The sequence below is a fragment of the Luteibacter sahnii genome (assembly GCF_034063545.1).
Lineage (GTDB): Bacteria > Pseudomonadota > Gammaproteobacteria > Xanthomonadales > Rhodanobacteraceae > Luteibacter > Luteibacter sahnii.
The window spans coordinates 1-57,671 of sequence record NZ_JAQLOK010000011.1 but is presented as its reverse complement, the minus strand read 5'-3'; the positions used below and the strand labels follow the sequence as shown (position 1 = coordinate 57,671).

Annotated in this window: 48 protein-coding genes (1 of these 48 running past the window's edge); 11 read left to right on the top strand and 37 right to left on the bottom strand. The window is 66.3% G+C overall.

The features are described 5' to 3' along the window. Nucleotides 1-182, bottom strand: partial view of a PDDEXK family nuclease gene (locus PI246_RS17720; protein ID WP_320552648.1) — the start only. Its footprint begins 400 nt before the window's first position; the window shows 182 of its 582 coding nt (coding positions 1-182); its start codon is at nucleotides 180-182; its stop codon lies off the left edge, out of view. Nucleotides 183-1,233: 1,051 nt separating this feature from the next. Between PI246_RS17720 and PI246_RS17715 the strand changes: the two genes are divergently transcribed. Continuing rightward, nucleotides 1,234-1,983, top strand: a complete 750-nt coding sequence (locus PI246_RS17715) for a hypothetical protein (protein ID WP_320552647.1) — start codon at nucleotides 1,234-1,236, stop codon at nucleotides 1,981-1,983. A gap of 479 nt (nucleotides 1,984-2,462) precedes the next feature. Here the strand turns inward: PI246_RS17715 and PI246_RS17710 are convergent, their stop codons facing one another. The 5 genes from PI246_RS17710 to PI246_RS17690 all read right to left on the bottom strand — a co-directional run bounded on the left by PI246_RS17710 (nucleotide 2,463) and on the right by PI246_RS17690 (nucleotide 10,460). Continuing rightward, nucleotides 2,463-4,859 (bottom strand): S8 family peptidase, encoded by a 2,397-nt coding sequence (locus PI246_RS17710; protein ID WP_320552646.1) that lies wholly within the window; start codon nucleotides 4,857-4,859, stop codon nucleotides 2,463-2,465. Between the two features lie 67 nt (nucleotides 4,860-4,926). Further along, nucleotides 4,927-5,718, bottom strand: coding sequence for an AAA family ATPase (locus PI246_RS17705; RefSeq protein WP_320552645.1), 792 nt, complete (start codon nucleotides 5,716-5,718; stop codon nucleotides 4,927-4,929). A 571-nt stretch (nucleotides 5,719-6,289) separates the two neighbouring features. After that, nucleotides 6,290-7,069, bottom strand: a complete 780-nt coding sequence (locus tag PI246_RS17700; RefSeq protein ID WP_320552644.1) for a TSCPD domain-containing protein — start codon at nucleotides 7,067-7,069, stop codon at nucleotides 6,290-6,292. 83 nt (nucleotides 7,070-7,152) lie between these two features. Beyond that, nucleotides 7,153-8,289: a histone H1-like repetitive region-containing protein gene (locus PI246_RS17695; RefSeq protein ID WP_320552643.1), complete on the bottom strand. Its 1,137-nt coding sequence runs from the start codon at nucleotides 8,287-8,289 to the stop codon at nucleotides 7,153-7,155. A gap of 23 nt (nucleotides 8,290-8,312) precedes the next feature. Continuing rightward, nucleotides 8,313-10,460: an adenosylcobalamin-dependent ribonucleoside-diphosphate reductase gene (locus PI246_RS17690; protein WP_320552642.1), complete on the bottom strand. Its 2,148-nt coding sequence runs from the start codon at nucleotides 10,458-10,460 to the stop codon at nucleotides 8,313-8,315. Nucleotides 10,461-10,828: 368 nt separating this feature from the next. Between PI246_RS17690 and PI246_RS17685 the strand changes: the two genes are divergently transcribed. From PI246_RS17685 to PI246_RS17670, 4 genes are all read left to right on the top strand, one after another. Further along, complete coding sequence (locus PI246_RS17685) at nucleotides 10,829-12,205, top strand: Do family serine endopeptidase (protein ID WP_407069838.1); 1,377 nt, start codon at nucleotides 10,829-10,831, stop codon at nucleotides 12,203-12,205. Nucleotides 12,206-12,520: 315 nt separating this feature from the next. Continuing rightward, nucleotides 12,521-13,990 carry a LysM peptidoglycan-binding domain-containing protein gene (locus PI246_RS17680; protein ID WP_320552641.1) on the top strand — a complete coding sequence of 490 codons (1,470 nt, stop codon included), beginning with the start codon at nucleotides 12,521-12,523 and terminating at the stop codon, nucleotides 13,988-13,990. 1 nt (nucleotide 13,991) lies between these two features. Next, a complete protein-coding gene (locus PI246_RS17675) occupies nucleotides 13,992-14,690 on the top strand; it encodes an HAD family hydrolase (protein WP_320552640.1) in 699 nt (232 codons plus the stop codon). Nucleotides 14,691-14,756: 66 nt separating this feature from the next. Then, nucleotides 14,757-16,133, top strand: a complete 1,377-nt coding sequence (locus PI246_RS17670) for a leucyl aminopeptidase family protein (protein WP_320552639.1) — start codon at nucleotides 14,757-14,759, stop codon at nucleotides 16,131-16,133. A 99-nt stretch (nucleotides 16,134-16,232) separates the two neighbouring features. Here the strand turns inward: PI246_RS17670 and PI246_RS17665 are convergent, their stop codons facing one another. Continuing rightward, nucleotides 16,233-16,514 (bottom strand): hypothetical protein, encoded by a 282-nt coding sequence (locus tag PI246_RS17665; RefSeq protein WP_320552638.1) that lies wholly within the window; start codon nucleotides 16,512-16,514, stop codon nucleotides 16,233-16,235. Between the two features lie 105 nt (nucleotides 16,515-16,619). Between PI246_RS17665 and PI246_RS17660 the strand changes: the two genes are divergently transcribed. Then, on the top strand, nucleotides 16,620-17,630 hold the full coding sequence (locus PI246_RS17660; RefSeq protein WP_320552637.1) for an alpha/beta fold hydrolase: 1,011 nt from the start codon (nucleotides 16,620-16,622) through the stop codon (nucleotides 17,628-17,630). A 27-nt stretch (nucleotides 17,631-17,657) separates the two neighbouring features. Here PI246_RS17660 and PI246_RS17655 read toward each other — a convergent pair whose 3' ends face one another. The 9 genes from PI246_RS17655 to PI246_RS17615 all read right to left on the bottom strand — a co-directional run bounded on the left by PI246_RS17655 (nucleotide 17,658) and on the right by PI246_RS17615 (nucleotide 26,422). Continuing rightward, nucleotides 17,658-18,128 (bottom strand): DUF4019 domain-containing protein, encoded by a 471-nt coding sequence (locus PI246_RS17655; protein WP_320552636.1) that lies wholly within the window; start codon nucleotides 18,126-18,128, stop codon nucleotides 17,658-17,660. Nucleotides 18,129-18,223: 95 nt separating this feature from the next. After that, the gene (locus tag PI246_RS17650; RefSeq protein WP_320552635.1) at nucleotides 18,224-18,895 is read right to left on the bottom strand and encodes a hypothetical protein; all 672 of its coding nucleotides are present in this window, start codon (nucleotides 18,893-18,895) and stop codon (nucleotides 18,224-18,226) included. 3 nt (nucleotides 18,896-18,898) lie between these two features. Then, complete coding sequence (gene trpE, locus PI246_RS17645; RefSeq protein WP_320552634.1) at nucleotides 18,899-20,374, bottom strand: anthranilate synthase component I; 1,476 nt, start codon at nucleotides 20,372-20,374, stop codon at nucleotides 18,899-18,901. A gap of 219 nt (nucleotides 20,375-20,593) precedes the next feature. Next, nucleotides 20,594-22,591: an ATP-binding protein gene (locus PI246_RS17640; protein WP_320552633.1), complete on the bottom strand. Its 1,998-nt coding sequence runs from the start codon at nucleotides 22,589-22,591 to the stop codon at nucleotides 20,594-20,596. 35 nt (nucleotides 22,592-22,626) lie between these two features. Then, a complete protein-coding gene (gene pdsR, locus PI246_RS17635; RefSeq protein ID WP_320552632.1) occupies nucleotides 22,627-23,316 on the bottom strand; it encodes a proteobacterial dedicated sortase system response regulator in 690 nt (229 codons plus the stop codon). Nucleotides 23,317-23,715: 399 nt separating this feature from the next. Beyond that, nucleotides 23,716-24,438 (bottom strand): hypothetical protein, encoded by a 723-nt coding sequence (locus tag PI246_RS17630; protein WP_320552631.1) that lies wholly within the window; start codon nucleotides 24,436-24,438, stop codon nucleotides 23,716-23,718. 115 nt (nucleotides 24,439-24,553) lie between these two features. Continuing rightward, the gene (gene rpe / locus PI246_RS17625) at nucleotides 24,554-25,228 is read right to left on the bottom strand and encodes a ribulose-phosphate 3-epimerase (RefSeq protein WP_320552630.1); all 675 of its coding nucleotides are present in this window, start codon (nucleotides 25,226-25,228) and stop codon (nucleotides 24,554-24,556) included. Nucleotides 25,229-25,310: 82 nt separating this feature from the next. Next, nucleotides 25,311-26,114, bottom strand: coding sequence for a co-chaperone DjlA (djlA, locus tag PI246_RS17620; protein ID WP_407069837.1), 804 nt, complete (start codon nucleotides 26,112-26,114; stop codon nucleotides 25,311-25,313). After that, nucleotides 26,111-26,422 (bottom strand): c-type cytochrome, encoded by a 312-nt coding sequence (locus PI246_RS17615; protein ID WP_320552629.1) that lies wholly within the window; start codon nucleotides 26,420-26,422, stop codon nucleotides 26,111-26,113. The genes djlA and PI246_RS17615 overlap by 4 nt, the downstream gene beginning before the upstream one ends. Nucleotides 26,423-26,529: 107 nt before the next feature. On the opposite strand from PI246_RS17615, the gene PI246_RS17610 reads away from it, so the two are divergent. From PI246_RS17610 to PI246_RS17595, 4 genes are all read left to right on the top strand, one after another. Beyond that, entirely contained in the window at nucleotides 26,530-27,426 is an 897-nt protein-coding gene (locus PI246_RS17610; RefSeq protein WP_320552628.1) for a phosphoribosylaminoimidazolesuccinocarboxamide synthase, read from the top strand. A 38-nt stretch (nucleotides 27,427-27,464) separates the two neighbouring features. Then, nucleotides 27,465-27,935 carry an Mpo1 family 2-hydroxy fatty acid dioxygenase gene (locus tag PI246_RS17605; RefSeq protein ID WP_320552627.1) on the top strand — a complete coding sequence of 157 codons (471 nt, stop codon included), beginning with the start codon at nucleotides 27,465-27,467 and terminating at the stop codon, nucleotides 27,933-27,935. Beyond that, the gene (locus PI246_RS17600) at nucleotides 27,932-28,342 is read left to right on the top strand and encodes a hypothetical protein (protein ID WP_320552626.1); all 411 of its coding nucleotides are present in this window, start codon (nucleotides 27,932-27,934) and stop codon (nucleotides 28,340-28,342) included. Before PI246_RS17605 ends, PI246_RS17600 begins: the two co-directional genes overlap by 4 nt. Nucleotides 28,343-28,431: 89 nt before the next feature. Continuing rightward, on the top strand, nucleotides 28,432-28,614 hold the full coding sequence (locus PI246_RS17595; protein WP_320552625.1) for a DUF2061 domain-containing protein: 183 nt from the start codon (nucleotides 28,432-28,434) through the stop codon (nucleotides 28,612-28,614). Here the strand turns inward: PI246_RS17595 and PI246_RS17590 are convergent. From PI246_RS17590 to PI246_RS17505, 17 genes are all read right to left on the bottom strand, one after another. Next, nucleotides 28,591-30,711, bottom strand: a complete 2,121-nt coding sequence (locus tag PI246_RS17590) for a beta-agarase (RefSeq protein ID WP_320552624.1) — start codon at nucleotides 30,709-30,711, stop codon at nucleotides 28,591-28,593. The two genes, PI246_RS17595 and PI246_RS17590, sit on opposite strands and share 24 nt — an antisense overlap. A gap of 80 nt (nucleotides 30,712-30,791) precedes the next feature. Then, nucleotides 30,792-32,114, bottom strand: coding sequence for an APC family permease (locus PI246_RS17585; protein ID WP_320552623.1), 1,323 nt, complete (start codon nucleotides 32,112-32,114; stop codon nucleotides 30,792-30,794). 136 nt (nucleotides 32,115-32,250) lie between these two features. After that, nucleotides 32,251-34,044, bottom strand: a complete 1,794-nt coding sequence (gene lpdA / locus PI246_RS17580; protein ID WP_320552622.1) for a dihydrolipoyl dehydrogenase — start codon at nucleotides 34,042-34,044, stop codon at nucleotides 32,251-32,253. A 17-nt stretch (nucleotides 34,045-34,061) separates the two neighbouring features. After that, nucleotides 34,062-35,768, bottom strand: a complete 1,707-nt coding sequence (gene aceF / locus PI246_RS17575; RefSeq protein WP_320552621.1) for a dihydrolipoyllysine-residue acetyltransferase — start codon at nucleotides 35,766-35,768, stop codon at nucleotides 34,062-34,064. Nucleotides 35,769-35,970: 202 nt separating this feature from the next. Then, on the bottom strand, nucleotides 35,971-36,840 hold the full coding sequence (locus PI246_RS17570; protein ID WP_320552620.1) for a mechanosensitive ion channel family protein: 870 nt from the start codon (nucleotides 36,838-36,840) through the stop codon (nucleotides 35,971-35,973). Nucleotides 36,841-37,068: 228 nt separating this feature from the next. Then, nucleotides 37,069-39,360 (bottom strand): carboxy terminal-processing peptidase, encoded by a 2,292-nt coding sequence (locus tag PI246_RS17565; protein WP_320552619.1) that lies wholly within the window; start codon nucleotides 39,358-39,360, stop codon nucleotides 37,069-37,071. 31 nt (nucleotides 39,361-39,391) lie between these two features. Beyond that, nucleotides 39,392-40,390 (bottom strand): lipoyl synthase, encoded by a 999-nt coding sequence (gene lipA / locus PI246_RS17560; RefSeq protein WP_320552618.1) that lies wholly within the window; start codon nucleotides 40,388-40,390, stop codon nucleotides 39,392-39,394. 13 nt (nucleotides 40,391-40,403) lie between these two features. Then, complete coding sequence (gene lipB, locus PI246_RS17555) at nucleotides 40,404-41,072, bottom strand: lipoyl(octanoyl) transferase LipB (RefSeq protein ID WP_320552617.1); 669 nt, start codon at nucleotides 41,070-41,072, stop codon at nucleotides 40,404-40,406. 129 nt (nucleotides 41,073-41,201) lie between these two features. Further along, nucleotides 41,202-41,492 carry a DUF493 family protein gene (locus PI246_RS17550; RefSeq protein WP_320552616.1) on the bottom strand — a complete coding sequence of 97 codons (291 nt, stop codon included), beginning with the start codon at nucleotides 41,490-41,492 and terminating at the stop codon, nucleotides 41,202-41,204. 10 nt (nucleotides 41,493-41,502) lie between these two features. Next, a complete protein-coding gene (locus PI246_RS17545) occupies nucleotides 41,503-42,732 on the bottom strand; it encodes a D-alanyl-D-alanine carboxypeptidase family protein (protein ID WP_320552615.1) in 1,230 nt (409 codons plus the stop codon). Nucleotides 42,733-42,770: 38 nt separating this feature from the next. Then, nucleotides 42,771-44,033: a septal ring lytic transglycosylase RlpA family protein gene (locus PI246_RS18565; protein ID WP_407069836.1), complete on the bottom strand. Its 1,263-nt coding sequence runs from the start codon at nucleotides 44,031-44,033 to the stop codon at nucleotides 42,771-42,773. Continuing rightward, on the bottom strand, nucleotides 44,030-45,064 hold the full coding sequence (gene mltB / locus PI246_RS17530; RefSeq protein ID WP_407069835.1) for a lytic murein transglycosylase B: 1,035 nt from the start codon (nucleotides 45,062-45,064) through the stop codon (nucleotides 44,030-44,032). Before mltB ends, PI246_RS18565 begins: the two co-directional genes overlap by 4 nt. Nucleotides 45,065-45,119: 55 nt before the next feature. Next, nucleotides 45,120-46,241, bottom strand: coding sequence for a rod shape-determining protein RodA (rodA, locus tag PI246_RS17525; protein WP_320552614.1), 1,122 nt, complete (start codon nucleotides 46,239-46,241; stop codon nucleotides 45,120-45,122). Then, nucleotides 46,238-48,256, bottom strand: a complete 2,019-nt coding sequence (gene mrdA, locus PI246_RS17520; protein ID WP_320552613.1) for a penicillin-binding protein 2 — start codon at nucleotides 48,254-48,256, stop codon at nucleotides 46,238-46,240. Before mrdA ends, rodA begins: the two co-directional genes overlap by 4 nt. Beyond that, nucleotides 48,253-48,744, bottom strand: coding sequence for a rod shape-determining protein MreD (gene mreD, locus PI246_RS17515; RefSeq protein WP_320552612.1), 492 nt, complete (start codon nucleotides 48,742-48,744; stop codon nucleotides 48,253-48,255). The genes mrdA and mreD overlap by 4 nt, the downstream gene beginning before the upstream one ends. After that, complete coding sequence (gene mreC, locus PI246_RS17510; protein WP_320552611.1) at nucleotides 48,741-49,739, bottom strand: rod shape-determining protein MreC; 999 nt, start codon at nucleotides 49,737-49,739, stop codon at nucleotides 48,741-48,743. Before mreC ends, mreD begins: the two co-directional genes overlap by 4 nt. A 41-nt stretch (nucleotides 49,740-49,780) precedes the next feature. After that, entirely contained in the window at nucleotides 49,781-50,827 is a 1,047-nt protein-coding gene (locus PI246_RS17505) for a rod shape-determining protein (protein ID WP_144915232.1), read from the bottom strand. 270 nt (nucleotides 50,828-51,097) lie between these two features. Here PI246_RS17505 and PI246_RS17500 point away from each other — a divergent pair, with 270 nt between their 5' ends. Beyond that, entirely contained in the window at nucleotides 51,098-52,033 is a 936-nt protein-coding gene (locus PI246_RS17500) for a carbohydrate kinase family protein (RefSeq protein WP_320552610.1), read from the top strand. A gap of 272 nt (nucleotides 52,034-52,305) precedes the next feature. On the opposite strand, the gene glpK is transcribed toward PI246_RS17500, so the two are convergent. The 4 genes from glpK to PI246_RS17480 all read right to left on the bottom strand — a co-directional run bounded on the left by glpK (nucleotide 52,306) and on the right by PI246_RS17480 (nucleotide 57,349). Further along, nucleotides 52,306-53,808 (bottom strand): glycerol kinase GlpK, encoded by a 1,503-nt coding sequence (gene glpK / locus PI246_RS17495; protein WP_320552609.1) that lies wholly within the window; start codon nucleotides 53,806-53,808, stop codon nucleotides 52,306-52,308. 9 nt (nucleotides 53,809-53,817) lie between these two features. Then, on the bottom strand, nucleotides 53,818-54,654 hold the full coding sequence (locus tag PI246_RS17490) for an MIP/aquaporin family protein (protein ID WP_320552666.1): 837 nt from the start codon (nucleotides 54,652-54,654) through the stop codon (nucleotides 53,818-53,820). A gap of 17 nt (nucleotides 54,655-54,671) precedes the next feature. Next, nucleotides 54,672-56,192, bottom strand: coding sequence for a glycerol-3-phosphate dehydrogenase (gene glpD / locus PI246_RS17485; RefSeq protein WP_320552608.1), 1,521 nt, complete (start codon nucleotides 56,190-56,192; stop codon nucleotides 54,672-54,674). Between the two features lie 389 nt (nucleotides 56,193-56,581). Continuing rightward, complete coding sequence (locus PI246_RS17480; protein ID WP_320552665.1) at nucleotides 56,582-57,349, bottom strand: DeoR family transcriptional regulator; 768 nt, start codon at nucleotides 57,347-57,349, stop codon at nucleotides 56,582-56,584. Between the last annotated feature and the right edge of the window lie 322 nt (nucleotides 57,350-57,671).

Below are 57,671 nucleotides of genomic sequence, written 5' to 3'. Positions count from 1 at the left end.
AATTTCACCTCGACGAACATCAACCCTTCGTCTGTCCAGACAGCAAAGTCTGGCACATGCCAACGCAGGTCATTGTCGTGCCGGTAGCCCAAGGCGGCAGCTTGCTCGCCAAACGCCGTGACGCCAGGACAGGCATCGAGGATCCACGCGAGGTCCGCCTCCAGCACCGATTCGCATTGCACGATGCGGTCCAGAGTGAGTGAAGGAACCTTGGTTACGGGGCGCGGGGCCCCTCGATGAACCAGCTTGCGGATCCGAACGGCTCCCCTGTCGGGTAGCCGGATGCATATGTTGGAACGACGGAACGAGGACTCGCTCGGTATTCGTGAGATCGCCTGCACGAGGGATTTCCACCCGCCGCGCTCGCGGAGGGTTCTGTAATGAGTACTCATACGTTGGTCCGTTCGATTCGACGCGCGCGAGGCGTGCGTCGTTCAGAGGGACCGGGCGACACCCGCCCGTCGAGCCGTAGGGCTCGTTGACAGGCAGGGCGAAGGAAGGCACTATCACGAGAAAGCGGCTCTAGCTTTATCGCTTTTCAGGCCCAACGCTCTGCCAGGAGCGCTGGGCCTTGTGCTTTCTGGGCCCGGGATTGAGGGTTGTACTGGGCCGTATTTAGGTCACCGGCGCCCTCCCTTCCGGCTTTGCGCCGGCCGACTATTCGTCTGTTCCCTGCGTCGTTCGGAAACGGTGGGTTGGGACGCCGCTGTCTCAGATGAGAGACTTTCCAGATATCGTGCGACATCTCGAGGCGTCGCCCACCAGCCTCGCCGTTGCGGAATCCGAATCATTGGCAGGACGAGCGCACCGCGTGATCGGGCCTTGGTGAGCGCCCCCGCAGACGGAAATCCGAGAATTTTGGCCGTAGTGGCGGAGTCGAGAAGCCCCCCGTATTGCTGGAAGAGGCTCTGTTCGAAGTGGGACGCGCTCTCAGGCATTTGGGCCATCCCAGTCATTGACTATCGCGGACAGTAACGGACGGCGAAAGAATGGTCAAGTACATGTTTTTTATGGACTTTTATCAGATCTTAAGTCCTGTTCTTACTCCAACGAAAGTCGAAGTTGACGTGTCGGCTGTTGCCCTTGTCATTCCGCGTGGCCGCGGGTTCTACTCTCGCCATCTCCACCAATACAGGCCTGTATATAATTGATTTGCTTATAGGATTTTTTCGTTGTTAGGACTGGAATGGGCTGGTTTGGGCTACGGTTGGTCCGTTTTTTTCGGAGCACGGAATGACTCATGTGATCGACGCGTGTGATCCATCGACGTGGCCGTTATCGCTAAGCGAAGCGCTGGCCGACATCAATGATGTCGCTCTTGCATACGAACTCGATGCTCCTGGGAGCAGCTTGGCGGATTACGAATGGGCAGTCGATCGGATTAGCGAGGCGCTCACCCACCTGAGTATCCGGGGTTGGCACTGCACCAACCTCTCGACAGACGAGATCAAGGCAATAAGAGAACAAGGGATGGCGCCCTTGTCTTCCGACATGGCCGTTATGCGGGTCAATCAGCAGCGCACGCGCGGGGCGCTATCGTCTGCAGTTGCTGAAGAGGTAGCGGCAAAGCATCAAGCGGGACAGCCGAATAGAAACGGGAGGACCTGGTTCTGTTTTTTCCCACCCCGCAAAGCGGGCCAAGGCGGTATCGAACGCTTGCTTAGGTATTGGGGCGGCGAAGCGGTCTATTGGGCACACTTAGAGCACTGCGCGGTGAGCGAAGAACTTCGGCATATAGGCACGCCTGCAATCATTGAAGTCGAGTTGCCGATCGCTTCTATTGAGCGAACATTCACCGATTTGCCCATCGCGATCATCCGCAGACACTTATTTAATAAGGGCGCCCCTATCCGAGAATCGCTGCGATCAGAGGGCTACACGCGAGAGCTGATCCCCGCGAGCCGTGTGCGGGCTATACACGTGTTTCCAAGCGAGGCATTCAGACGACTCTCGGGCTGTGATTCGTGGACTGACCCTCTGTAGCAGCGGAAAATACATGATTTTGAGTCAGGTACAGCATGGCTCAACAGCGCCGTTTTCGGACCGAAATATTTAGGGAATGGGTCTCCGTAAGTACCTGAAGACGATCAGAGCAGGGGCGGAATTTTAGGCCATCATGGGCTAGGAAGCTCTCCTTTTAACACCTTCCCCATGCACGGTTTTGGGCCACTTCGCGGAGACCCGCGCATGCGCCAGCGACGCGTCCTGACTTCTGCTCAGCGACGTGCCAAGGCGGCCGCAGCCAACTTCGAAAAGACACAGTACTGCGCGAAGCACAACCTGTAGGACGCCAAGATCCGCCGCCTCAGGACGCGCGTCGTCAAGCAAGGCTGCCTGAGCTGCTATCGGGAATCACACGAATCGCAATCGCCCTAGCGACGGCGGCGATTCCGCGGCCGAGCCTTATACCTAGCCATGCCGATAAGGCCGGCGGTACCACATAGATTAAGCATCTACGGCATCTATCCATTCGCCCTGACATTCGCCCTTACTTCAATCCTATTTTCAAGATCAATACGGATTGGCTCATAGATATCAATATTGACGTCAACAGGAATTTCGAATGACGCTATCAAGGCGAACGGGACCGCTTCGCGCAGCTGTCCGTGTTGAGCCTTGCATGTGACCCGGACACCAAGGCCATCATCTCGTGTCCGGTGAAGAACGTTCCTTCCTTTGAGAGTCAGCTGAACGACGGTACCGTTAGCCGCCTGATCAAGTGCAGGCGCATCTGTTTCCGAAGTCCCAATCCACCATTTTTCTTCGTCCTCAGCTGCAACCTCAAGCCGTGCCGCGCGATGATGTGCCCGCTTATTATTGATAGGCGAGAACCAGGCAACGGTGAGCTTGATTCGGTGAGCGACAGCGAGTCCCTCGAGCGCTTCCGGAATTGGCAGCCGAAATACAAGACTGCGATCTGCCTCCAACTCGCCGGAGTAAATCATTACCGCGCGATTTGCCGCACATTCGCGAATGAGCTCGAAGTCAGGCCGTCCAAAACCTAAGCTTGCAGCTACATTGGCCCGTCGCCGTGCATGAAGCCTCGGATCAGCTGGGCCAATCAGCCTTTTGATCAAGGCGGCGCTCTCGGTCCATTGCGCCGCATGAACTGCCATGGCCTTAAGCACAACTGCGAGAAGCGGCTCAGGCACTTGAAGCTCAGGGCGTCCCTTAGGGTCAATTACCGCTAAAGCCTTCGCTAGGTTATGGGTTACAAGTGCGGCCGCGTCACTTGTGCCGTGAAAGCGTCGAAGCGCGCCTAGCTGCCCCTCAGCACCAGGGACAGCGCACAGATGACCGAAAAGCCTTCCAGGCTTGGACGGGCCAACGTATACACCATCTGGTGAGGGAGACGCTGTCACGTACTCACGACCACCGTCAAACACAACGTCGGGCTTGATTGCGCGCCTTACGCCCGGCCCAAATGCACTACTACTGATCGGAAGATCAGCATTTAGGTATGAAGCATGAGACATGTTCGATCGACGCTCTACAACGGGAGCGCCGTCAGAGTGGCACGCACCCACAGTGAGCGCGTTGGCGGCTTCTGCGGGTGAGAGCAGCGATCGCATGGCTCGTGCGCCATAGACCGTCGCAATTAGCTTCTCAGCCCTCTGCTCGTCGTTCAGCGCTTCGAACTCCGCAAGAGTGACGATTCCGGTAGCAATCCCAGTTGTGTGGTTACCAGCACTCACGACAAAAAGTACTCGGTATTTAAAGGACAGGTAATCTACAAGCCTCGCCCACGGACCCGCACGTCGAATGAAGGGCGAACCCTTATCGCCTACCGAAAGGTTGATGATCGTGACATCGGGTGCAGTGGGCGGATCTCCACCCTCCCCCTCTTTCATCCTCCGGACGGCTCGCCAGACGAGGTCAAGCGGAAATTCGTTATTTGGAGTCCGCTCTTCCTCATTCGCTTGCTCGGCGATAAGGATTGGACGAGCGTATATTGAGATCGGTAGGGGATCCGCAGAATGTAGATCACCATTCAGGATGAGCGAACACATCGCCGTGCCGTGAGATCGCGAAGCGGGAGCGCTTGTCCTCTCGAAGTTATCTACATCGTCAATGACCACTCGTCCACGCAGGCGGTCATGCCGATGCAACGGCAGGCCATCTAGAACTGCAATGCGCAAGACAGGTGAGATTTCCGGCGAGATTGCGTCAGGTGGAGCGTCCTCTGGATCACCAGCCTGATCATCGACACTAACGATAGACTGCGGTTTCAAGTACATTACGCCAACAGCACGCGCAACGGTCTCATCCAAGCCTTGGACAATCTGGAGTGCGTGAGCCGGCTCGATGTCGAGAAGAACTGCGTGGTAGTCGATCTCGTCAATGATGCACTCGGAAATTAGCGCAACACCTTGACGGCCGATCCCGATCGTTTCTAGATTTCGCTGCCGATCCTCGGGTCGGGGCCGATACCACAATTGAGCTTCGATGCGTACCGGCTCGTTCGGTGCGAACTCCAGGGAATCTCGTAGGTATTCTTCCGTTTCCGAAAGAACACGATCTTTTGCGTTCCACGAGCGAACATCTCGAAGGTGCTCAAAGAACTCGGTCCAAGCCCCGAACGGTCGCGGCAGCTTCTGTCCAGCCTTGAACAGGTTCCATAGTGAGATGATCTGTTGCAGGGCCCTAAGATCTGGAATTACGGCGTACAACCTGCCTTGAACCTGCGCAGCGCCTTCAGGCTCTCTAAAGTCGTCATCCGCCTCAAAATCTACTTCGTCTTCAAGCGCAACGATCAAGCCAGACACGCGCTGAAAAGCCGCAATGAAATCACTTCGGCGACCGGCGGTCTCGAAGACAACTGTCCGCTCAGGCTCAATGCCTAACGCGTCTTCTTGCAAAAGGATAGGCTGACCTGCCGCGGCGCGCTCAGTAACAACCCTGAGCCGCTCGAACACTGGGTCCAGTCTAACGACCTGACGTGCGAGCCCCGGAACGCTTGGCCCCGGGACTGCTCTTGACGGCGCGCTTCGCTTTTTCTCTTCTCGTTCCGGCGCTACCGACAGCAATGGACGTTCCGACATCCCTCCCCCCCTTTCCCTTAATGACAGCATCTACCGCTCGCAGCGTAGACGTAATTGTGCCACTCGAATCCTCACTTCCCTGGCGCAACACCACCTGGCGTAGAACGCCCATGCAGCGTTCTTCCAACTCGGCAAAACTGCGGGGACTACCCATCAGCTTCGAGATCAGCTGGATGTCGCGCTGACTGAAAAGATCACCGCCTCGTGAAGCAAAGAATGCTTTCAAGAACCCTCGAATCTGGGCCGATGTAGGCGCAGGAAGGACCATACGCGCTTGGAATCGTCTCCAAACCGCTCGATCTAATAGCTCCTCATGATTGGTCGCGGCGACGACGACCACGTAGGACGGCAAACTGTCCACCTGCATTAGGAGTGAACTCACGACACGCTTAATCTCACCCGTCTCGTGCGTGTCGCCTCGCTCTTTACCTATCGCATCGAACTCATCAAAAAAAAGGACGCAGGGTGTAGTCCGCGCATATTCGACAAGCCGCCTAAGCCTCGCCGCCGTCTCTCCAAGGAAGCTGCCAATCAAGAGGTCGTATCGGACGATCATCAGCGGCAAGCCCATCGCTTCAGCAAGTGCCTCAGCGAGCGCAGTCTTACCGTTGCCAGGAGGACCAACCAAAAGAACGCGGTTACGTGGCTCCAAGGCGTATGAATGGAGCAGTTCCACCCTTGCATGCTCTTCGACGAGCTCAAGACAGGCAGTTAGAACTCCCTTCGGAAGAACTAGCGAGCCTATCGATCGCTTAGGAACCACCTCAGTTACCAGCTCTCTCCCTCGCGCAAGATCCGGCGACGCCGCAGACGCAGCTTGCAGGGCCGGGACCGTGTAGTTTCTGGTCAGAGCTGCGGATAACTGGTCCGCGAGGATCCCGTGGCGCTTCGCCCGCTCTTCGGCAGCTAAGGCGCTTACCACGCGTTCGACGGCTTTCCGATCGCCAGCTAGGGCGTTCCGTACAAGTGAAAGGAGAAGATCGCTACGCGCCATGTGAAGTGCCGATTCCAGTCTGGTGACAGTATCGAATTTGGCCGCACAGCGAAAGTCGCATCGATCAAAATGTATACCTTCTGATACGCGACGCTTCGGTGCATTGGCTCGCGTGTAGTCAAGCGCAGAAGCCAAAGCTGGCGGCATGCGCGGTAGCACTTTATGGGGTCGGTACTAGCACTTTATGTGGCATCGAATAGCGCCTTATGGGTATCCCCACAGCCTCCTTTTTTTATAACTTTTCAAATGCAAGTCACCCGCACTTCGAATACCCACAATTCAAACAAGTCTGGCACCCATCCATCAACACGAGCGCCTGCGTATTGCACTTGCTGCAAAGCGTAGCGCCAGCGGGGAAGCCAGAGGCGTTGGTGTGGGTGTCGTTGCCTGTTGCGGCGGTGTCGCTGGTTCCAATCGCCGATGAAGCGGCTCCCATGACAGCAGCGGTGGAGGTGGCCGAGTTGGCCTTCTCGTAAGCCGCGCGCTTCTCGGCGATGAGCTGGCGGGTGGCCTCGCTCATCTCGGGATCATGGATGAGCCCGATCGACTTCATGTGCTGCTCGATCACCGCGCCGATCTCGGCCACGATGCTGGGCATGTAGACGCCGCCGGCCTTGAAGTAGCCGCCGCGAGGGTCGAAGACGGCCTTGAGCTCTTCGACGATGAACGTCACGTCGCCACCCTTGCGGAAGACGGCGGACAGGATTCGGGTGAGCGCCACGATCCACTGGAAGTGGTCCATGTTCTTCGAGTTGATGAACAACTCGAACGGACGGCGCTGTTCGTGCGGCGTGCCCGGGTTGAGCACGATGTCGTTGATGGTCACGTACAGCGCGTGCTCGAAGAGCGGCGACTTGATCTTGTACGTGTTGCCCACGAGCGTCTCGGGACGCTCCAGGCTTTCGTGCATCTGGATGACTTCGGCGACCGGCGCGGCATCTTTCACCGGCGCGGCAGCGGGGGCCGGGGCGGCCTTGTCTTCGGGCTTAACGACCTGGTAGCCCTTGATCTTCTTATCGATCTTGATCGCCATGACTTACGTTTCCTGCTGACTCGGTGGCGGCGCGCCCGGTGGGTATCCGGCCCGGCGCATGCGCCGGGCCGGATGGGTGCTACTTACTTGCGACGGCCACGGCCGGCGGTCTTGCGCGCCGACGTACGGCCGGTGGTGCTGGCAGTGGACCTCTTTGCCGCCTTGACGGCGGACGTCTTGCCGGTTGCCTTGCGGGCGACCGTGTTGCCGGCGGCCTTGCGAGCCGTCTTCTTCGTGGCGCCGCGGCCGGTCACCTTGCGGGCGACCTTGCCGACGGACTTCGTGACCGCCTTGCGGGCAGCGCTGGCCTTCTTGGCGACGCGGGAAGCGACCTTCTTGACGGCCTTCTTCACCGCGGCGACCTTGCGGCCGGCGGTCTTCTTGCCGCCACGCTTGCTGGCGGCCTTGGAGGTGTTGCCGCGCTTGGCGACGACGGCCTTCGAGGCGCTGCCCCGCTTGGCGGCGGTCTTCTTCGTGGTGGAGGCCTTGCGACCGGTGACCTTCTTCGAAGCAACCTTCTTGGAGGCGACCTTCTTCGAGGCGGTCTTCTTGGCGGCCGTCTTCTTCACGGCGGCCTTCTTGGCGGCGACCTTCTTGGCCGCGGCTTTCTTCGCCGGCGCTTTCTTGGCGGTGGCCTTCTTGGCAGCAGCCTTCTTTACCGCCGCCTTCTTCGCGGCCACCTTCTTGGTGGCGGCCTTCTTCACGGCCGCTTTCTTGGCGGTGGCCTTCTTGGCGGTCGCTTTCTTCGGCGTCGCCTTGCTGGACGACGTCGAAGCGGCCTTGCGGGCCGACTTCGCGGCCACCGGGGCCGGGGCCTCGTCGGCGACCACCGGGGCGGTCGTCACCGGGGCGGCGGCCGGCTTGGCCTTCCTGGCGGCGGGCTTGCGCGGTGCCTTCGGCGTCTCGGTCTTCATCACCGGGAGGTCGGCGTAATCGGAGTCGGTGAGCTCGGCATGACCGAACGCGTCGTCCTGCGGCGACGGGGCGGCATCGGCGATCGCCTTCTTGGCCACCGGCTTGCGCTTGACCACCGGCTTCGGGGTGAGCGGCGCGGCGGGTGCCTCGTCGTGATCACCGTGGTCGGCGTGGGAGGCTTCCGGAGCCGGGGTGTGCGCGGACGCGGTGTCGTCGTGCTCGTGCGAGGTGCCGGCGTCGCCGTCGGGGGTGCCGTGGTGGTCGGGCAGCGTGCCCTCGGCGGTGTCGTCGTGTTCGGTTGCCATGATGTGTATCCCTCTCCGCGGGGTCAGAACTTGCCGTAGTAGCCTTCTTTCAGGGCATCGAAGAGGTTGGCGGCGGTGTGCATTTCACCGTCGTATTCCACTTCGTCATTACCCTTCAGTTCGACAACGCTACCGTCTTCCAATTCGAAGCGATAGAGGGTGTTTTCCAGATCGGTTTCTTTCACCAGCACGCCCTGGAAGGCGGCGGGGTTGAAACGGAACGTGGTGCACCCCTTCAGGCCCTGCTTGTACGCGTAGAAGTAGATGTCCTTGAAGTCTTCGTACGGGTAGTCGGTGGGCACGTTGGCCGTCTTGGAAATGGAGCTGTCGACCCATTTCTGCGAAGCGGCCTGGATATTCACGTGCTCTTTCGGGCTGATGTCGTCGGCGGCCACGAAGTAGTCCGGCAGGCGGGCCTTCGGGTCGTCGGAATACGGCATGGCGTCGCCGTTGATCAGGGCGCGGTAGGCAAGCAGCTCGTAGCTGTAGACCTCGACCTTTTCCTTGCTCTTCTTGCCCTCGCGGATGACGTTGCGCGAATAGTGGTGGGCGAAGCTGGGCTCGATGCCGTTGGAGGCATTGTTGGCCAGGCTGAGCGAGATGGTGCCGGTGGGCGCGATGGACGAGTGGTGGGTGAAGCGGGCGCCGGTCTCGGCCAGGGCCTCCACCAGGTCGGGGGCCACCGAGGCCACGCGCTGCATGTAGCGCGAATACTTCGCGTGCAGCACGCTGCCGCGGATGCTGTCGCCGGCCTTCCAACCGTCGCGGACCATCTCGGGGCGCTTGCGCAGCATGTCGCCGGTCACGGTGAATTCGCGCGCCAGGATCGGGGCCGGGCCCTTTTCCCTGGCGAGGTCGAGGGCCACTTCCCAGCCGGCCACGGCCATCTCGCGGGACACTTCTTCGGTGAACGCCACGGCGTCGGCCGTGCCGTAGCGCATCTTGAGCATGGTGAGCGTGGAGCCCAGGCCCAGGAAGCCCATGCCGTGGCGGCGCTTGGAGAGGATCTCGTTGCGCTGCTGCTCAAGCGGCAGGCCGTTGATCTCGACCACGTTGTCGAGCATGCGGGTGAACACGCGCACGACCTCGCGGTATTCGTCCCAGTCGAAGCGGGCCTTGGGACCGAACGGGTCGCGCACGAACAGGGTGAGGTTCACCGAGCCGAGCAGGCACGAGCCGTACGGCGGCAGGGGCTGCTCGCCGCAGGGGTTGGTGGCGCGGATGTGCTCGCACCACCAGTTGTTGTTCATCTCGTTGACGCGGTCGATAAGGATGAAACCCGGCTCGGCGTAGTCATACGTCGAGACCATGATCATGTCCCACAGGTGCCGGGCACGGATGTGGCCGTAGATCTTGCAGGCCACCAGGCCGTCGTCGCGGGTGACGTAGTTTTCGGTGGTGGGCCACTCGCGCCAGATCACCTTGGCGGGATCGGCCAGGTCGATTTCGTCCTGTTCCTTCACGTGCACCGGGAAGACGGTGGGCCAGTCCTGGTCGTTTTCGACGGCGTCCATGAAGCCGTCGGTGATCAGCAGCGACAGGTTGAACTGGCGCAGGCGACCGTCTTCGCGCTTGGCGCGGATGAATTCTTTTGCGTCCGGATGACTCACGTCGAACGTGCCCATCTGCGCGCCGCGGCGGCCGCCGGCGGACGAGACGGTGAAGCACATCTTGTCGTAGATATCCATGAACGACAGCGGGCCCGACGTGTGGGCGCCGGCGCCGCTCACGTAGGCGCCACGCGGGCGCAGCGTGCTGAATTCGTAGCCGATGCCGCAGCCGGCCTTCAGGGTGAGGCCCGCTTCGTGCACTTTCTCGAGGATGTCGTCCATCGAGTCGTGGATGGTGCCTGACACGGTGCAGTTGATCGTGGAGGTGGCCGGCTTGTGCTCGAGCGCGCCCGCGTTGGACGTGATGCGGCCGGCGGGAATCGCACCGCGGCGCAGCGCCCAGAGGAATCGCTCATGCCAGTGCTGGCGCAGCTCGTCGGTGGCTTCCACCTCGGCCAGGGCACGGGCCACGCGCTGGTAGGTCTCGTCCACCGAGCCGTCCACGGGCGCGCCGGACTTCGACTTCAGGCGGTATTTCTTGTCCCAGATGTCATGCGAGGCGGGCTGGAGCGGGATGGCCGCGGGATCGAGCCCCATGGCTTGCGCACGTGCAGTGCTCATGTCGTTGTCGTCCTCGAGCTTAGGCCGTGGTCGGCCTTTTGTATTGGGTAGCCTGCCGCACCCCGTCGGCACCCTTTGCAGGGCGCGTCGACCGTCCATGGCCCGTCGCCAACCCCTTCAGGGGAAAACCCCTTTGACGGCGACGGTTTGAAACGGGAACCTGAGTCTCCGCAACACCATTACTTGGTGACGAGCGAGTGACGGAACACAAGATGTTGTGGTTGCGGCCGGTGTGAACCTTAGCGCCGGAGCATACCGATGTAAAGTGTCGGCCGACGCCGTCTCACCGTGTGAAACCGAACGGCTTCGACGCGGTCGAAGGCGCCGATCCACGTGCCCCGGAGCACACCCGCCAAGGAGTTCCTGTCATGCGTTCAACCCTTTATCGGCACACCACCCGACTCGTCCTCGGCGCCGTCCTCGCGATGGCGCTGGCACCGCCGACGATGGCCGGCACCGCCCTGCCCGCGTCCATCGATGGCCAGCCCATGCCTTCGCTGGCGCCGATGCTGGCGAAAGTCACGCCCGCGGTAGTCAACATCTCCACCAAGACGCGCGTACGCACGCGCGATGCGTATTTCGACGATCCGCTGTTCGGTCAGTTGTTCGGCATGCAGGGCGCGCCGCGCGAGCGGGTGGCGCAGAGCCTGGGCTCGGGCGTGGTGGTGGACGCGGCCAAGGGCTACGTGCTCACCAACAACCACGTGGTGGGCGGCGCGGACGACATCACGGTCACCTTGCAGGATGGACGCGACCTCAAGGCGAAGCTGATCGGAACCGACCCGGACACCGACGTGGCGGTGCTGCAGATTCCCGCCCAGGACCTCCAGGCGCTGCCCATCGCCGATTCGGCGCAGCTGCGCGTGGGTGACTTCGTGGTGGCGGTGGGCGATCCGTTCGGGCTGGGCCAGACGGCGACCTCGGGCATGGTCTCGGCGCTCGGTCGGTCCGGGCTGGGCAAGGGCATCCAGAACTTCATCCAGACCGATGCCTCGATCAACCCCGGTAACTCGGGCGGCGCGCTGGTGAACCTGCGCGGTGAACTGGTGGGCATCAATTCGATGATCTTTACCCCGTCGGGCGGCAACGTGGGCATCGGCTTCGCCATCCCCACCGACCTGGCCACCGGCGTGATGAAGCAGTTGCTGGCCTACGGCAAGGTGCGCCGGGGCAACCTGGGCGTGGAGGTGCAGGACATCACCCCGCGCGTCGCCCAGGCGCTGGGCCTGAAGGACACCAACGGCGCGGTGGTCACCCGGGTGAACGACGGCTCGCCGGCCGACGGTGCCGGGTTGCAGACGGGCGACGTGCTGACCGCAGTGGACGGCAAGACGGTGCGCAACGCGCAGGACGTGCGTAATGCCGAAGGGCTGCTGCCGCTCGGCGCGAAGGTGACGCTCTCGGTGCGGCGCGAGGGTTCGGCGCGAGAGGTGGAGGCCACCATCGCGGCGGTGAAGCTGGCGACGCTTGACGGCGGCAAGGTCGACAAACGCCTGGCCGGGGTGACCCTGAGCGACCTCTCGCCGGAGCAGAAGGCCGGCGGGCTTTACGGCGTGTCGCTGGCCTCGGTGCAGCGCGGGTCGGCGGCCTACGCGGCCGGGTTGCGCGACGGCGACGTGGTGGTGGCGGTGCAGCGCCAGCGGATCAACGGGGTGAAGTCCCTGCCGACGACGGGCTCGCTGCCGGTGCGGCAGTTGTTGCTGTCGGTCGTGCGGGATGGCGACGTGTATTACGTGGTGCTTTGATGGGAGGCTGAGGGGCGCCGCATCGCCGACACGGTCGGCTCCATCCCCTCGGTAGCAAGGCCAAGGCCATCCGGGTCACCCTTTTCTGGGGGAGCGCGCCCTGCGCGCGACCGGAGCGTCGCTACCGGAGGGGTGGGAGCCGACCGTGTCGGCGATGGGTCTGGACGCGGTTCGGGGCGGGCAAATTCCCTACAGCCTACGTTCCGTTTCATCCCGGCACGATGCTGAACGATGTCGATGGTGCGCCAGCGCCTGCAATGGCCCACAATGGCGCCCTCTTGCCAACCCCGTTCCGTCCCGAGGTTCTAGCCGTCCATGTCCTTTCGTCTCACGCGACTGTTCACCGCCACGTTGATCGGCCTTAGCGCCTCCGCCACCGTCCTTGCCGCCGGCTCCCAGTTGATCTGGCGCGGCGACGTCACCACCGCTCGCGGTGTGGTCACCGACGTGGCCAAGGCCTGGGAGAAATCCGGCAAGGGCAAGATCGAGCTCCAGCCGTTCAATACCGCCTCGGGCATCGATGCCGTGTCCAAGGGCACCGCCGACCTTGCCGGTTCGGCCCGCCCCAGCATCGGCGCCGCCGAGCAGTCGCTCACCTTCACGCCGGTGGCGTGGGACGCCCTGGTGATGGTCACCTACCCGTCCAACCCGGTGAGCAACATTTCGCTGATGCAGCTCCATGAGATCTACATGGGCCACATCACCAACTGGAAGGAACTCGGCGGCGACGACGCCCCGATCAACCTCTACTCGGTCGCCAGCCCCAACGACGGCGTGGAATACAGCATGCGCAAGCTGCTGTTCGGCCGCGGCAACCAGCCGGTGGCCTCGCCGCGCCTCTACGTGAACACGGCCAAGCTCGAAGAGGGCGTCACCCTCGACCGCCATGGCCTGGGTGCCTCCACCCTCGGTGGCGTGGCGGGCAACAAGAAGCTGAAGCTGCTCTCCGTCGATGGCGTGTCCCCGTCGGAATCCACCATCGCCAGCGGCGCCTATCCGCTCTACACCGAGCTTTACCTGGTGTCGAACGACACCAGCCCGAAGGCGGCCGACGTGAAGGACTTCATCGCCTTCGTCACCTCCAGCGCCGGCAGTTCGCTGCTACGTGCGCACGACCTGGTGCCTTACGCCGACGGCGCCTCGCTGGCCGCTGGCGACGCCGCCCGCCGCGCGAAGATCGCCTCTACCGTGGGCACCCGCAAGAACGCTGGCCAGCCGATGACCACCGCCGAGCCGGCCGTGGCCGCCGCGGCCGCGCCGACCGCGCCCACGAAGGAAACCGCCGTTGCCACCACGAAGGGCAAGGGCAAGGCCGCGAAGGAAGCCAAGGCCACCGTGGCCGCCGAGCCGTCGCAGTTCGCGAAGGTCGCGTCCAGCGTCGCCACCACGGCGCACCAGGGTTTCTCGGGCATCCGTGGCGAAGCCATCACGGTGTCGGACAACGCCAAGCGGGGCGGTCGCTTCGCCAAGGTCACCGCCGACGTGGTCACGGTGAAGGGCAAGCCCGTCGCCAAGCCGGTCGACGCCTCGGAAAAACCCTCGGGCAAGATCGACACGCCCAAGGCTACCGAGGCCAAGCCGGCCAAGGCCGAGCCGAAGCCGGTCGCCAAGGCCGAGAAGAAGGAAAAGGCCGCCGCCGGCCGCACCTACAAGGTGTCGCAGGGCGACACGCTCTACTCCATCGCCAAGCGCAACAACCTCGACGTGAACGAGCTGCGCTCGCTCAACGGCCTGAAGGACAACAACGTCCACCCGGGCCAGGTGCTAAAGGTCGGCGCGCGTTGACGTGACCATCCGCGCCATCACGCTCGACCTCGACGACACGCTCTGGCCGGTGCTTCCGGCCCTCATCGAGGCCGAGCACTGCGCGGATCGCTGGCTCAAGCAACACCATCCCGACGTCGCGCTCGCATGGCCCATCGAGGCCATGCGAGCGCTTCGCGAGAAGATCACCGTCGATTATCCGCATCTCGCGCACGACTTCAGCGAGCAGCGCCGCCTCACCATCCGCCATGCCTTCGCCGAGTGCGGTATCGCCGAGGCGCCGGTGGAAGAGCTCTGGCGCATCTACTACGTGGCGCGCAACAACGTCGAGCTGTATCCCGACAGCCTCGCGGCGTTGGAGCGCATCGCCGCCCGCCTTCCGATCGCCAGCGTCTCCAACGGCAACGCCGACCTGGAGATGATCGGCCTGCATCATCTCTTCCATGCCCGGGTGAACGCCTCGGGCGTGGGCGCGGCCAAACCCGATCCGAAGATCTTCCTGCATGCCGCCGAGGCCCTGGGCGTGGCGCCGACGCAGATTCTCCACGTGGGCGACGATCCGTTGCTCGACGTGGTGGGCGCGCACGCGGTGGGCATGCGCACCGTGTGGCTCAACCGCACAGGTGACGCCTGGTCGCATGGGCCCGAGCCGGACTTTGTTTTCAGCAATATGACCGAACTCGCCGATTGGGTTGAGACGGCGACGGACACCCACCGGTAGAATGGGGTTACGCTGATTGCAACGAATCACTGGCGCAGGTAGGCACCGCGCCGAACGGGAGTCCTGATGTCGCCGCTGATCGAACGCAAGTCCGGAAAACGTCGCAGCATTCCGATCGAAACCGTGGATGTGGCCGGACTGCCCGATGCCGAAGCGCGCCTTGCCCCTGCCCATCGGCAGTGGATGACGTCCACCGGCTTCCGGGGCCTCCCCGGCGCCTGCCTCGTCTTACCCGACACCCGTGGCGCGATCGCGCGCGTGCTGGTGGGCGTGGATCGTACCGATCCGCTGTCCGCGCTGGGGGATTTTGCGCGTCGCTTGCCGGAGGGCGTGTACGAGATCGCCGATGAGGGCGTGATCGAGGATCGCGACCTGCTGGCCCTGGGCTGGGCGCTGGGCGCCTATCGATTCGATCGCTATCGCAAGGCCGGGCGCGCGACCGCGTCGCTGGCCGTGGAAGGCTCGGTGCTGCGTTCGCTGCAGCCCATCGTCGACGCCACCACGCAGGTGCGCGACCTGGTCAACACGCCCACCGAAGACATGGGGCCGGAACACCTGGCCGAGGCGATCCACGCGCAGGCAGCCGAACACAAGGCGAAGGTGCGCGAATGGGTGGGCGATGAACTGCTGTCGTCCAACTTCCCCACTATCCATGCCGTGGGCCGCGCCAGCCATCGCGCGCCACGGTTGATCGAGCTCACCTGGGGCAAGCAGTCGAACCCGAAGCTGACCATCGTCGGCAAGGGCGTGTGCTTCGACACCGGCGGCCTGGACATCAAACCGTCCGACGGCATGCGCTGGATGAAGAAAGACATGGGCGGCGCGGCGCATGCCATCGCCCTGGCCGGCCTGGTGATGGGCGCGAAGCTGCCGGTGCGGCTGACGCTGCTCGTGCCGGCGGTCGAGAACGCGATCGCCGGCAACGCGATGCGTCCGGGCGAGGTGATCCGCACGCGTGCGGGGCTGACGGTGGAGGTGGACAACACCGATGCCGAAGGGCGTTTGATCCTGTGCGACGCGCTGGCGTATGCGGCAGAGCAGGCGCCGGACCTGATCGTGGATTTCGCCACGTTGACGGGTGCGGCGCGCGTGGCGCTGGGACCCGAACTGCCCGCGCTGTTCACCAATCGCGACCAGCTGGCCGATCACGTGATCGGCGCGGCGGAAGTCACGCACGATCCGATGTGGCGTCTGCCGCTGTGGCGCCCGTACCGTCGCATGCTCGATTCGTATATCGCCGACTTCGCCAACGCGGGGCCGTCGCGCCACGCCGGTGCGGTGACGGCTGCGCTCTACCTCGAGCGGTTTATTCCCGAGGGTCAGAACTGGATGCACCTGGACACGTACTCGTGGAACGACGGCGACCGGCCCGGGCACCCGCGCGGCGGCGAAGCGCAGGGGTTGCGGGCGTTCTTCCGGTTCTTGAGCGAGCGGTATTCCTGAGGGTTGGCGGTGTGCTCGCGATAACCGGCCACCGAGGCCGTAGGCACCGGCCTGCGCCGGTGCGACGCACCGACCCGTCGTCGCGGCACAGGCCGGGATTTACGCCCCTTCGGACGCCCCCGCACGCGCCTGCCTGAAGGCCACCACCGCTCGCAAATTGCGCTCCAGTTCCGCGATCGTCAGGGGAAAATACTGCTCGTCGCGATCGCTCGCCTGCCAGCTCGCCACGCGCTGATCCGTCACGGGCACGCCGGAGGCATTCAACGCCGCGCGCACGTCGGCAGGATCCAGATCCGTGGCTTGGAGGATCAATTGCCACAGCCAGTTCATGCGCTGCGGGTCGACGCCGCGGGTCATGGGCGGGCGAATGTAGTCGGGCATGGCGAAGGCCTCGGGATTGCGAAGGGGCGGAGTGTAGCCCGATGCCTCGCCACGAGACCGCGACGCCCCGCACCGTACCCTCGATGCACCTCACGGAGCGCCTCCATGCATCGACTCGCCGCCGCCCTGCTCGCCCTCGCCGCCGCCCTGCTCGCCCTCGCCGCGCCCGCGTTCGCCGACACGCCCACGGTGCCCGACCTCGGCGCGCGCCTGGAACGTGCCGAATATCCCTACCCGGTGACGATGTTTCCCGTCGCCAGCCAGGGCCAGTCGCTGGAGATGGCCTATATGGACCTCACACCGGTCCGACCGAACGGACGCGCCGTGGTGCTGCTGCACGGCAAGAACTTCTGCGGCCCCTACTGGAAAGACACCGCCGACCGGCTCGTCGGCCAGGGCTATCGCGTGGTGATCCCCGATCAGATCGGCTTCTGCAAGTCGTCCAAGCCACGCGGTTACCAGTACAGCATCGCGCAGCTGGCCGCGAACACCCACGCGCTGCTGGCGAGCCTGGGGATCGCGAAGGTCACCGTCGTAGCGCATTCCATGGGTGGCATGATCGGCGCGCGCTATGCGCTGATGTTTCCGCAAGGCACCGAAAAACTCGTGATGGTCGACCCGCTCGGGCTCGAGGACTGGAAGGCCAAGGGCGTGCCCTGGCGCAGCGTCGACGAGGGGTATCGCAGCGAGTTGAAAACCTCCTATGCGAGCATCCGGGCGTATCAGCTCAAGAGCTATTACGACGGACACTGGAAGCCGGGGTACGACGCGTGGGCGGTGATGCAGGCGGGGCAATACCAGGGCGCGGGCCGCGAGGTGTCGGCGTGGGCCGGTGCGCTGACCTACGACATGATCGTCAACCAGCCGGTGGTGTATGAGTTTGCGCAGATCCGCGTGCCGACGGTGCTGATCATCGGGCAGCGGGATCGGACGGCCGTGGGGAAGGATGCCGCGCCTGCGGGCATACGCGAGACGCTGGGCGACTACCCGACCCTGGGGCGCGAGGCGGCGTCGCGGATTCCGGGAGCGCGGCTGATCCCGCTGGAGGGTCTGGGGCACTCGCCGATGATCGAGGCGCCGGAGCGGTTCGCGAAGGCGTTGGACGAGGCGCTTTGAGTGCCCGATCCCATCGTCGACAGGCACTCACACCTCGCGCTGCACCGGTCGGATCACATACCCCACGGGTAACCAGCCGGCGGCGCCCGGCGCCAGCGACACGGTTTCGAACTGCGAGGCCTGCGCGAAATGCGCCACGAAGATCACGTTGAGGTAATCGCCGACCGGCAGACCCACCGGATCGCGCACACGCGTCACCTCGAACCACTCGCGCCCCTGCAACGCACCGCGGTCGACGCGGATACGGCGGATGTAATGGGCCCATTCCTCGCGGGACACCAGCCGCTGCATCAACGCCCCGGCTTCGAGCCACATCGCGTCGGGCCGGCGCGTCTCGGACAGGCGCACCCAGTGCGTCGCCCGGCCCACGGCGTGGTCGAGCGAATTCGGTTGCGGGCCCAAGGCAGGCGTCTGGGCGATCGTGAGCAGCGTGCCGAACGTGGCGGCGCTGGGTGTCATGGCAGCGACCTTGCCGGCGGTCGCGGGGTGCTGGCGCATGGACCGGTCCTCCCTGTGGACAGTCACAGGGTGGGCGTTGCCGCGCCCTGGGACAATCCGACGGAAGGCCTAGCTCGCGCGCAGGGCGCGTTGCCTCAGCGCTTGCCGAACGCCAACACCTCGGCGGTGTAGGTCTCCACCACGAGGCTGAACGGCTGGTTCGTGCCCGTATACAGCACCGCCCGGTGACGCAGCACGTCGTGCGGAATCGACAGCGGCCCGGCGTGGTTCGCGGGCAGCGGGGCGCCCATCTCCCACCCCTTGGGCAACGGCGTCCAAAGCAGGTCGGCGCTGATCGTCTGACGACGGAAGTGCAGCGGCTGGACCACCTTGCCGAACGGCTGGTCGGTGGTGTCGAGCGCCTGGTTCATCTCGGGCGTGAGCCGCGACGGCACATACCAGTTGTCGGCTTCGGACAGCACGTGTTCGCCGCAGGTCAACTGCACCCGGCGATATCGCACGGGCTCGTCCGGACCGATCCCAAGCGTCTGGCGGTCGGCGGCCGGCAGCGGTTTGTCCTGTCCCTTCACCCGGTGGGCGACGATCGTCGCGTCGCCCGCCAGGGCGTGATCGCCACACCAGCGCTCGAGGGTGAGCGTGGCGCTGGGATGGCTGAGCAGGTCGGCGTTGAGCGTCTGCAGCAACGCCAGCGCCTGCGTGCGCGACGCGAGGTCGTCGGTGAAGGCGTCGCGCGCCGCAACGGGCGCGCTGCTGGCGGCGGCCATCACGGCGAGCGAGCCGGCGGCGAAGAAAGCACGCGAATCCATGGATCAGAGGCCCTTGGCTGCCTGGGCCACGGCGCGGAACAGCGCGCGACCCTTGTTCATCGTTTCTTCCCACTCGGCGGCGGGATCGGAGTCGTACACCACGCCGCCGCCCGCCTGCACGTGCAGCCGGCCATCCTGGATCACGGCGGTGCGAATGGCGATGGCCGTGTCGGCGTCGCCCCACCAGCCAAGCCAGCCGATGGCCCCGGCGTAGATGTTGCGTTTGAAAGGTTCCAGTTCCTGGATGATCTCCAGGGCGCGGATCTTCGGCGCGCCACTGACGGTACCGGCGGGGAATGTCGCCTTGATGACGTCCATGTACGACATGCCGTCCTTCAGGTCGCCTTCGACCTGCGACACGATGTGCATCACGTGCGAATAGCGCTCCACCACGAAGGATTCGGCCAGTTGCACCGTGCCAGTCTGGCTCACGCGACCCACGTCGTTGCGGCCGAGGTCGATGAGCATGAGGTGCTCGGCGCGCTCTTTCGGATCGGCGAGCAGCTCGTTTTCGAGCGCGACGTCTTCGGCGGCGTCCTTGCCGCGGCGGCGCGTGCCAGCGATGGGGCGCAGCACCACGCGGCCGTTCTTCAGCCGCACGAGGATCTCGGGCGACGAACCGACGATCTGCGTGCCGCCGATGTCGATGAAGAACATATACGGCGACGGATTCATCGCGCGCAGCGCGCGGTAGACATCGACGGGGCGCGCGTTGAACCCCACGCTCAGGCGCTGCGAGGGCACCACCTGGAAGATGTCGCCGGCGCGGATGTATTCCTGCGCGGTGCGGACCATGGCTTCATATTCCTCGCGGGTGAACGAGGATTTGAAATCGGATTCGTCGATGGCCGCCGGTTGCAGCATCTGCGGGTACGACGCGCCTGCCTGGCGCAGGCGGAAGGTCAGCGCGTCGAGGCGGCGGTTCGCTTCCGCGTAGGCCTGGGGACGCGACGGATCGGCATGGACGATGAGGTAAAGGCGGCCCTTGAGGTTGTCGAACACCGCCAGCTCGTCGGCGAGCATCAGCAACACGTCGGGGGTGCCCAGTTCGTCGCGCTTGTCCCACTGGGCGAGGCGCTTTTCGATGTAGCCGATGGTCTCGAAGCCGAAGTAGCCGACGAGGCCACCGTTGAAATCGGGCAGGCCCGGCAGCTTCGGCACGACGTACTGCTGGCGCAGCACCTCGATCTCGGCGAGGGGGTCGTCCAGGTGGCGGCGCTCGATGACCTCGCCGTTGTCTTCCACTTCGAGCTCGTGGCCGCGCAGGCGGTACACCCGCCTGGCCGGCAGGCCGATGATGGAATGGCGTCCCCAGGTGGCGCCGCCCTCGACCGATTCGAACAGGAAGGTGTACGGGCCGTCGGCCAGCTTCAGGTACACCGACAGCGGGGTATCGAGATCGGAGAAGACCTCGCGCACCAGCGGAATGCGGGTGTGGCCCTGCGCGGCGTAGGCGTCGAATTGTTCGCGGGAGATCATGGGGTGGACGGGCTGGAGAATGACCTGCGATTGTAAGCGCAGGAGCGCGCCCTGCGCGCGATCCGGCGGAAGCCGGCCCGGGACGCGGGAGCCTCGCACCAAGGAGGTAGCGACCTCGCTCGCATGAGCCGCTTGAGGGTTCGCGGATGCGATCCGCGCCCACCGGGGCATGGCGTCTTTCGTCTTAGCCCGTTCGAGGGTTCGCGCGCGGGTCGCGCCTCACGCCAACCGCTGTCGCGCCATCCCCTTGAGGTGCAGCGTAAACGCCACGCCGCCCTCGATGTTGCACGCGCTGGCCGACCCCTGGTGCCGCTCGGCCACCAGGCGCACCACGTAGAGCCCCAGCCCCAGGTGGGGCGCTTCGCCGGGCGTGGCTTTGTCGCGCAGGCTCACCAGCGAATCGAACAGGCGACCCTGCATGGCCGCCGGCAACGACGGCCCCTGGTTGGCCAACGTGATATCCGCGCCGTCCGGCGTGGGCGACAGCGTGACGCGCAGCCAGCCGTCGGCCGGCGTGAACGACACCGCGTTGTCGAAGAGCTTGTCCAGCGCCTGCGCCATCAGTTCCGGCGAGACATGCATGCGGATCGGTTCATCGGGCAGCGACGTGTCGATGCGCCGTCCACCGGCCAGGACGCGGTAGCCGTCGGCGCAGCCGCGCACGATCTCGGCGAGGTCTACGTCTTCGGCTTCCGCGGCCGCGATGGCGCGTTCCATCCGGCTGGCTTCGCTCATCGCCCGCACCAGCGCGCCCAGCCGCGCCACGCCGTCACGGGCCCGGGCCAGATAGGGCTCGGCCTCGGCGGGCAAGCCGGCATGGTCGAGGTTGTCCAGCGAGGATTTCACGATCGCCAGCGGTGTGTTGAGCTCGTGCGAGAGTTTGGAGGCCAGGGTGCGCAGGTAGTCGGTGTAGCCCCCCACCACCTCGAAGAGCCGCGCGAAGCTGCGGGCCAGATCACCGAGTTCGTCGGTGGCATCGGTGAGCGGGAAGGGACCATCCAGGCGACCATCGTTGTCCTGCGCGCGTTCGGCGGCGTTACGCAGGCGCCGCAGACGGAAGGTCAGGCGCGTGGCGAACAGCAGCAGCACGCCACCGGCCACCAGCAACACACCGAAGCTCACGATAAGCAGGCCGAAGAGCGCACGATTGGCGAGCAGCGGCACGGCGCGACTGGGCTGTTCGAGCAACACCACGCCGTGCAATTTGCCGCGAATGGTGACCGGCATGGCCGCGGCCAGCACGACGCTCCCACGGGCCTCGCCCACGCGCCACGCGGTGGACGGCTTGCCCTCAAGCGCGCGACGCACTTCGGGCAGGTCGATGCGCGGCACGTCTTCGGCCCACGCCCCGGCGTCGTCCAGTCGCGTGGCGACGAGCGAGCGGTAGATCAGGGAAGCAAACCAGCCGGGTCGTTCGGCCAGCGGCTGGTCGGGCAAGGCCAGCTTGCCGCTCTGCGCCATCAACCACCCGTCGGGCGACACCACGCGTACGCGCACGCCGTCGGGGGCCAGGCGCGACAGCTCCTGCGACAAGGCCGGGGAGAAGTCGAGTAGCGGCCGGTTGTCCGCCGTGAGCGGCTCGGGATCGCCGTCGGCGGCCAGGTGCACGCCGACGCCGAAGTGATCCAGGCGAAGCCCGCGCGGCAGGCGGAACTCCACATGGAAGCCGCCCCCGTCTTCCTGCCACTGCGCGTTGATGCGATCGGGCAACACGCCCGCTTCCGGATCGAGCGCGATGGCCGTGGTGGGGCCGGGCGCGGCGCTGGCGAGCAGGTAACGCTGCGCGTCATCGCCGCTGGCGATGGAGACGATGAGGTGGTCGGCGGTCAGCGCCAGCCGGTCGCCCGCGTCGGCGCGACGCCGCTGGCCCGCGCGCACGTCCACGTAGAAATAGAGCCAGTGGCTGTCTTCGGCGAGCATCAGCCGGGCGTGCTGGCCCAACGGCTGGGCCCAGGGACTGAGCGGCGCCCAGTCGTCGCCGTAGCCGTCGATGGTGATCGGCACGTTGCTCGGCTGCACGTACCACGCCGGACCGGCCGGCGGCAGTGGCGCATCCACCACCACGAGGCTGCGCGCCATGGCGCGCGCGGATGCCACGAGCGCCTGGGCCTGGCCTTCGCGCAGCAGGGTCTCCATCTGGCGCACGTAGAGCCACCCGGCCACGGGCAGGGCCAGGGTGCACAGGGCGACGAGAAGGAGTTTCTGTCGGAGGGTCATCTATCGCGATGGACCGCTGGCACGCGTGCCAGGGGTCACGGCGTCCAGCGGTAGCCCACGCCGTGCACGGTCTCGATCGCGTCGAAATCCGGCGCCAGCGCCACGAACTTCTTGCGGATGCGCTTGATGTGCGAGGTGATGGTGGCGTCGTCGACGACCAGTTCGGCTTCGCGCATGAGCTGGTCGCGGTTCTTCACGTGGCCGGGGAATCGCACCAGGGTGTGCACCATCCAGAATTCGGTGACCGTCAGCGGGATTTCCACGCCGTTCCAGGTGATCCGCATGCGCTCCGATTCCAGGCGCAGCGGGCCGTGTTCGATCACCATCTCGCTCGACGCCGGCGCCTTCAGCGACTCGATGCGCCGGAACAGCGCGGCGATGCGCGCGGCGAGCTGGTGCAGGCTGGTGTCCTTGGAGAGGTAGTCGTCCGCGCCCAGGCGAAGACCGGAGATCACGTCGAAATCCGAATCGCGCGCGGTGAGGAAGATGATCGGCAGCGTGGCCGATTTGGCGCGCAGCTCGCGGCACAGGTCGAAGCCGCCCTCGGGCTCGTCACCCAGGCCGATATCGATGATCACCAGCTCGGGCAGGCGCATCGCGAAGGCGGTGGACGCCTCGCCACGCGAGCCGTAGCCGCGGGTCTCGTAGCCGAAGCGGTTGAGTGCCTCGACATAGTTGGCGCGGATGAGAGGTTCGTCTTCGACGATGGCGATGCTGCGGGCCATGGGTACTTCCGTGAAAGGGGATCGGCGAGCGCAGGGTGCTATGCCGGGGTGTGTTCCGCAAGCCTTCGAAACCTTCACGGGGCCGTTGCCATGGGTTTGCCACGAATAGCCACCGGATTGCCCCATGGGGGCCGTTTACGGCGCCGCTTCCGGCGTTTCACTGTTCACCACGGCGGCCACTGCGGCGCCGAAAGGAACCCCGCCATGAAAACCAAGCTCGACGCCGACAACTCCGAACTCGAACGCGACTTCGAACCGCTTCGTGTGCTGCTCGCCCTGGGCGCGCTCGTCCTCGGCGTGCTGTTCAGCCTGCACTGACCCTTCCCTTCCCCCTGGGACGCTCCTCGCGGAGCCCCTTCGCTCCCCCGGTCCCGTGGCCGGGGGAGATTTTTCGCGCCGTCAATCGGCGCGCGGTGCCACCGTGCTGATGGGCACCAACGTGGCGTCGCCCACGAAGACCCGGCTGTCGTAGCCTCGGAAGAAGTCGGCCTTCTGGACCTGCAGGTAGCGCGCCAGGGAGAAGCCGCTCTGCATCCCGAGAAGATGCGGGTTTTCGGGCATGGTCAGGCCGTCGATGAACACGCTGCCGCCGAAGTCCACCGCCCAGGCGATCTCGCGGTAGGCGCGGGTGAAGCGGCGCTCGGCGCGGGGCCCGGCGACGGCATCGCCGTACGTCGCCTTCAGTTGGAGCCAGTACGCGTTGGCCTGGGCCAGTTCGTCGGTGGACGCCTGCTTGTACGCGGAGATGAAGCTCGGCTCGTAGGCGGGGTCGTGGCGTTCCGCCGCGAGCGCCAGCCAGGCCAGCCCGAGAGGACGATTCTTTTCGGCGTGATCGCCGTTGAAATACATGATGCCGAGGGCGTATTGGGCGGGCTTGCTGGCCCAGGCCGCGGCATCCTTGAGGCTCTCACGGGCCATGCCAGGGTGGCCGCTCCAGTAGTTTCGCGCCGCCGAGCAGAAGTAGTAATCGCCGGGGAGGAAGCGTTCGAGGCCGCCGGGGCATGGCTGCAACGAGGCCGAGACCGCGTCCCGCTGGTCGGGAAGGGGCTCGGGGCGTTCGCGGGCGACCGCGAGGCTGGACGCGCACAGGAGCGAAAGCGACAGCAGGATCGATGATTTCATCGTCGTGTCCTTCGGTGGGCCTCCCCGGGCGGGGTTTAGCGTAGCACCCTGGATTCGCGCTCGACGCTTTCGCGCGCGGGGCGCACGCCTGCATGGCGCCCCCGGCGGCGTTGGCTCAGCCGTTGTCGATCGCCGCGTGCATGCGGCGGATCACGTCGGCGTAGTCCGGCGCGGTAAAGATGGCCGAACCCGCCACGAAGGTGTCGGCGCCCGCGGCGGCGATCTGGCCGATGTTGTCGGCGTTGACGCCGCCGTCGACCTCAAGCCGGATGGGGCGCCCGCTGGCGTCGATGCGCTCGCGCACCTGGCGGATCTTCTCCAGCGCCGAGGGGATGAATGTCTGCCCGCCGAAACCGGGGTTCACCGACATGATCAGCACCATGTCGATGGTGTCGAGCACGTGGTCGAGCCAGTTCAGCGGCGTGGCCGGGTTGAACACGAGCCCGGCCTCGCACCCCTCGCCCTTGATGAGCTGGATGGTGCGGTGAACGTGCTCGGAGGCTTCCGGATGGAAGCTGATGCTCGTGGCCCCCGCCTTGGCGAAGTCCGGCACGATGCGGTCGACCGGCTTCACCATGAGGTGCACGTCGATGTGCTCCTGGATGCCATAGTCGCGCAGCGCCTTGAGCACCATCGGGCCGATGGTGAGGTTGGGCACGTAGTGGTTGTCCATCACGTCGAAGTGCACCCACTGCGCACCGGCGTCGAGCACCTTGCGCGTGTCTTCGCCGAGGCGGGCGAAGTCGGCCGAGAGGATGGACGGGGCGATGATCGGGGATAGCTTGGACATGGGACGCTCCGTGGGCAACGTGCTGGCGTTCGGTGATGTCGCGTCAGGATAAGGCGGCGCGGGTCGACGCGCCGTGGCCGGCTTACTTGAAGCCGCGCTCGGTCTTGATCCGTTCGTAGGCCGCGTTGATCTCGCTGGCGCGGTCCTCCGCGCGGCGACGCATGTCTTCGGGAAGATCGCCCAGGCGATCGGGATGGTGTTCGGAAATCAGCTTGCGATAGGCGCGCTTGATGGCGCGTTCGTCCGAATCGCGCTGGATGCCGAGCACGGCGTAGGGATCGGGGCCCTGGGTGTTCCGCTGCGGTGGCACGTAGCCGCCGCCATGGCCGCCACCCTGCGAGCGGCCGCCCGGGCCCGCGTTCCACGCGTAGCCTTTCATCGCCATGAGCGCCATGAGCTCCATGTCGCTCACGCGCAGCGCAAACGCGAGCTCGCGCAGGATGGCCATCTTCGCGGGCGACGGCGCGCCTTCGGCGAGCACGGTGTCGATCACCACGTCGATGACGGGGAACGCGTGGTCGCGCCGGTGACCGACCCACTGGCGCAGTTCGTCGATGACCGGGCTGGCGTTGAACTCGGGCTGCTTGCCTTCGTTGAAGGCGGCGATGGCCTTGCGCCGTTCGTCCTGGTCGAGGCCCATGCGCGCCATCAGGCGCTCGGCGATGGCGATCTCGGCTTCGGACACGCGCCCGTCGGCCTTGGCGACCGCGCCGATGAGGGCGAAGAGCGGCGCCACGTAGCCACCCTGCGCGGGCGTGCGACGACGTTGCTGGCGGCTGGCGTCGAACATGAAGCCCAGCGCGCCGCCGACGAGGATGCCGAGCAGACTGTAATGGGTGAGCCAGAAGCCGATCATGGCTCCGATGAAGGCACCGGTGAGGTTCATGGCGCGCCCTTGGCGGGAGTCTGGGCGGAGAACCAGTCGGCGAGCTGGTCCAGCTCCGCATCGGTGAGGGGACCGACCGCCGCGCGCATCATCGGGATGTCGCGGCGGCCGTCGCGGTATTGGGCGAGCGCCGCCCGGAGGTAATCGCGCTTCTGCCCGGCCAGGTTGGGTGCGCCGGGGATGCGTGCCATGCCGTCTTCGCCATGGCACGCCGCGCACAGGCCCAGGCGCGCGGGCCTGGCGGGCGGCGCGGCGAGGACGGGAGCGGAGAAGGCCAGGAGGACAGCCGCGATCGTGAAATGGCGCATGGCAAGGCTATGGGGGCGGTAACCGCAGATTCTAGCAGGCTGCCCCATCGGTCATGGCGCGCCGCTTCCGGAGATACAATGGGAATTTCCCGCACCGGAGCCTTGACGTGCCCACCACCCTGAGCCAATCCGACCTGCCCGGCCTGGACCTCATCCATCGCGGCAAGGTTCGCGACGTCTACGCCCTGCCCGGCAACCGCCTGCTCATGGTGGCGACCGATCGCCTGTCGGCGTTCGACGTGGTGCTGCCCGACCCCATCCCGGGCAAGGGCGAGATGCTGACGCAGATCTCCAACTTCTGGTTCGGCAAGACGGAGCACATCCTTCCCAACCACCTCACCGGCGACGATCTGGCCTCGGTGCTGCCGGCCGGGGTGGATCCGGCGCTCTACGAAAAGCGCGCGGTGGTGACCAAGCGCCTGAAGCCGGTGCCGGTGGAGGCGATCGCCCGCGGCTACCTGATCGGCTCGGGCTGGAAGGACTACCAGGCCACCGGCGCGCTCTGCGGCATCACCCTGCCGCCCGGCCTGCGCCAGGCCGAAAAACTGCCCGAACCGATCTTTACGCCATCGACCAAGGCCGCCGTGGGCGATCACGACGAAAACGTGAGCTTCGATGCCGTGGTCGCCGCCGTGGGCGAAGAGCTCGCCAACGCCGTGCGCCAGGCCACCCTGGACATCTACCGCTTCGCCGCCGCCTACGCGGCCGAGCGCGGCATCATCGTGGCCGACACCAAGCTTGAGTTCGGCACCGACGAGAACGGCGTGCTGCACGTGATGGACGAGATGCTCACCCCGGATTCCTCGCGCTTCTGGCCTGCCGAGGGCTACGAGGTGGGCATCAGCCCGCCCAGCTACGACAAGCAGTTCGTCCGCGACTACCTCGAGCGCATCGGCTGGAACAAACAGCCGCCCGCCCCGAAGGTGCCCGCCGACGTCATCCAGGGCACGGCCGACAAATACGCCGAAGCGCTCGACAAGCTCGCCGGGTTGCGATTGAGCTAACGTAGCGGTCCCGCGGGCGGGTTTCACGGAGGCAGGGCATGCGCGACGCAGCGACGTGGTTCGGCAACTACAGCCGCGACCACCAGAACCCGACCAACCGGCTGATCCACTGGATCTGCGTGCCGGCGATCACCTGGACGGTGGTCGCCTTCGTCTGGCTGATCCCGGTGCCCACGTGGCTGGGCCGGCCCGGTCTGTGGGCGGTGGTGGCGATGTTCCTCGCCTTCTGCTTCTACTATTACCGGCTCTCGCGAGCCATCGGCGTGGCCATGGCCGCCGCCTTCGTGACGCTGGCCTTCGTCACCGACATCCTCTACCGCGGCATCGGCGCCACGAACCTCGCCTGGCTGGCCGTCGGGGTGTTCGTAGTGGCATGGGTGGGCCAGTTCGTCGGCCATCGCATCGAAGGCAAGCGGCCGTCGTTTCTCACCGACCTGCAATACCTCCTGATCGGCCCCGCCTGGCTCATGAGCAAGGCGATGACCCGTTTCGGCGTGCGCTACGAATGACCCAGCCCCTGCTGACCCTGCTCTCGGCCGCCATCTGGTGGGTGATCTATTCCAGCGCCGCCGCCGTGGTGCCGGCCGTGATGATCTGGGCGATCCTGCGCTGGCTGGAGCGCACCCCGGTGGTGTTCAACCGGGCCTATTTCGCCAGTCTGCTGTGGGCGCTCTCGGTGGTGGCGCTGGGCGGCCTGGTGATCGCTGCCCAGCATGGGCAGGCGGCGGGCCAATCGGTGTTCGCCCTGCCCTGGATGCGTGGCGTGCTGGTGGTGGGGATGCTGATCGGCGCGTTTCTGGTCTGGCGCCTCGTGCCCCGCGTGGATGCCCGCCGGGTCAAGCCCACCAGCGCCTGCATGGCCGTGGCGATGGTCATGATGGTAGTGATGGTGGTGGGCACCACGCTGCATCGATAGGGCCCACCTATCGCGGCGATCGAAACGATGCGTTGGACTCGGGGATGGCGATCCCCATAATGAGAGTCATTCTTATTGGAGAGTCCGTCATGGCCCGTTCGATCAAGTTCGCGGCGACGCACTTCAGCATCGCTTTTTCCATGAGCTACGCGGTGAACCAGAACCTGGCCATCAGCACCCTGGTGGGCATGGCCGAACCGCTCTGCTTCGCGATCGGCCGCACCGCCGCGCGCGAAGCCCACGTGGGCTTATCGGCCGCGCCCGCTGCCTGATCCACCGCCCACGCGGGCGTTGGTCGCGGTCACGTCGCGGGTGAAGCCGTCGAACGGGATGTCGGTGATGCCGACAAGCCCTATGTGCGCGTTTTCGCCGTCGAGCACGCGACCGGTCACCGGCTGGTCGACGTACTGGAACCAGTGCGTGCCCACGATCACGCCCGACGCGTTCGCCGCATCGACGAAGCGCGCGTAGGCCTTGCCTCGTTCGGCTTCGCGGGCCACCCCGACCACGCCGTTGCCGAAGGGACCCCGGTCCGCCGAGCCGAAGTGGAACTCCGTGATCATCACCGGCTTGTCCCACCGACGGAATTCGGCCACGTCGAAACCATGTTCCGGCAGGTCGGTGTAGGTGTTGATACTGGTGACGTCGGCGACGGTGGCGCTGGCTTCTTCCACTTCCGGCGTGCGCACCGCTAGGCGACCGCCGAGGAAGAGATGGTGCGGATCGGCCTTCTTCAGCACCTGGGCGACGGTCTGGAAATAACGCGTGGCGTACGCCTTGAGAAAAGCGATGTCGTCGGCCGCGATGGCCGGATGCGCTTCGTTGGGATCGGGCGCATGGAAGCCCGCGGCGGCGACGTGGTTCCAGTCGGTCGCCTCGACGCCCCACGCTTTCGCGAACGCCGCGACGTCCGGGTAGCGCTGTTTGAGTTGGGCCATGAAGGCCTGCTTGGCCGGGCTTTCGGGCCCCTGCGCCAGCGCGCCCATGGCGAGCGCCCAGCGCCCCTGGGGACCCTGCCCCGCCCAGGCCAGTTCGTTGTCGGCGAAGTAGCCCAGCAACCATGGATCGTCGCGCACGGTGCGCGTGGCGGCGGCCACGGCATGCTCGGTGGCCGTGACGAAACGCGGGTCGAACGGGTCGGGCATGCGGCCCCAGTAATCGTAGCCCGTGCTCACGGTGTTGAAGTCACCACGAATCAGGATCGGCACGGTGTAGGCCATGCGCCGGTCGGTCGCGAACGCGGGGTCGCTCCAGTTGCCGAGCGTGTTGAAGCGCCAGGCCTTGAGGCGATCGAGCGTCCGGGCGCGCCATGCCTTGGCGAAATCGTCGCCGAGGGTGCGGGCCACATTGTTGGCGTAGATGTCCCACCATCGACCGTGGTTCATGCCGTTGTCGCGTTGCGAGCCGTTGTCGCTGCGACTGTCGGCGGTGCCACCGAAGCGGCCGCTCGCGCCGGACGCATCGGTGAACATGAACTCGCGGCCCTGCACGTAGGTGCGGCCGTCGGTGTGATTGACCGCATTGACGCCGAGGGAGAAGAACGCGTGCCCTTCGGGGGTCACCAGCCACCATCGGCCATTTTGCTTTTGCGTGTGGAACCACCCGGTGGCCTTCATCGCCGCAAGATCGGTACGTCCGCCGTAGCGGTCGAGCCCGGCCACCGCGTCGACGTGAGGCGTGGCGTCGGCGCGTCGTTTCAGTTCGGCGTCGCTGGCGATCTTTTCCGGCCAGGTGGCGCGGGTGTATTGCCCGTACCGATCGACGATACCGGTGTAGGCGGCCTTGAGGTCGGCGTCGCCGGGCACGTCGTCGATCGCGCCGATGAGCACGGTCTGCGCCGCCCCCGGCTGCGGCATGGAGAGTGTCACGGACGAAACATGGGCCGCGTCGATCGCGCCGTCCACCGACGTGGCGACGAGCCGCTTGATCTTGCCGTCGTCGAACGGCATCGGCGGGCCCACCTGCATGCCGAAGGCGCGGGGCGACGTGGCATGGAGCGGGAGCGACAACGTCTGCGGCGGCCCGGGCGGAAGCCCGACGGTGGTTTTCAGGTGCGTGTCGCCAGAGGCCACGTCGACGATCAACGTCACCGGCCAGGGCATGCCGTTCTGTACGCGCAGGCGCATCGTGCCATTCGCGGGCCAGTGCCATGCCCCCTGCGTGGGCGAGAGCGTCAGCGAGGGCGCGACCGACGGTTGGAACGTGAGCGCGACGAGTTCGCTACCGTCGGCGGCCTTGCGCACGGTGGGATCGAGCGTGGCGTTCGTCGCCTTGACGCGCAGCGCGGTGCCGGGATGCACCGGATCGACGGCCGCCGCGTGGGCGATCGCCGGCAGGCCAAGGAAGGCGAAGGTCAGGATCGTGCGCATTCGCTTACTGTCCCATGGGGCGCGTGAATCGTCGTTGGATGGGTGACAGGTCTCCGGTCGCGCGCAGGGCGGGCGATGGGCTAACCCGCCGCCCGCCGACGCCAAAGGTAATAGACCGGCACCCCGATCCCGATAATCAGCAGGCTCATGCCGGCGTCGCCGGGCGCCGCGATGGCGGTGGCGGCGATCACGCAGAGCACGGTGCTGGTGAACACCAGCGGGAGCCACGGATACCCGGGCACGAGGTAAGGCGACGGCTCCGACCTCAGCTTGCGGCGATACCAGAAGATCGTGGCGATGCCGAACGCATGCGAGAGCCATTCGCCGACCGTGGTGTAGTTGAGCAGCGCGTCGAAGCTGCCCGACAGGATCAACGCGATCGCCCACCCGCCCAGCACCGCCAACGCGATCTGCGGTGCGCCCGTCTTCGCGTCGATGCGCGCGATGGGCCGAAAGAACATGCCGTCGGCGCTCATCACCTGCAGCACGCGCGCACCACCGGCGATGGCGATGCTGCAATAGCCGAACGTGGAGCACGCGATGCCCACGGCGATGATCGTGGCACCGGATTGGCCGAAGAGCTTGCGCATCAGGTCGGCTGCCGGCGCCGTGCTGGCGGCGAGGCCGTCGTGACCGAGGCCGGCCATGTAGGCCACGTTGACCAGCACGTAGCAGACCACCACGCTGCCCATGCCGAGGCCGAGCGCGCGGGGCAGCGTGCGCTGCGGTTCGCGCACTTCGCCGGCGAGGTCGTTGAGGTAATGGAAACCACCGTAGGCGAACAGCGCCGGCAGCAACGCGCCGACGAGGGTGCCCACCGGCACATCGTGCGTGGGGTCATGGGCGAACGCCATGCCCAGGTGGCCACGGGCCAGGTAAAGCCCCACCGCGATCAGCAGCGCGACGGCACCGAGCTTGAGCACGGTGAAGAGGTTCTGGACAAAGGCGCCGGCACGTATGCCGAACAGGTTGACGGCCACGATGAAGCTGATCGCACCCACCGCGAACGGCTTGACCCACGCGTGCGACAGCCCGACCGCCTGGGTGGCGTAGTCGGCGAAGGTGGTCGCCACCGCGGCGACGCTGCCGGGGTAGTTGATCAGCGCCATGGTCCAGCCGAACAAAAACGCCGGCAACTGCCCGAAGGCCTCACGCAGGTAGACGTAGGTGCCGCCGGCCTGCGGGCGCCGCGCACCCAGTTCGGCGTAACAGAGCACGCCCGCGAGAGTGAGCAGGCCGCCGAGCGTCCACAGGATGAGCACTTCGGTGCCCGAACTGGTGCTTTTCGCGACCGAGGCCGGCGTGCGGAAGATGCCGGCACCGATGACACCGCCGATGACGATCATCGCGGCGTCCCAGATGCCGAGGCGGCGCAGGTAATGGGCTGGCTGGGGAGCGGGCATCCGGGGACGATGCCATAACCTGACCCTTGACGCGATAGCTGTCTGGCACCGTGCAGGTATCGCCGGGGCGTGCCCCGCCCTGCACCGAACCCGACGCCCGCGATGCCGGTTCAAAGGCATCGCGGGCGTCGGGGAATCACTTCTTCTTGGGGATATACAGATCGGTGATCGTGCCTTCGTACACCTCGGCTGCCATGCCGACGGATTCGCCGAGCGTGGGGTGCGGATGCACGGTACGGCCGATGTCGCCGGCTTCGGCACCCATCTCGATGGCGAGCGCCAGTTCGCAGATGAGGTCGCCCGCATGCGGACCGACGATGCCCGCGCCCACGATGCGGTGGGTCGCTTCGTCGAACAGCAGCTTGGTGAAGCCCTCGGTGCGGTCGATGCCGATGGCGCGGCCCGACGCCACCCACGGGAACTTGCCCACGCCGATCTTCAGGCCCTTTTCTTTCGCCTCGCGCTCGGTGACGCCGACCCAGGCGATTTCCGGATCGGTGTATGCCACCGACGGGATCACCCGCGCGTCGAAGAAACTCTTCATGCCGGCGGCGGCCTCGGCGGCCACCTTGGCCTCGTGCGTGGCCTTGTGCGCCAGCATCGGCTGGCCCACGAGGTCGCCGATGGCGAAGATGTGCTTCACGTTGGTACGCATCTGGCGATCGACCGGGATGAAGCCGCGCTCGGTCACCTCGACGCCCGCCTGTTCCGCGCCGACCTTGCCGCCGTTGGGCGAACGACCCACCGATACCAGCACGCGATCGAACAGCGTGGTGTCGGGGATGCTGGCGCCCTCGAACGTGACCTCGATGCCCTTTTTCGTGGCCTTGGCTTCGACGACACGGGTCTTGAGGTGGATGCCCTTGTAGCGCTTGGCGATGCGCGCCTGCAGCGGCTTGATGAGGTCGGCGTCGGCACCGGGGATGAGCTGGTCGCCCAACTCGACCACGGTAACCTCGGCACCCAGGCCGGCATACACCGTCGCCATTTCCAGGCCGATGATGCCGCCGCCGACGACGAGCAGTTTCTTCGGCACATCGCGCAGTTCGAGCGCGCCGGTGGAATCGATGATGCGCTCGTCGTCCCATGGGAACGACGGCAGCTTCACCGACTGCGAACCCGCCGCGATGATCGCGTTGTCGAAACGGATGAGCTTGGTGCCGTCGGCCGTCTGGACTTCGAGTTCATGGGGCGAGATGAAGCGCCCCACGCCGGTGACCGTACGCACCTTGCGCGCCTTGGCCATCTGCGCGAGGCCGCCGGTGAGCTTGCCGACCACGCCGTCCTTGAACGAACGGAGCTTGTCGAGATCGATCTTCGGCTTGCCGAAGGTAATGCCGTGCGCGGCCATCGCGTCCGCTTCGTCGATGACGGCCGCCGCGTGCAGCAGCGCCTTCGACGGGATGCAGCCGACGTTGAGGCACACGCCGCCGAGCGTTTCGTAGCGTTCGACCAGCACGGTGTCCAGACCGATGTCCGCACCGCGGAACGCGGCCGTGTAACCGCCCGGACCGGAGCCGAGCACCACGAGCTGGCATTCGATGTCGGCCTTGCGGCCGGACGCGCCCGCGGCCTGCGGCGCGGCGGCACGCTGGGCATCCTGCCTGGGCGGTGCGGGTGCCGGCGAGGGTGCGGCCGGCGACGGTGCCTGCTCGACGGTCGACTGGCCCACGGCCTTGGCCGGTGCCTCGCCCGCGGCGTCGATCACCGCGATGACGGTGCCTTCGTTCACTTCGTCGCCGACCTTGACCGTGATCTCGACGATCGTGCCGCCCTGCGAGGCGGGCACGTCCATCGTGGCCTTGTCCGATTCCAGCGTGATGAGGCTCTGGTCCTTCTCGACGGTGTCGCCCGCCTTGACCAGGATCTCGATGACTGGCACGTCGTGCGAGCCGCCGAGGTCGGGAACCTTCAGTTCGATGTTTGCCATGGTTCGCTCGCCTCCGGTCAGAGCAACAGGCGACGGATGTCGCCGAGCTGCTGGGCCAGGTAGACCGCGAAGCGCGCCGCCAGCGCGCCATCGATGACGCGGTGGTCGTACGACAGCGACAGCGGCAGCATCAGGCGCGGCGCGAAGTCCTTGCCGTTCCAGACGGGCTTCATCTGCGCCTTGGAGACGCCGAGGATCGCGACTTCCGGCGCGTTGACGATCGGCGTGAACGCCGTGCCGCCGATGCCGCCGAGCGAGGAGATCGAGAAGCAGCCGCCCTGCATGTCGGCGGCGGTGAGCTTCTTGTCGCGCGCCTTCTTCGAGATCTCGCCCAGTTCGGCGGCCAGGTCGAGCAGGCCCTTCTTGTCGGCGTCGCGGATCACCGGCACGACGAGGCCGTCGGGCGTGTCCACGGCGATGCCGATATGGAAATACTTCTTGAGGGTGAGGTTTTCGCCCGACGCGTCGAGCGAGGCGTTGAAGGTGGGGAATTTCTTCAGCGCCGCGACCACCGCCTTGATCTGGAACACCAGCGGGGTGACCTTGAGATCCTTGTTTTCTTCGCCGAGCTTCTTGCGGAAGGCTTCGAGCTCGGTGATGTCGGCGTCTTCGAACTGGGTGACGTGCGGAATCATCGCCCAGTTGCGGGCAAGGTTCGCCGCGGAGATCTTCGGGATGCGACCGAGCGGCTTTTCTTCGATCTCACCGAACTTGGCGAAATCGACCTTGGGCCACGGCAGCAGGTTGAGGCCGCCACCGGCGGCGACGGCACCGCCCTGCGCGGACGGCGCGACACCGGAGGTCATCACCCGCTTGACGTACGCGCTGACGTCTTCGCGCTGGATGCGCCCGCCACGACCGCTGCCCTTGACCTGGGCAACGTCGACACCGAGCTCGCGGGCGAAGGCGCGCACGGCCGGGCTGGCATAGGGGGCACTGTCGGGCATGACCACCGAGGCGTCGAAGGACACCGGCGGAGTGCGCGGGGCGCCTCCGGCGGGTGCGTCGGCCCTGGCCGGGGCCGATGACGGTGCCGATGACGGTGCCGGGGCGGGCGCTTCGGCCACGCCCGGCTTGTCGGTGCGGGCCGCCGGCTGCGCGTCGGCAGGCGCGTCGGCGCCGCCATCGGCACCTTCGAGCACGGCGATGAGGTCACCGTCGTTCACTTCGTCGCCGACCTTGACCTTGAGCGCCTTGATGACGCCGGCCGCGGGGGCCGGGATGTCCATGGTGGCCTTGTCGGATTCGAGCGTCATGAGACTCTGGTCTTTCTCGACCGTGTCGCCGACCTTGACCATGATCTCGATGATCGGCACCGGCTTGCCGCCAATGTCGGGAACGTTGACCTCGACCGGGCCTGACGCCTTCGATGCCGACGGCGCCTTGGCCGTGGCGGCGGCCGGCGCGGGTGCAGGCGCCGGCGCGGGCGCGGCGGCCGCAGGGGCTTGCGCCTTCGGCGCGTCGGCTTTGGCGGCCGGGGCATCGCCTTCGGCTTCGACCAGCGCGATGACCGCGCCTTCGTCGACCTCGTCGCCGACGTTGACCTTCAGTTCCTTGATGACGCCGGCGAAGGGCGCAGGCACTTCCATCGTGGCCTTGTCGGACTCGAGCGTCACCAAGCTCTGGTCTTTTTCGACGCGATCGCCGACCTTGACCATGATTTCGATGACGGGAACCGCCTTGCCTCCGATATCGGGCACGCGGGCTTCTTTGACGTCGGCCATGGAACCTCCTCGAACTGTCGTCGGCGGGCGGACGAACCCACCGGCGGGGGAATGACGGGCGCCGTGCTGCGGCGCAACCGGTCGATTGTAATCCCTTGGAGGCCGAAATTCGGGGTTCGAACGGGCGTTTGGCTGATTTCCGTGGTGCGTAGCGGTGAACAGGGCGTCGCCGCGCGCTGCGCCGGCGGCGACGCGATCCGGGTCAGGCGCCGGGGGCGGGGTCGCGCTTGTCGCCCGTCTCGTCCGGGGCGGGGCCGACCAGGCGGATTTCGCTCTGCGGGAACGGGATGGTGACGCCCTCCTCCGCGAAACGCTCTTTTATGCGGCGCAGCAGGTTGGTCTGCGCCCCGTACATGTCGGGCACCTTGGCCCAGCCACGGATGACCAGGTTCACGGCCGAATCGCCCAGGGTGTCGGTCCACACGCCCGGGGCTGGGTCTTTCAGGATGCGCGGGTCGGCATCGAACAGTGCCTGGATCACCTGCATGGCCTTGCCGATGTCGTCGCCATAGCCGATGCCCACCTTGAACTCGAAACGGCGGGTGCCGCGGCGATTGTAGTTGATGATGGCGTCGCCGCCGACCTTGGCGTTGGGTACGACAGCCTCGCGGTTGTCCGGCGTGGTGAGGTAGGTGTGCATCAGGTTGATGCTGTCGACGGTGCCTTCGACGCCGCCGACCAGCACGTAGTCGCCGATGCGGAACGGCCGGAACAAGATGAGCAGCACGCCCCAGGCGAGGTTGGACAACGAGCTGTTCAGGGCCAGACCGATGGCCAGGCCGGCCGCACCCAGCGCGGCGATCAGGGAGGCCGTGGGGATGCCCGCCATGCCCATCACCTGCACGATGATGAAGGCGATAAGCAAGCCGTAGATGGCGTTGCGCAGGAAGCCGGCGAGCGTGGCGTCGACGTGGGCGCGTTCGAGCGCGCGCCGACCGACGTTGGCGATGCGCGCGGCGATCCAGAAGCCCACGAGCAGCGCCACGAGCGCGATGCCGATGCGCACGAGGTAAGTGAAAAGGATCACGCGGGTAGCGTGGTCGATGCCGAGATGGTCGAGGAAGTCGATCATGGAGCCTGCCTTGTCCGTGCCGGAAAATCGGCGGCAAGGCTAGCAGGTGGGGTGTGAACGGCACGGGGTGGAAGCCGATCGCATGGACGATCCGGCGCGAGCCGACATCGTGCGGGTGATGGTATCGCTCGCCTTGTTGCGATCCCTGGGGCTCGCGGACAGGGGCCATGCTCACCCGAATCCGGGGGATGGAGGGCCGCCGTTGGACGGCGGCCCTCGTGGCGTGGATCAGTGCGCGGGCTTGGCGGCCTGCGCGGTCTGCGGCGCGTCCTTGTGGCCGCCGTAGGGCAGCACGTCGGCGGCGAGCTTGGGATCGGCCTTGATGAGGCCGACTTCGTCGCTGACGATGTGGGCGGCTTCGTCGAGCGGGGTGTCCTTGGCCTTCTTGGCCTCGGCCTCCTGCTTGAGGTCCGTCTTGATGCTGCGCTCGTTGGCGTTCAGGCCGTCGTCGGAGATATCCGCGCCGTCGTCGCCGTCGTCACCGAAGATCGCCTTGCGTCGCGCGCGGAACTCGGCCTGCGTCGCGTCGAACTGCTTGCGCTCGGCCTGTCGCGTGGCGAGGTTGAGCGAGATGTCGGTCTTGTCGCGCATTTTCTTGTACTGCGCGAGTTCGTCGAGCATCAGCTTCCACGCCGGCGAGGTTGCCACGCGGGCGTCGTGCTTCTGGTTGAGCGGCGCGAACAGCGGCTTGAGGTTGGCCACCGGCTTGTAGTCGGCCGGATCGATGTGGCGCCACGGCAAGGCGTTGTCGTAGGTGGACTCGCCGAATTCCTTCGCGTCGCCGTTTTCCGGGAAGCGCACGTCGGGGGTGACGCCGTGCAGCTGCGTGCTGTCGCCGTTGATGCGGATGAACTCGGCGATGGTCATCTTCAGCTCGCCATACTTGGCGTCTTCACCGGTGGTGGCCTTGCCGAACTTGTCCAGGTCGACGAGGTTCTGCACGGTGCCCTTGCCGAAGGTCGGCTCGCCGATGATGATGCCGCGGCCGTAGTCCTGGATCGCGGCGGCGAAGATCTCCGACGCCGATGCCGAGCCACGGTTGACCATGACCGCCATCGGGCCGTCCCAGGCCATGCCCGGATCGTCGTCGCCCTGCGCCTCCACCTGCCCACGCGCATCGCGCACCTGCACGACAGGGCCGGTGTCGATGAACAGGCCGGTGAGTTCGGTGGCTTCGTTGAGGGAGCCGCCGCCGTTGTTGCGCAGGTCCATGATGACGCCGTCGACCTTCTGCGCCTTGAGCTCGGTGAGCAGCTTCTTGACGTCGCGCGTGGCGCTCTTGAAGTTGGCGTCGCCAGCGCGGCGGGCGCCGAAATCCTGGTAGAAGGTGGGCAGGTCGATCACGCCGATCTTGCGGGTGACGTCGCCGTCCTTCACCTCGATGACCTTCGACTTGGCGGCCTGTTCTTCCATGGTGACCTTCTTGCGCACGAGGGTCACGATGTCGTGCTTGCCGTCGACGCCGGCTTCGGCGGGCAGCAGTTCGAGGCGCACGGTGGTGTCTTTCTTGCCGCGGATGAGCTTGATGACGTCGTCCTGGCGCCAGCCGACGACATCGACCATGGGCCCGGTTTCGCCCTGGCCCACGGCCACGATGCGGTCGCCGGGCTTGATCTTGCCCGACTTGTTCGCCGGACCGCCTGGCACGAGCTCACGCACCACGGTGTAGTCGTCGCGCGCCTGCAGCACCGCGCCGATGCCTTCGAGCGAGAGCCGCATGGCGATATCGAACTGGTCGGCCGCGCGGGGGCCGAGGTAGTCGGTGTGCGGATCGGTGGAGTTCGAATACGCCGTCATGAACGCCTGGGTGGCGTCTTCGTCGTCGAGCTGGCGGATGCGCGTGATGTAGTTGGCGTAGCGCTTGTCGAGCGTCTTGCGGATATCGTCGTCGCTCTTGCCGGCCAGCTTCAGGCGCAACCAGTCGTTCATCGTGCGCTTGCGCCAGATGTCGTCGAGCTCGGCCTGGTTCTTCGGCGGCGTGGCCTTCTTGCGGTCGAAGTTGTAGGTCTCGTTGCCGCTGAAATCGAAGCCCTTCTTGAGCAGGCTGCGCGCGTAATTCATGCGGTCGACCGACCGCGTGATGTAGAGATTGAAGACCGAGAACGGACCGGAGAGGTCCTGGTTCCAGATGGCGTCGTCGAACTGCGTCTTCAGCGGCTCGAACCGGGCCATGTCTTCCTGGGTGAACAGCACTTTCTCGCCGTCGAGGGCGTCGAAGTAGGCCTTGAAGATCTTCGCCGACATCGCGTCGTCGAGCGGCTGGGCCTGATAATGGAAGCGCGTGAGGAAACGGGCCGAAAGCTGCGCGGCCTGGGTCTCGGCCGGGGTAGCCTTGAGCGGCAGCGTGGATTCCTTGCGCTGCGGCTCGGGCGAGGTGGCGGCCTCGGAGGCGTCTTTCGGTTGCGGGGTGGGATCCTTCGCCGGCGCAGTGGCGCCCGGCTGCGGTGTGGCGGTCTGGGCGTGCGCTCCGGGGATGGCGAGGGCCAGGAGGAGCGCGAGCGACACGGGGCGAAGGGTCATGTAGTGAAAGCCTCGGGGTGCTTCTTACGGGTTATTCGACGACGCCGGCGGCGTGGGCCATCAGGTCGGCATGGTAGGAGGATCGCACCAGCGGACCGGAAGCGACATGGGAGAACCCCATCGCCTCACCTTCGACCCGCAGTGCCTCGAATTCGTCCGGCGTCCAATAGCGGACCACCGGATGGTGATGCGCCGTCGGCTGCAGGTATTGGCCGATGGTGATCATGTCCACGTCATGGGCGCGTAGATCGCGCATCGTCTCGATGACCTGGTCGTAGGTTTCGCCCAGGCCCAGCATGATGCCGGACTTGGTCGGCACCTCGGGATGCTGCGCCTTGAAGCGCTTGAGCAGGTCGAGCGACCACTGGTAGTCGGCGCCCGGGCGCACCTCACGGTAGAGGTGCGGCACGGTTTCGAGGTTGTGGTTGAAGACGTCCGGCGGGAAGTCTTTCAGCACCTCGAGCGCGCGCTCCATGCGGCCCTTGCCACGGAAATCAGGGGTGAGGACCTCGATGCGGATGTCCGGGCTCGCGTGGCGCACCGCACGGATGCACGAGGCGAAATGCTCGGCGCCACCGTCGCGCAGGTCGTCGCGGTCGACCGAGGTGATCACCACGTATTTCAGGCGCATGTCGCGGATGGTCTCGGCCAGGCGCGCCGGCTCGAGCGGATCGGGCGGCAGCGGACGGCCGTGGGCCACGTCGCAGAACGAGCAGCGCCGGGTGCATACCTCGCCGAGGATCATGAACGTGGCGGTGCCCTTGGAGAAGCACTCGTGGATGTTCGGGCACGAGGCTTCCTCGCACACCGTCACCAGCGAATTTTCGCGCAGTCGGGCCTTCAGCTGCTGCACGGCGTTGCCCTGGGGCAGGCGAACGCGGATCCAGCCGGGCTTGCGCAAGGCGGGCTGCGCGGTATCGAAGCCCGCGCGGTTGAGCGCGATCTTGTCGTTGCCGAGCATCTTCTCGCCGGGCTTGTCGACCACGGCGATGGGGATGCTGCGAGGGGAAGTGGGGGCGGTTTGGCTCATGAGGGTCAGGCCTTCAGACCGCAAGGCGCGCGGGGAGTTCGGGAAGGGATGGGTCGGCCTCGACGGCATGGAAGCCGAACTGCTTGCAGAATGCCTGCACCAGGACGTCTTCCACGTCGGCCAAGCGCGACGGGCCACCCAAGTCTAGCACCTGGGTGACTTCCAAGCCCTTGTAGCCGCAAGGATTGATGCGGTGGTAGGGCTCCAGGTCCATGTCGACGTTGAAGGCCAGCCCGTGGAAGCTGCAGCCCCGGCGGATGCGCAGGCCCAGGGCAGCCACCTTGGCCCCGGCCACGTAGACGCCGGGGGCGCCCTCCTGGCGGTCGGCACCGATGTTCCACTCGCCCAGGGTATCGATGATGGCCTGCTCGATCCCGTGGACGAGCTCGCGCACGCCGACGCCGACGCGGCGCAGGTCGATCATGGGATAAGCCACGATCTGGCCCGGGCCGTGGTATGTCACCTGGCCGCCGCGGTCCACCCGCACCACCGGGATGTCGCCGGCAAACAGCACGTGTTCTTCCAGCCCCGCCTGGCCCAGGGTGAACACCGGGTCGTGCTCGAGCAGCCACAGCTCGTCGACGGTGTCGTCGGTGCGGTTGTCGGTGAAGGCGCTCATGGCCTTCCAGGTGGCTTCGTAGGGGACGCGCCCCAGCCGGCGGACGTTGAGGGGGAGGGTCATGGGAGCGGGAGATCAGGTCAGTGGAGGGAACGTGTGGGCGGAGCCCGCGCCGGACAAGGCGCCGCCCAGAACGCCGTAGGAGCGCGCCCTGCGCGCGACTCCCCGGCACGTCGCGCGCAAGGCGCGCTCCTACATGGTGAAACGGATGTTTTCGTCCGCGCGGAGCGTGCTGTGCGCTTCGAGGTATTTGTCGCGTGTCGGCGCGACGAAGCTCACGGTCACCGACTGGTAATTGCCCGCAGGGGTGAGCTTGGTCGACAGCGTCTCGTGGAGCACCTCCAGGCCGATGCCGTGGAGCAGCGCCGGCACGTGCTTGTCGAGGCCGGCGTTGGCGTTGCCGATGGCGGTGATTTCGAACTCGCCGGGAAACTGGAAGCCCTTGCCCTCTTTCTGGGCGTGGCTGAAGTCGATCTCACGCATGGCGGGCTCCTTACTTTTTGTCGGACTTGGCGTCGTCGCTATGGAACCACAACAGGATGGTGTCCCACAGGCGCGAGAAGAACCCGCCCTCGGGCGCGTCGTTGAGCGCCACCAGCGGCGCGGTGACCACCGGCTGGCCATCGAGCGTCACGCGCAGCGTACCCACCTGCTGGCCCTTCTTGAACGGGGCGATCAGGGTCGACGGGATGTCGAGGTTGGCCTTGAGCTTGTCGTAGTCGCCGCGCTTGACCGAGACCATGACGTCTTCGGCGACGCCCAGCGGCAGCGTGTTTTCGGCACCCTTCCACAGCTTCGGCGTGGCCAGCGGCTTGTTGGCCTCGTACAGCTTGTGCGCCTCGTAGAAGCGGAAGCCGTAGTTGAGCAGCGACAGCGCGGCATCGGCGCGGCCCTTCTCGCTGCTGGCCCCCATGACGATGGCGATCATGCGCGCGTCGCCCTGCTTGGCCGAGGCGGCCAGGCAGAAGCCCGCGGCGGCGGTGTGGCCGGTCTTGATACCGTCGACCGTGTTGTCACGCCACAGGAGCAGGTTGCGGTTGTGCTGCTTGATGCCGTTCCACTCGAACTCCTTCACCGCCGAAATGGCGTAGTCCTCGGGGAAGTCGTGGATCAGCGCGCGCGAGAGGATCGCGATGTCGCGGGCCGTCGTGTAGTGATTGGAAATGGGGTAGCCCGACGCGTTCTCGAAGTTCGAGTGCGTCATGCCGATCTGCTTGGCGTAGGCGTTCATCAGGTTGGCGAACGCGGGCTCGGAGCCGGCCGTGTGCTCGGCCAGTGCGATGGCCGCGTCGTTGCCGGACTGGATGATCAGGCCGTAGAGAAGGTCTTTGAGCGGCACCTGGCTGTTGAGCTTGAGGAAGCTGGTGGAGCCGTCGGTGCCGGCACCGCCGCCGCGCCAGGCGTTTTCGCTGATGGTGACCGGATCGGTCATGTGGATCTTGCCGTTTGCGATTTCGGCGGACACCACGTAGTCGGTCATGATCTTGGTGATCGAAGCCGGCTCGACCTGCATGTCCGGATCTTTCGACGCGATGATCTGCCCGGTGTTGTAGTCCATGAGCACCCAGCTCTTGCCTTCCACATCCGGCGGCGGAGGCACCGGCGCGTCGGGCACCACGGGGCGAGGCACCGAGGGACGCGGCGGCGTCTGCTGCGCCATGGTCACGCCGGCGACGAGCGCGGCGGCGGCGAAAGCGAACAGGGAGCGGGGCAAGAGCTTCATCGTTTCTGCGGTCCAGTCAAAACAGGAAAAAAAGAGGTTCAGTCTACCGCGACCTGGGGTCGAGGCAGGCCCATCCCGGCGATCTGGTCGGTCACGCGGTCGGCGGTGTCGACGTCGGCGAGGGGGCCGACGCGTACCTTGCGCACGGTACGGCCACCGACCGAGGCCTCGATCACACTGACCGGCCCCAGGCCCGCCCGGTTCAACTGGTCGGCCACGCGCCGGGCGTTGGCCATGTCGGAAAAGGCCCCGACCTGGAGGTAGATGCTGGGTTTGCCGGGCACGGCGGCGGGCGAGGCCGTGGCGGCGGGCCGGGTGGCGATGACCGGCGAAGGCGACGCGGGCTTGCCCGGCAACGCCGGCAGCGCGTCGGCGACCGACGCATCGGTCATGCCGGCGACGGGGCCGGCGTCGGCCGGATTGCCCGTCGCAACGGGCGTCGCGGTGGTCGACGTGGGGGCGGGCCGCGGGGTGCCGGCGAGCGCGGCGGCGGCCGCGACCGAGGCGGGCGTCGCCGCGGTGCGGGCCCCGGCGGGCGCGGCCCAGGTGCGCACGGGCGGCGGCGGCGCGGTGACGGGTGCCGGACGGGGCGTGGTGACCACGGCGGGCGCGGCGGCGGAGGACGGATCGCGCGGATCGATGGCGCGCACCTCCACCAGGCCGGTGCCCTTGGGCCAGACCCCGATCTTCACCGCCGCGGCGAACGAGAGGTCGATCAGGCGGTTTTCATGGAAGGGGCCGCGGTCGTTGATGCGGACGATGACGCTCTTGCCGTTCTCCAGGTTGGTGACACGCGCGTAGCTCGGCAACGGCAGCGTCTTGTGCGCGGCCGAGAACTGGTACATGTCGTATTCCTCGAGGTTCGAGGTCTTGTAGCCGTGGAACTTGTTGCCGTAGAACGACGCGATGCCGCGTTCGACGTAGCCGCGGGGGTTGTCCATCACGGTGTAGGTCTGGCCCAGCACGCTATAGGGCGACTTGTTGCCGTAGAGCGAGCGTGGCTCGGTCTTGGGCACCGGCTCGGGCAGCTTGCTGACGTCGGGGATATCCGTGGGCACGCTGTCGCGGCTGGAACGGTAGCGCGACGACTGCGATTTGCTGATGTCGTCATAGCCGCCACGGGCCGAGCCGCCACTGCCGCCGCGCGAGCCCGGGCGCACGTTGTGGTGACCGCCGCCGCAGGCGGTGAGGCACGACACCGCGACGATGAGCGCCAGCCACGCGACGGCGCGATACCCCAGCCAACGGCCCCTGCCGCCGGCTACGTCCGGCAGGGCTCGTTGCCGGCCCCCTTGCGTCATCGCCCGGCGGAACCCGTGACGCGGGCGCGGATCTCCTGCGCCAGCTGGTGGACGGCGAGCGCGTACATCGGGCTGCGGTTATAGGTGGTGATCACGTAGAAGTTCTGGAACGTGAACCAGTATTCGTCGCCGTTCGGGCCATCCAGGCGCAGCAGCTGCGCGGGACGACCGGGGTTGAGGTGCTGCACCGGCGCGAAGCCATCGGCCACGAAGCCCTCGACCGTACCGGTCGGGTGCCAGTCTTTCGGCACGCCCGGCGCCTTCGCGCGGCGGTCGGGCTGCGCGGGCGCGGCGACCGGACCGCCGGTTTCCCAGCCGTGCTCGGCGAAATAGTTGGCGACGCTGGCGAAGATGTCGCCGAGGTTGCCCTTCATGTCGATGCGGCCGTCGCCGTCGTAGTCGACGCCCCACTGGCGGATCGACGACGGCATGAACTGGCCCCAGCCCTGCGCGCCGGCGTATGAGCCGGTGAGCGTGTCGATCGGGCCGGCCAGGTGGTTGGACGGCAGTTCGAGCAACGTCTTCAGCTCGCCGCGGAAGAACGGCGCGCGCTTGGGGTAATAGAAGGCCAGCGTGGTGAGCGCGTCGAGCACCTTGTATTTGCCGGTGTTGCGGCCGTAGAAGGTTTCGACGCCGACGATCGCCACGATGTATTCGGGTGGCACGCCATAGCGGCGGCCGATCGTGTCGAGCAGCTTGCGATGCTCGCGGTAGAAGTCGGCCCCCGCCTGGATGCGCTCCTCGGTGAGGAAGATCGGGCGGTAGTCTTTCCACGCCTTGCCTTCGGCCGGGCGGTTCATCGCGTCGATGATCGACTGCTGCTTCTTCGCCCCGTCGAGCAGGCGGTTGAGCGCGGCCGGGCTCTTGCCCGTGTCGCGCGCGACGTCGCGCACCAGCTCGGCCTGGCCCGGATGGGTCTGGGCCGAGGCGGTCATCGCCGCCAGGCAGAAGGGGAAGACCAGCGACGCGCACGACAGGCGCGGGAGGAAACGTGCGGGGCGGGCGCGGCGCGCAGCGAGAACTTCATCCATGCGCTGAAGCGTAACATGCGGACATGGCCGCCCCGGGGCGATCGTCGGCCGCCGTTCAGTCATGGAGCTTGCGATTGGCGTGGATGGACATCAGCACGCCGAAGCCCGTGAGCAGCGACACCGCCGAGGTGCCGCCGTAGCTCACCAGCGGCATCGGCACGCCCACCACCGGCAGCACGCCGGCGACCATGCCGCCGTTGACCGCCACGTAGACGAAGAAACTCATGCCGATGGCGCCCGCGAGCAGGCGGGAATAGGTGTCGCGCGCGTTCATCGCGATCCACAGGCAGCGGCCGATGATGAAGGCGTACAGCAGCATGATCGCCACCACGCCGACCAGGCCGAACTCTTCGGAAAACACGGCGAAGATGAAGTCGGTGGTGTGCTCGGGCAGGAAATCCAGGCGCGACTGGGTGCCGTGCTGCCAGCCCTTGCCGAACAGGCCGCCCGAGCCCACGGCGATCTTCGACTGGATGATGTGCCAGCCGTTGCCCAGCGGATCGGATTCCGGATCGAGCAACGTGCGCACGCGGTTGCGCTGGTATTCGTGGAGGAACTGCCAGGCCACCGGCACGGCCGCCGCGGCGCCGCCCACGAGCAGGCCGATGCGCCACCACGCCATGCCCGACAGGAACAGCGCGAACGCACCCGCGCCCGCCACGAGCAGGGCGGTGCCCAGGTCGGGCTGCTCGGCGATGAGGCCGGCGGGTACGGCGATGAGCAGGCCCACCACGATGATGTCCTTCCAGCCCGGCGGCAGCTGGCGGGGGTGCAGGTACCACGCCACCATCATCGGCATGGTCAGCTTGAGCAGTTCGGACGGCTGGAAGCGCATCACGCCGAGGTCGAGCCAGCGATAGGCCCCCCTGCCCTCGCCCAGCGCGGCCACCACCACGAGCAGCGCCGTGCTGCCCATGTAGAGCCAGGGCGTCCACGAGCGCAGCACGGGCGGCGGGATGCGCGAGATGACCACCAGCAACACCGCGCCGAGCACGAAGCGGGCGGCCTGCCCGCCGACCAGCGAGTAGTTGCCGCCACCCGCGCTGTAGAGCGTGGCCAGGCCCGCGCAGGCCAGCACGAAGAGCGCCAGCAGCAGGGGCAGGTCCAGGCGCGGCCGGCTGATGAGGCGCAGGCCGAAACGCTTCAGGCGCACCGTCATCCCTTCGAACACGCTCATTGGTCGTCACCGTTGTCGTAGGGCATCGCCGCGCTGTCCGACGGGGCCGGCTGGGCGCCCTGCACCGACGAGGCGGACGCGGGGGCCGGCGGCTCGGGCGCTGCGTCGGAGGTGGTCACCGGCGTGTTCGGATCCGGATCGACCGGCCGCGGGCCGCCTTCGCCGACCACCCACTGATCGAGGATCTTGCGCGCGATGGGACCGGAGTCTTCCGCACCCCACGCACCGGCCTCCAGCACCACGGCCACCGCGATCTTCGGGTCTTCCGCCGGGGTGTAGGCGATGAACAGCGCGCGGTGGCGGCTGGCCAGGTAGGCCTTGTTCTTGTTGGTGTCGTAGGCGTCGGTCTTGCGCGAGAAACGTTCGGCCGTGCCGCTCTTGCCCGCGATAACGTAGGGAAACCCGATGCCCAGCTTCTTGCCCGTGCCCTTGCCCGAGTTGATCACCGCGATCATGCCCTGGTTGACCGCGTCCCAGTCGGCGGGCTTGCGGATCACCGAGGGGCCGGTCGGCGGAAACGACTGCGCCACGCGCGGCGCGTCCACGCCGTCCTGCGTGTCGAGCAGCAGGTGCGGCGTATACGGCACGCCGCGCCCCGCGAAGGTGGCCAGCGCGTGCGCGAGCTGGATCGGGGTCACCGCCCAGTAGCCCTGGCCGATACCGGCGATGATGGTTTCGCCGGGGAACCAGCCCGACTTGCTGCGCGTGGCCTTCCACTCGCGGGACGGCAGGATGCCTTCCACCTCGCCCACGAGATCGATGCCGGTCTTCTTGCCGAAGCCCAGGCGGCCCATCCAGTCGGAGAGGCGATCGATGCCCATGTCGAGCGCGAGCTTGTAGAAATACGTGTTGGTCGAGTGTTCGATGGCCTGCATCATGTTGACCGTGCCGTCGCCGCCGCGCTTGTCGTCGCGATAACAGCGGCTCTGCCCGGGGATGCAGAATTCGCCCGTCGACAGCACGGTGTCGCCCGGCCGGCGCAGGCCCATCGTGAGCCCCCCCAGGGCGAGGAACGGCTTCACCGTGGAGCCCGGCGGGTACACGCCGCGCAGCGCGCGGTTGTAGAGCGGCTTGTCGGCCGCCGTGGTCAGGTCGGTGTAATCGGCGTGGCTGATGCCGTTGACGAACAGGTTGGGGTCGTAGTCGGGCTCGCTGACGAAGGCGAGCACCTGGCCGTTGCGCGGATCGATGGCGATGGCGGCGCCGGCCCGGCCGTTCATGGCGTCCTTGGCCGCTTTCTGCAAGCGCACGTCGATGGTGAGGTAGAGGTTTTTGCCGGGCGTGGGCGGCGTGGTGTCGAGCACGGCCTGCGTGCGTCCGTCGGCGTTGACCTCCACCAGTTCGTACCCGGGCTCGCCGTGGAGCAACTTCTCGTAGGAGCGCTCGATGCCGATGCGACCGATGTGCGTGGTGCCCTTGTAGCTGGCTTCCTCGTCGTCGTCCATGCGATCAAGGTCGTCGGCGTCGATGCGGCTGACGTAACCGATGACGTGCGCGAACAGCGCGCCCATGGTGTAACGGCGGGTGAGGTACGGCACCACGTCGACGCCGGGAAAACGCCAGCGGTTCACGGCGAAGCGGCCGATCTCGTCTTCGGTCAGCTTGAGCTTGAGTGGCACGCCCTCGAAGCGGCGGCTCTGCTTCACCTGCTTCTTGAAGGTGGCGATGTCCTCGTCGCTCAGGGGCACCACGGTGCCGAGTTCGGCGAGCATCGTGTCGAGGTTGCCGGCCTGCTCGGGCGTGACCTCGAGGCGGAAGGCCGGCACATTGTCGGCCAGCAGCACGCCGTTGCGGTCGTAGATGAGGCCGCGCGCGGGGGGGATCGCCCGGGGCTTGACCCGGTTCTGCTCCGACCGCGCGGCGAATTCCTCGTGGTGCATCACCTGGAGATAGACATAGCGCGTCACCACGCCGGCCAGGCCCAGCAGGATGAGCGCGAAGCCGGCCAGGGCGCGACGGCGGAACAGCGCCACCTCGCCGCGGAGCTCCTTGATGGAGGCGCGCCGCAGGCTCATGCTTCGTGGATGCGCAGACGCGCGCGCAGGTCGTCGAGAATCAGGAACAGGAACGGCCACAGCGCCGTGCCGATCAGCGGCGAGATCCAGAATTCGGCCGGCGGCAAGGGATCACCGCCAAGCACGCGGACCAGCAGCAGGAGGATGCGGTCGTTCACCAGCAGGCCGAGCACGGCCAGCGACTGCTGCCACATCGGGAAGAAACGCAGGCGCGAGCGGAACCGCAACGCGATGAAGACCATCGCGGTCAGGCGCAGGGCCTGCTCGCCCAACAGCGCGCCGTCGAAGACATCGGCGGCCAGGCCCAGGCAGAAGGCCATGCCGAGCGTGACGCGATCGCCCGACTGCAGGCACCAGTAAAGCAGCACCAGCGCTGGCCAGTAAGGCTTGAACGGTGCCAGCGGCCCCGGCATGGGGATCAGCATCAGCATCAACGAAAAGAACAGCGTGGCGGCGAACCACAGCTGGCGGACGCGGACCTTGTTCATCGCTGCGCTCCGCTCGTGGCCGCGTGCGCCGGCACCGGCGTGGCCGTGGGGGAGGTCACCGACGGCAGCGTGGGCGTGACCGGTGCCTGGGGATCGGGTGCGAGGTCGGCCGGCGGACCGGCCGGCGTCGCCAACGGCGGCGGCCCCGCCGGCTCGGCGAGGTCGTGCAGCAGGAGCACGTCGTCGCTGCGGTCGAGGTCGGCGGCGGGACGCGCCTGGGCGGCGAGGAACGTGCCCGAGGGCGTCTGTCCGACGTCGCGGATCTCGCCCACGGGAAATCCGGGCGGGAAGCGTCCGCCGAGACCGGAGGTCACCAGCTTGTCACCCACCTGCACGTCGGCCGAGACCGGAATGTTGGGCAGGGTGAGCATGTCCCCCGCTCGGGAGCCGTACGCGATGGTGCGCAGGCCGGTCCGCTCGATGGTGACCGGGATGGCGTGGTTGGGGTCGGTGATGAGCATGGCGACGGACGTGGTGGGCATCACCTCCACGATCTGGCCCATCACGCCGTGGGCATCGATCACCACCTGCCCTACCCGCACGTTGTCGCGCGCGCCCAGGTTGAGCACGATGCGGTGGCGGAACGTGCCCAGGTCGACGCCCACCAGGCGGGCCAGCTGCACGTTGAGCGAGAGGCTGTGCTGGGTGTCGAGCAGTTCTTTCAGGCGCTGGTTCTGTTCGGCCACCGAAGCCATGCGGTTGAGCTTGGCGTTGGCCAGCAGCAGGTCTTCGCGCAGCCGCTGGTTGGCCTCGGTAAGGGCCTGGCGGTCGGCGAAGGCCACGGTGGCGGCATGCAGGCCCCGCGAGGGCAGCCCGGCGATGCGATAGACCGGTTCGACCACCAGCGAGAGCGCGTAGCGCACGTTGGGCAGCCAGCCCCCGCGGTGGTCGAGCACCATCAGCACGCAGGCCAGCGCCAGGTAGACGATCAGGCGGAGCGTGCCCGCCACGCCGGGCGAGAACAGCGGCGACTTGTCGTCGCGATTGAGGGCCATGGATCAGCGCGCTCCGGCCAAATGCGCGGCGCGCGTGTCCATCATTCGAAGGCGAAGAAGTCGCTGCCGTGCTGGTCGATCATCTCCAGCGCCTTGCCGCCACCGCGGGCCACGCAGGTGAGCGGATCGTCGGCCACCTGGACGTGCAGGCCGGTTTCTTCGGAGATGAGGCGGTCGAGGTCGCGCAGCAGGGCGCCACCACCGGTCAGCACGATGCCGCGCTCGGCCACGTCGGAGCACAGCTCCGGCGGGGTCTGCTCCAGCGCGGCCTTGACCGCGGCCACGATGCCCGACAGCGGCTCATGCAGGGCCTCGAGCACCTCGTTGGAGTTGATCGAGAACATGCGCGGCACACCCTCGGCGAGGTTGCGGCCGGAGATTTCCATCTCGCGCACCTCGCTCTGGGGGAACGCGCAGCCGACCTCGAGCTTGATGCGCTCGGCGGTGGATTCACCGATCAGGGTGCCGTGGTTACGGCGCACGTAGTTGATGATGGCCTCGTCGAAGCGGTCGCCGCCCACGCGGACCGACTGCGAGTAGACGATGCCGTTCAGGGAGATGACCGCCACCTCGGAGGTGCCGCCGCCGATGTCGAGCACCATCGAGCCGCGGGCCTCGTGCACCGGAATGCCGGCGCCGATCGCGGCGGCCATGGGCTCTTCGATGAGGAAGACGTCACGGGCGCCCGCGCCTTCGGCGGACTCCTTGATGGCGCGGCGCTCGACCTGGGTGGAGCCGCAGGGCACGCAGACCAGCACGCGCGGGCTGGGACGCAGCATGCGCGAGCGGTGCACCTGCTTGATGAAGTGCTGGAGCATGGCCTCGGTCATGGTGAAGTCGGCGATGACGCCGTCCTTCATCGGTCGCACCGTGGCGATGTTGCCGGGGGTGCGGCCGAGCATGCGCTTGGCGTCGCCACCCACGGCCGCGACGGCGCGCGGGCCGCCCGGGCCGCGGTCCTGGCGGATCGCCACCACCGACGGTTCATTGAGGACGATGCCCTGGCCCCGCACGTAGATAAGCGTATTCGCCGTGCCGAGATCGATGGAAATATCGTTCGAAAAGATTCCGCGGAACTTCTTAAACATGATGCGGCGGGCGCCAATTGCGGGAAAAAGTAAGCGTGCGAGTCTAGATTGGCGTCCTGTCCCACGCAAGGGCGCAGAAGTTAAGAAAGCCTTGTAAGTCCGGGTGATGCGTGAGGATGCGTTACCAGGATCGCACTGTCGTGGCTGCCCCGGTGTCGCCTACGGAGGCGATTTTGGGTACGATCCGCAGGTTTGGCGGGCCCCCGGTGGTTCGCCCCCGCGGCGGCCCCCTCCGGCCGCGCCACTTACCTTTCAGGGTCGCCCAATCGCATGACTGCCGTTATCTGCGGATCGCTCGCCTATGACACCATCATGGTGTTCCAGGACCAGTTCAAGAACCACATCATTCCGGATCAGGTGCACATCCTGAACGTGTCGTTCCTGGTACCGGCCATGCGCCGGGAGTTCGGCGGCTGCGCGGGCAACATCGCCTACAACCTGAAGCTGCTCGGCGGCCACCCGATGCCGGTGGCCACGGTGGGCCAGGATTTCGCGCCGTACCGCGCGCACATGGAGAAGCACGGCATCCGCCTCGACGGCGTGCGCCAGTACGACGACATGTTCACCCCGCAGTGCTTCATCACCACCGATCTGGACAACAACCAGATCACCGCCTTCCATCCGGGTGCCATGTCGAATGCGCACGACAACCACGTGCGCGACATCCCCGACTATGCCTTCGGCATCGTGGCGCCGGACGGCCGCGAGGCGATGCTGCAGCACGTGGACGAGTTCGCCGCGCGCGGCGTGCCGTTCATTTTCGATCCGGGCCAGGCGATGCCGCTGTTCAACGGCGACGAGTTCCGCGCGATGATCGACAAGTCGACGTATGTCATTGTCAACGACTACGAATCGCAGTTGCTGCAGCAGCGCACGGGCTGGAGCGCGGCGGAGATCGCCTCGAAGGTGAAGGCCTACATCGTGACCCTCGGCCCGCGCGGTTCGTTGATCCACGCCGATGGCGAGACGATCGAGATCGGGCCGGCCCGCGAGCGCAAGGTGGTCGATCCCACCGGCTGCGGCGACGCGTACCGCGCCGGCCTCATCTTCGGCATCATGAAGGGCTACGACTGGAAGACCATCGGCAACATGGCGTCGCTCATGGGCGCGCTGAAGGTGGAGCATCCCGGCACGCAGAACCAGTATTTCACGTACGACGAGTTCGCGGCCGAGTTCGAGGAGCAGTTCGGCTACGCCATCGGTTGATCGCGGGGCACGCCCCCGGCGGCGATGAGGCGAAAGGGCGGCGCAGCGATGCGCCACCCTTTTTTGTTCATAGCGGAAGCCCGGGGATGTCGCATGGATGCGGGCCTTGCCGCCGGCTCGTGGGGGGATGCCCCCGGCACTGCGTGAAGAGCTTTTTTAAGCGATTTGCTTCGGATGATCGCGCATGCGATCCGCCCCCCGTCGTTAGACGGCGTGTCGCATGGCCACCCTTCGTCCGACGGAAGGGTGGGAGCGGCCGTATCGGCGATGGCTCAACCGCGCGGCTTGAAGCCCATGGTGGCGTTCACGGCGTCCTTCCAGCCCGCGTAGAGCTCGTCGCGACGCTCCTGGCCCATCGACGGTTTGAACTCGCGATCGACAGCCCAGCGACGGGCGATGTCGTCCTTGCTCTTCCAGAAGCCCACGGCCAGCCCCGCCAGGTAGGCCGCACCCTGCGCCGTGGTTTCCTGCACTTTCGGACGCAGCAGGGTCACATCGAGGATATCGGCCTGGAACTGCGCCATGAAGTCGTTGGCGATCGCACCGCCGTCGGCACGCAGCTCCTTGAGCTCGAGCCCTGAGTCGCTCTGCATCGCCTCCAGCACGTCGCGGGTCTGGTAGGCCATCGACTCCAGCGCGGCCCGGATGAATTGCTCTTTCGTGGTGCCACGCGTGAGACCGAACACGGCGCCGCGCACGTCGCTGCGCCAGTACGGCGCCCCCAACCCGACGAACGCGGGCACGAAGTACACGCCGTCGTTATCCTTTGCCCGTTCGGCGTACGCCTGCGAGTCCGAGGCCTTGCCGAGCATGCGCAGTCCGTCGCGCAGCCACTGGATGACCGACCCGGCAACGAAGATGCTGCCCTCCAGCGCGTATTCGACCTTGCCGTCAACGCCCCACGCGATGGTGGTGAGCAGGCCGTTCTTGGAGCGCACCGCCTTCTCGCCGGTGTTCATCAGCATGAAGCAGCCGGTGCCATAGGTGTTCTTCGCCAGCCCAGGTTCGAAGCAGGCCTGGCCGAACAGCGCCGCCTGCTGGTCGCCGGCGATACCCGCGATCGGCACCTGCAGCCCGAAGAACAGCTTCGGTTGCGTCGTGCCGTAGACCTCGCTGGACGATTTCACCTCCGGCAACATCGAGCGCGGCACGTTGAGCATGGCCAGCAGCTCGTCGTCCCAACGCCGCTCGTAGATGTCGTACATCAGCGTGCGCGAGGCGTTGGTGTAGTCGGTGACGTGCACCTTGCCGCCGGTGAGGTTCCAGATGAGCCAGGTATCGATGGTGCCGAAGGCCAGTTCGCCCTTTTCGGCGCGCTCCTGCGCACCTTCGACGTGATCGAGGATCCAGCGCACCTTGGTGCCGGCGAAATAGGCGTCGATCAGCAGGCCGGTCTTGTCGCGCACCTTCTGCTCATGGCCTTCGTCCTTGAGGCGGTCGCAGATGCCGGCGGTCTGCCGCGATTGCCAGACGATGGCGTTGTAGATCGGCTGGCCGGTGGCGCGGTCCCATACCACCGCGGTCTCGCGCTGGTTGGTGATGCCGATGCCTTCGATACAGGTGGCGTCGATGCCCGAACTGCTGATGACCTCGGTCATCGTCGACAGCACGCTGGTCATGATCTCGCGAGGGTTATGTTCGACCCAGCCCGGCTGGGGGAATATCTGCGGAAACTCCCGCTGCGCGGTACCGGCGATGTTGCCGTCATGGTCGAAGAGGATCGCACGCGAACTCGTCGTGCCCTGGTCGATCGCCAGAATGTATTTCTTATCCATGTCCGGGCCTCACAGCAGGTCGTTGGAAGTCGCCACCTTCGCCTGGCGCGCTTCGGCGAGCGCGCGCTGGCGGGCGGGAAGGAAGGGATGCACCAGGAGCTGGTAGGCGCCCGCGCCAACCACGCCGCCGATGAAGGGGCCCACGATCGGCACCCACCAGTAGTTGTCCGGACCGGGCAGTGCCGACGGTCCCCAACCTGCGAGGTAGGCGAACAGGCGCGGGCCGAAGTCGCGCGCCGGGTTGATCGCCCATGCCTCCAGATAGCCCATGCAGGCGCCGATGGTGGCGACCAGCAGGCCGATGATCAACGCGCCCGAGTTCGCGCCGGGCGCCATCTCGTTGTACTGCTCGGTGATGGCGAAGATGCCGAAAAGAAGGAACGCGGTGAGGATCACCTGGTCCGACAAGGCATGCATCGGCGAGATGGCCAGGCCCGGATGGGTGAAGAACACGCCAGCGGCACCACCGGCCTCGCGGGTCAGCTGATGCGCCTGGTTGAAATGGTCGATCACCGGACCGAACAGCGCATAGACGATGGCCGCGCCAAGGAAGGCACCTATAACCTGGGCGATCCAGTACGGCACGACTTTTTTCCAGGGGAAATCGCGGAACAGGGCCAGGGCCAGCGTCACGGCAGGATTCGCGTGCGTGCCGGAAATCGAACCCGTGGCGTAGATGGCGATGGTGACCGCCAGACCCCAGGCGATACACACGCCCCAGTAGGCATTCTGGTAGGGGCTGGGGTCGTAAAGCACGTACATGCACGCCACGGAATCGCCGAACGCGATGATGATGAACATCGCCAGGGCTTCGGATATCAACTCGCCGATCTGTTGCCGCATGATCCCTTTCTCCATTGGTTTCACGGTGTCTGCGCCGCCGGCATGCCTTGGGGGCGTGTGCGGCGGGCAAGGTATTCGGTGAGGCGTCGCACGCCGTCGGCGTCTACGCGCAGGCCAAGCTTGCTGCGGCGCCAGAGGATATCGTCGGCTTCGGTCGCCCATTCGTGGCGCACGAGGTAATCGACTTCGGTCTGGTAGAGATCGGCACCGAAGTGCTCGCCCAGCTCATCGAGACCGCTGGCTTCGCCGAGCAGGTCGCGGGCACGCGTGCCGTAGTTGTGCGCCAGTCGCGAAGCGAAGCGCTCGTCGAGCCAGGGACGGATCGAACGCAAGTCGGCGATCAGTTCGTCCATGTCGCGCTCGCCGCCGCCCGGCAACGGGGGCGCGTCGGCGGTCCACGCGGGTCGCTCGTTGCCGAGGAGCGGCGCCAGGCGATCGACGGCTTCTTCCGCCAGCTTGCGGAAGGTGGTCAGCTTGCCGCCGAAGACGTTGAGCAGCGGTGCGCCGTTGCGGTCGATATCGAGCAGGTAGTCGCGGGTGACCTCCGACGCGTTGCCCGAGTCGTCCTGAAGCAGCGGGCGCACGCCGCTATAGCTCCAGACCACGTCGTTGGCGGTCAGCTGCTTCTTGAAATAACGGTTCGCGGCGTCGCACAGATAGCGGATTTCATCCGCGGAGATCACCGGGCGCGACGGGTCGTCCTTGTATTCGATGTCGGTGGTGCCGATGAGGGTGAAATCCTGCTCGTACGGGATCGCGAACACGATGCGCCGATCCGGCTGCTGGAAGATGTACGCGTAGCGGTGGTCGAACAGCTTCGGCACCACGATGTGGCTGCCCTTGATCAGGCGCAGCGAGTGGTCGTGCTTGACGTGAGCGACATCGTCGAGAAAGGACGCGGCCCACGGGCCGGCCGCATTGACCAACGCGCGGGCCTTCACGAAGTGACGGGTACCGTCGCGCCCCTCCAGCTCGGCCGTCCACCCGTCCCCGTCGCGCCGGGCGCTCACGCAGCGGGTGTGGGTCTCGATGCGCGCGCCGCGGCGCGCGGCATCCATCGCGTTGAGCACGACGAGGCGGGCATCCTGCACCCACGCGTCGGAATAGACGAAGCCCTGGTGGAACTCGTCACGCAGGGGCTCGCCCGTAACGTGCTTGCCGAAACGCACGCGACGCGAACCCGGCAACGTGCGCCGGCCACGGCCAAGGTGATCGTAGAGGAAGAGACCGATGCGGATCATCCAGGCAGGGCGCAGGTGCGGCTGGTGCGGCAGCACGAAGCGCAGCGGCCAGATGATGTGTGGCGCGGCTCGCAGCAGCACCTCGCGCTCGGCCAGCGCCTTGCCGACGAGGGCGAACTCGAACTGCTCGAGGTAGCGCAGGCCGCCGTGGATGAGCTTGGTGCTCGCGCTCGACGTATGCGAGGCGAGGTCATCGCGTTCGCAGAGCCATACGCTCAGGCCACGCCCGACCGCATCCCGCGCGATACCCACGCCATTGACGCCCCCACCGACCACCAGCACATCGACTTGCTCGACCATCGCACGCTCCGCTCAGGCTGGGAGCGACGCGTCGCCACGATGGAACACCCTACGCTCGGGTACGTTCGATTCGGTTCAGAGGCGCAGTGGTATGCGCATAAACGAACAGATCACATCGTGACGAGCGGGCCGCTCGCGTTGAAATGAGCATATTCGAACACAAACGAACATCGCACGCTGCACTGCAGCGAATCGGTGGCGCGGCGGTCGATGGCGTTTCGATCCACCGTTTACCGCCGGTGGCAGGCCAGCAAGACCCAGGCGTTACCTGGACCGTCCAGGCCGAGGCATCGCACGAAGGGGCGTGGAGTGCGGCCGCGCATGCACCACTTCCCGGTGTCGGGCACTCGGTTTGCGCCGTTCGCGGCGACGCGTGGGGGGCTCGGCGATCAGCCCGCGACGTGCAGTTCGGTGCCCGCGGCTTCGAGCACCGGCATGAGCGCGTCGGGTGGCTGGCGATCGGTGAACCATGCGTTTACCCGAGAGAAATCACCCAGGCGAACCATCGCATTTCGGCCGATCTTGGTGTGGTCGGCACCGAGGAAAACCTGTCGGGAGTGGTCGATGATGGCCTGCGCCACGCGGACTTCATGGAAATCGAAGTCGAGCAGGGTGCCGTCCGGTTCGATACCGGAAATGCCGATGATGCCGTAGTCAACCTTGAACTGACGGATGAGTTCGATCGTGGCCTCGCCCGTCACGCCGTGGTCTCGACCGCGGACGACGCCGCCGGCGACGATCACCTCGAAGGTTGGGTTGTCGCTGAGAAGGATCGCGATATTCAGGTTATTGGTGATCACACGCAGGTCGCGATGTTCAAGCAACGCGCGTCCCACGACCTCGTTGGTGGTCCCGAGGTTGATGAACAGCGATGAGCCATCCGGAATGGCTCGTGCGATCGCCTTGGCGATGCGTCCTTTCTCGTCGGCCTGGAGGCTTTGCCGCGCGGCGTAAGCCACGTTCTCGATACTGGAAGGCGCACTCACACCGCCGTGGTAGCGGCGAATCAACCCGCCATCGGCGAGCAGGTTCAGGTCACGACGAATCGTCTGCGGCGCGACGTCGAAATGACTGGCCAGCTCGTCGACGCCAACGAAGCCTTCGCGCTGGACGATAGCGACCAACGCTTCCTGCCTTCGATTGAGTCGTAGATCCATCGCTCCTCCGGTAAGGATTAGTGCGAAACCATGATGCCGATTAAAGACGGGGCTGTCATGCCGCGAAGCGAGGCGTGTGATGCCAGGCGTCAGGCGGGGCGGTGGGACGTCCGTAACGGTCTCGCAAGGCCTCATTCGCCGCCTTGTGAGGTCGAGGGTTCGCGGACGCGGTCCGCTCCCACCCCTCCGGCAGGAGGGTGGCGCGAGAAAAAGAAAAAACCCGGTCTCGACGAGACCGGGTTTTAGGATAAAGCCCCTGGCGGTGACCTACTCTTGCATGGCTTGAGCCACACTACCATCGGCGCATGCGCGTTTCACTTCT

Bases quoted from the DNA above. Each gene is read 5' to 3' on its own strand.
- PI246_RS17585 (WP_320552623.1), bottom strand. From the start codon at position 32,114: ATGCCCGCTCCCCAGCCAGCCCATTACCTGCGCCGCCTCGGCATCTGG.
- PI246_RS17550 (WP_320552616.1), bottom strand. From the start codon at position 41,492: ATGCGTGAGATCGACTTCAGCCACGCCCAGAAAGAGGGCAAGGGCTTC.
- PI246_RS17650 (WP_320552635.1), bottom strand. From the start codon at position 18,895: ATGGATTCGCGTGCTTTCTTCGCCGCCGGCTCGCTCGCCGTGATGGCC.
- PI246_RS17600 (WP_320552626.1), top strand. From the start codon at position 27,932: ATGACCCAGCCCCTGCTGACCCTGCTCTCGGCCGCCATCTGGTGGGTG.
- trpE (WP_320552634.1), bottom strand. From the start codon at position 20,374: ATGATCTCCCGCGAACAATTCGACGCCTACGCCGCGCAGGGCCACACC.
- PI246_RS17605 (WP_320552627.1), top strand. From the start codon at position 27,465: ATGCGCGACGCAGCGACGTGGTTCGGCAACTACAGCCGCGACCACCAG.
- lipA (WP_320552618.1), bottom strand. From the start codon at position 40,390: ATGAGCCAAACCGCCCCCACTTCCCCTCGCAGCATCCCCATCGCCGTG.
- PI246_RS17595 (WP_320552625.1), top strand. From the start codon at position 28,432: ATGGCCCGTTCGATCAAGTTCGCGGCGACGCACTTCAGCATCGCTTTT.
- PI246_RS17630 (WP_320552631.1), bottom strand. From the start codon at position 24,438: ATGAAATCATCGATCCTGCTGTCGCTTTCGCTCCTGTGCGCGTCCAGC.
- pdsR (WP_320552632.1), bottom strand. From the start codon at position 23,316: ATGGCCCGCAGCATCGCCATCGTCGAAGACGAACCTCTCATCCGCGCC.
- aceF (WP_320552621.1), bottom strand. From the start codon at position 35,768: ATGGCCGACGTCAAAGAAGCCCGCGTGCCCGATATCGGAGGCAAGGCG.
- PI246_RS17505 (WP_144915232.1), bottom strand. From the start codon at position 50,827: ATGTTTAAGAAGTTCCGCGGAATCTTTTCGAACGATATTTCCATCGAT.
- PI246_RS17545 (WP_320552615.1), bottom strand. From the start codon at position 42,732: ATGAAGCTCTTGCCCCGCTCCCTGTTCGCTTTCGCCGCCGCCGCGCTC.
- PI246_RS17615 (WP_320552629.1), bottom strand. From the start codon at position 26,422: ATGCGCCATTTCACGATCGCGGCTGTCCTCCTGGCCTTCTCCGCTCCC.
- mreD (WP_320552612.1), bottom strand. From the start codon at position 48,744: ATGAACAAGGTCCGCGTCCGCCAGCTGTGGTTCGCCGCCACGCTGTTC.
- PI246_RS17695 (WP_320552643.1), bottom strand. From the start codon at position 8,289: ATGGCAACCGAACACGACGACACCGCCGAGGGCACGCTGCCCGACCAC.
- PI246_RS17570 (WP_320552620.1), bottom strand. From the start codon at position 36,840: ATGATCGACTTCCTCGACCATCTCGGCATCGACCACGCTACCCGCGTG.
- PI246_RS17480 (WP_320552665.1), bottom strand. From the start codon at position 57,349: ATGGATCTACGACTCAATCGAAGGCAGGAAGCGTTGGTCGCTATCGTC.
- lpdA (WP_320552622.1), bottom strand. From the start codon at position 34,044: ATGGCAAACATCGAACTGAAGGTTCCCGACCTCGGCGGCTCGCACGAC.
- PI246_RS17590 (WP_320552624.1), bottom strand. From the start codon at position 30,711: ATGCGCACGATCCTGACCTTCGCCTTCCTTGGCCTGCCGGCGATCGCC.
- mltB (WP_407069835.1), bottom strand. From the start codon at position 45,064: ATGGATGAAGTTCTCGCTGCGCGCCGCGCCCGCCCCGCACGTTTCCTC.
- rodA (WP_320552614.1), bottom strand. From the start codon at position 46,241: ATGAGCGTGTTCGAAGGGATGACGGTGCGCCTGAAGCGTTTCGGCCTG.
- PI246_RS17715 (WP_320552647.1), top strand. From the start codon at position 1,234: ATGACTCATGTGATCGACGCGTGTGATCCATCGACGTGGCCGTTATCG.
- PI246_RS17655 (WP_320552636.1), bottom strand. From the start codon at position 18,128: ATGCGCCAGCACCCCGCGACCGCCGGCAAGGTCGCTGCCATGACACCC.
- lipB (WP_320552617.1), bottom strand. From the start codon at position 41,072: ATGACCCTCCCCCTCAACGTCCGCCGGCTGGGGCGCGTCCCCTACGAA.
- PI246_RS17665 (WP_320552638.1), bottom strand. From the start codon at position 16,514: ATGCCCGACTACATTCGCCCGCCCATGACCCGCGGCGTCGACCCGCAG.
- djlA (WP_407069837.1), bottom strand. From the start codon at position 26,114: ATGAACCTCACCGGTGCCTTCATCGGAGCCATGATCGGCTTCTGGCTC.
- PI246_RS17565 (WP_320552619.1), bottom strand. From the start codon at position 39,360: ATGACCCTTCGCCCCGTGTCGCTCGCGCTCCTCCTGGCCCTCGCCATC.
- PI246_RS17685 (WP_407069838.1), top strand. From the start codon at position 10,829: ATGCGTTCAACCCTTTATCGGCACACCACCCGACTCGTCCTCGGCGCC.
- mrdA (WP_320552613.1), bottom strand. From the start codon at position 48,256: ATGAGCCTGCGGCGCGCCTCCATCAAGGAGCTCCGCGGCGAGGTGGCG.
- PI246_RS17640 (WP_320552633.1), bottom strand. From the start codon at position 22,591: ATGACCCTCCGACAGAAACTCCTTCTCGTCGCCCTGTGCACCCTGGCC.
- PI246_RS17700 (WP_320552644.1), bottom strand. From the start codon at position 7,069: ATGGCGATCAAGATCGATAAGAAGATCAAGGGCTACCAGGTCGTTAAG.
- PI246_RS17670 (WP_320552639.1), top strand. From the start codon at position 14,757: ATGTCGCCGCTGATCGAACGCAAGTCCGGAAAACGTCGCAGCATTCCG.
- PI246_RS17680 (WP_320552641.1), top strand. From the start codon at position 12,521: ATGTCCTTTCGTCTCACGCGACTGTTCACCGCCACGTTGATCGGCCTT.
- PI246_RS18565 (WP_407069836.1), bottom strand. From the start codon at position 44,033: ATGACGCAAGGGGGCCGGCAACGAGCCCTGCCGGACGTAGCCGGCGGC.
- mreC (WP_320552611.1), bottom strand. From the start codon at position 49,739: ATGGCCCTCAATCGCGACGACAAGTCGCCGCTGTTCTCGCCCGGCGTG.
- glpK (WP_320552609.1), bottom strand. From the start codon at position 53,808: ATGGATAAGAAATACATTCTGGCGATCGACCAGGGCACGACGAGTTCG.
- PI246_RS17660 (WP_320552637.1), top strand. From the start codon at position 16,620: ATGCATCGACTCGCCGCCGCCCTGCTCGCCCTCGCCGCCGCCCTGCTC.
- PI246_RS17690 (WP_320552642.1), bottom strand. From the start codon at position 10,460: ATGAGCACTGCACGTGCGCAAGCCATGGGGCTCGATCCCGCGGCCATC.
- PI246_RS17500 (WP_320552610.1), top strand. From the start codon at position 51,098: ATGACTGCCGTTATCTGCGGATCGCTCGCCTATGACACCATCATGGTG.
- glpD (WP_320552608.1), bottom strand. From the start codon at position 56,192: ATGGTCGAGCAAGTCGATGTGCTGGTGGTCGGTGGGGGCGTCAATGGC.
- rpe (WP_320552630.1), bottom strand. From the start codon at position 25,228: ATGTCCAAGCTATCCCCGATCATCGCCCCGTCCATCCTCTCGGCCGAC.